At 69.9% G+C, this 57,120-nt stretch carries 52 protein-coding genes and 1 pseudogene (2 of these 53 only partly in view); 27 read left to right on the top strand and 26 right to left on the bottom strand.

Annotation, left to right across the window (positions count from 1 at the left end; translation table 11 throughout):
* The 3 genes in view from G6N49_RS06555 to G6N49_RS06545 are tightly spaced (at most 56 nt apart) and all read right to left on the bottom strand, a layout consistent with a single transcriptional unit that may run on beyond the window.
* Positions 1–1,209: the 5' portion of an ArsA family ATPase gene (locus G6N49_RS06555; protein ID WP_011560662.1), read on the bottom strand. The gene continues 57 nt to the left of window position 1, outside the view; 1,209 of the gene's 1,266 nt are visible here — the first part of the coding sequence; its start codon is at positions 1,207–1,209; its stop codon lies beyond the left edge, outside the window.
* Positions 1,206–1,643, bottom strand: coding sequence for an SRPBCC family protein (locus G6N49_RS06550; protein ID WP_011856053.1), 438 nt, complete (start codon positions 1,641–1,643; stop codon positions 1,206–1,208). Before G6N49_RS06550 ends, G6N49_RS06555 begins: the two co-directional genes overlap by 4 nt.
* A gap of 56 nt (positions 1,644–1,699) precedes the next feature.
* The gene (locus G6N49_RS06545; RefSeq protein WP_011560664.1) at positions 1,700–2,089 is read right to left on the bottom strand and encodes an SRPBCC family protein; all 390 of its coding nucleotides are present in this window, start codon (positions 2,087–2,089) and stop codon (positions 1,700–1,702) included.
* 62 nt (positions 2,090–2,151) lie between these two features.
* Between G6N49_RS06545 and G6N49_RS06540 the strand changes: the two genes are divergently transcribed.
* Positions 2,152–3,945, top strand: a complete 1,794-nt coding sequence (locus tag G6N49_RS06540; RefSeq protein WP_011856054.1) for an AMP-dependent synthetase/ligase — start codon at positions 2,152–2,154, stop codon at positions 3,943–3,945.
* Here G6N49_RS06540 and speB read toward each other — a convergent pair.
* Complete coding sequence (speB, locus tag G6N49_RS06535) at positions 3,942–4,898, bottom strand: agmatinase (protein ID WP_179967735.1); 957 nt, start codon at positions 4,896–4,898, stop codon at positions 3,942–3,944. The two genes, G6N49_RS06540 and speB, sit on opposite strands and share 4 nt — an antisense overlap.
* Positions 4,899–4,992: 94 nt before the next feature.
* Between speB and G6N49_RS06530 the strand changes: the two genes are divergently transcribed.
* Entirely contained in the window at positions 4,993–6,501 is a 1,509-nt protein-coding gene (locus tag G6N49_RS06530) for a PucR family transcriptional regulator (RefSeq protein WP_235679495.1), read from the top strand.
* Here G6N49_RS06530 and G6N49_RS06525 read toward each other — a convergent pair.
* The 4 genes from G6N49_RS06525 to G6N49_RS06510 form a co-directional block, all read right to left on the bottom strand.
* Complete coding sequence (locus G6N49_RS06525; protein WP_011856057.1) at positions 6,498–7,625, bottom strand: glycosyltransferase family 4 protein; 1,128 nt, start codon at positions 7,623–7,625, stop codon at positions 6,498–6,500. The two genes, G6N49_RS06530 and G6N49_RS06525, sit on opposite strands and share 4 nt — an antisense overlap.
* Before the next feature lie 11 nt (positions 7,626–7,636).
* Positions 7,637–8,467, bottom strand: a complete 831-nt coding sequence (locus G6N49_RS06520; RefSeq protein ID WP_011856058.1) for a M48 family metalloprotease — start codon at positions 8,465–8,467, stop codon at positions 7,637–7,639.
* Between the two features lie 3 nt (positions 8,468–8,470).
* On the bottom strand, positions 8,471–9,589 hold the full coding sequence (gene ripC, locus G6N49_RS06515; RefSeq protein ID WP_011856059.1) for a peptidoglycan hydrolase RipC: 1,119 nt from the start codon (positions 9,587–9,589) through the stop codon (positions 8,471–8,473).
* 152 nt (positions 9,590–9,741) lie between these two features.
* Entirely contained in the window at positions 9,742–10,026 is a 285-nt protein-coding gene (locus G6N49_RS06510; RefSeq protein ID WP_011856060.1) for a hypothetical protein, read from the bottom strand.
* A 122-nt stretch (positions 10,027–10,148) separates the two neighbouring features.
* Between G6N49_RS06510 and G6N49_RS06505 the strand changes: the two are divergent.
* Positions 10,149–11,978, top strand: a pseudogene (locus G6N49_RS06505) (DEDD exonuclease domain-containing protein); the annotation flags it as partial.
* Here G6N49_RS06505 and trpD read toward each other — a convergent pair.
* On the bottom strand, positions 11,916–12,989 hold the full coding sequence (trpD, locus tag G6N49_RS29260) for an anthranilate phosphoribosyltransferase (protein ID WP_011856062.1): 1,074 nt from the start codon (positions 12,987–12,989) through the stop codon (positions 11,916–11,918). The pseudogene G6N49_RS06505 and the gene trpD sit on opposite strands and share 63 nt — an antisense overlap.
* 102 nt (positions 12,990–13,091) lie before the next feature.
* On the opposite strand from trpD, the gene ctaE reads away from it, so the two are divergent.
* From ctaE to qcrB, 4 genes are read left to right on the top strand one after another with little or no spacing between them, the layout of a single operon-like run.
* Positions 13,092–13,703: an aa3-type cytochrome oxidase subunit III gene (ctaE, locus tag G6N49_RS06495; protein ID WP_011768286.1), complete on the top strand. Its 612-nt coding sequence runs from the start codon at positions 13,092–13,094 to the stop codon at positions 13,701–13,703.
* Positions 13,704–13,759: 56 nt separating this feature from the next.
* The gene (gene qcrC, locus G6N49_RS06490; RefSeq protein ID WP_085975410.1) at positions 13,760–14,563 is read left to right on the top strand and encodes a cytochrome bc1 complex diheme cytochrome c subunit; all 804 of its coding nucleotides are present in this window, start codon (positions 13,760–13,762) and stop codon (positions 14,561–14,563) included.
* Positions 14,560–15,804 carry a cytochrome bc1 complex Rieske iron-sulfur subunit gene (qcrA, locus tag G6N49_RS06485; protein WP_011560676.1) on the top strand — a complete coding sequence of 415 codons (1,245 nt, stop codon included), beginning with the start codon at positions 14,560–14,562 and terminating at the stop codon, positions 15,802–15,804. The genes qcrC and qcrA overlap by 4 nt, the downstream gene beginning before the upstream one ends.
* Complete coding sequence (gene qcrB / locus G6N49_RS06480; RefSeq protein WP_011856063.1) at positions 15,801–17,477, top strand: cytochrome bc1 complex cytochrome b subunit; 1,677 nt, start codon at positions 15,801–15,803, stop codon at positions 17,475–17,477. The genes qcrA and qcrB overlap by 4 nt, the downstream gene beginning before the upstream one ends.
* A gap of 175 nt (positions 17,478–17,652) precedes the next feature.
* Here qcrB and G6N49_RS06475 read toward each other — a convergent pair whose 3' ends face one another.
* The 4 genes from G6N49_RS06475 to ctaC form a co-directional block, all read right to left on the bottom strand.
* A complete protein-coding gene (locus G6N49_RS06475; protein WP_011560678.1) occupies positions 17,653–18,300 on the bottom strand; it encodes a DUF2561 family protein in 648 nt (215 codons plus the stop codon).
* Positions 18,300–19,193: an MmpS family transport accessory protein gene (locus G6N49_RS06470; RefSeq protein ID WP_011560679.1), complete on the bottom strand. Its 894-nt coding sequence runs from the start codon at positions 19,191–19,193 to the stop codon at positions 18,300–18,302. Before G6N49_RS06470 ends, G6N49_RS06475 begins: the two co-directional genes overlap by 1 nt.
* 170 nt (positions 19,194–19,363) lie before the next feature.
* Complete coding sequence (locus G6N49_RS06465) at positions 19,364–19,783, bottom strand: cytochrome c oxidase subunit 4 (protein ID WP_011560680.1); 420 nt, start codon at positions 19,781–19,783, stop codon at positions 19,364–19,366.
* Positions 19,784–19,792: 9 nt separating this feature from the next.
* The gene (ctaC, locus tag G6N49_RS06460; RefSeq protein WP_011560681.1) at positions 19,793–20,851 is read right to left on the bottom strand and encodes an aa3-type cytochrome oxidase subunit II; all 1,059 of its coding nucleotides are present in this window, start codon (positions 20,849–20,851) and stop codon (positions 19,793–19,795) included.
* Between the two features lie 159 nt (positions 20,852–21,010).
* Here ctaC and asnB point away from each other — a divergent pair, with 159 nt between their 5' ends.
* Positions 21,011–22,978, top strand: coding sequence for an asparagine synthase (glutamine-hydrolyzing) (asnB, locus tag G6N49_RS06455; protein WP_011560682.1), 1,968 nt, complete (start codon positions 21,011–21,013; stop codon positions 22,976–22,978).
* Here the strand turns inward: asnB and G6N49_RS06450 are convergent.
* Positions 22,975–23,949 (bottom strand): carbohydrate kinase family protein, encoded by a 975-nt coding sequence (locus G6N49_RS06450; protein ID WP_011560683.1) that lies wholly within the window; start codon positions 23,947–23,949, stop codon positions 22,975–22,977. The genes asnB and G6N49_RS06450 overlap by 4 nt on opposite strands.
* Positions 23,950–24,141: 192 nt before the next feature.
* Here G6N49_RS06450 and G6N49_RS06445 point away from each other — a divergent pair, with 192 nt between their 5' ends.
* Entirely contained in the window at positions 24,142–24,780 is a 639-nt protein-coding gene (locus G6N49_RS06445; RefSeq protein WP_011856064.1) for an Rv0361 family membrane protein, read from the top strand.
* Positions 24,781–24,784: 4 nt separating this feature from the next.
* On the opposite strand, the gene G6N49_RS06440 is transcribed toward G6N49_RS06445, so the two are convergent.
* Positions 24,785–25,147 carry a HesB/IscA family protein gene (locus tag G6N49_RS06440; protein WP_011560685.1) on the bottom strand — a complete coding sequence of 121 codons (363 nt, stop codon included), beginning with the start codon at positions 25,145–25,147 and terminating at the stop codon, positions 24,785–24,787.
* Between the two features lie 155 nt (positions 25,148–25,302).
* On the opposite strand from G6N49_RS06440, the gene G6N49_RS06435 reads away from it, so the two are divergent.
* From G6N49_RS06435 to G6N49_RS06415, 5 genes are all read left to right on the top strand, one after another.
* On the top strand, positions 25,303–25,980 hold the full coding sequence (locus G6N49_RS06435; RefSeq protein WP_011560686.1) for a DUF3043 domain-containing protein: 678 nt from the start codon (positions 25,303–25,305) through the stop codon (positions 25,978–25,980).
* Between the two features lie 14 nt (positions 25,981–25,994).
* Positions 25,995–26,525: a bifunctional adenosylcobinamide kinase/adenosylcobinamide-phosphate guanylyltransferase gene (locus G6N49_RS06430; protein WP_011856065.1), complete on the top strand. Its 531-nt coding sequence runs from the start codon at positions 25,995–25,997 to the stop codon at positions 26,523–26,525.
* Positions 26,522–27,574: a nicotinate-nucleotide--dimethylbenzimidazole phosphoribosyltransferase gene (gene cobT / locus G6N49_RS06425; RefSeq protein WP_083045229.1), complete on the top strand. Its 1,053-nt coding sequence runs from the start codon at positions 26,522–26,524 to the stop codon at positions 27,572–27,574. The genes G6N49_RS06430 and cobT overlap by 4 nt, the downstream gene beginning before the upstream one ends.
* Complete coding sequence (locus G6N49_RS06420; RefSeq protein WP_011856066.1) at positions 27,571–28,317, top strand: adenosylcobinamide-GDP ribazoletransferase; 747 nt, start codon at positions 27,571–27,573, stop codon at positions 28,315–28,317. The genes cobT and G6N49_RS06420 overlap by 4 nt, the downstream gene beginning before the upstream one ends.
* 96 nt (positions 28,318–28,413) lie before the next feature.
* On the top strand, positions 28,414–28,704 hold the full coding sequence (locus G6N49_RS06415) for a CDGP domain-containing protein (protein ID WP_011856067.1): 291 nt from the start codon (positions 28,414–28,416) through the stop codon (positions 28,702–28,704).
* Between the two features lie 10 nt (positions 28,705–28,714).
* Here the strand turns inward: G6N49_RS06415 and G6N49_RS06410 are convergent, their stop codons facing one another.
* Together G6N49_RS06410 and gcvT are read right to left on the bottom strand one after the other, a co-directional pair.
* Positions 28,715–29,821, bottom strand: coding sequence for a branched-chain amino acid aminotransferase (locus tag G6N49_RS06410; protein WP_011560691.1), 1,107 nt, complete (start codon positions 29,819–29,821; stop codon positions 28,715–28,717).
* Between the two features lie 23 nt (positions 29,822–29,844).
* The gene (gene gcvT / locus G6N49_RS06405; RefSeq protein WP_011856068.1) at positions 29,845–30,939 is read right to left on the bottom strand and encodes a glycine cleavage system aminomethyltransferase GcvT; all 1,095 of its coding nucleotides are present in this window, start codon (positions 30,937–30,939) and stop codon (positions 29,845–29,847) included.
* A 25-nt stretch (positions 30,940–30,964) separates the two neighbouring features.
* Between gcvT and G6N49_RS06400 the strand changes: the two genes are divergently transcribed.
* The gene (locus G6N49_RS06400; RefSeq protein WP_011856069.1) at positions 30,965–32,506 is read left to right on the top strand and encodes a leucyl aminopeptidase; all 1,542 of its coding nucleotides are present in this window, start codon (positions 30,965–30,967) and stop codon (positions 32,504–32,506) included.
* Here the strand turns inward: G6N49_RS06400 and G6N49_RS06395 are convergent.
* Entirely contained in the window at positions 32,503–34,269 is a 1,767-nt protein-coding gene (locus tag G6N49_RS06395) for an SDR family oxidoreductase (protein WP_011560694.1), read from the bottom strand. The two genes, G6N49_RS06400 and G6N49_RS06395, sit on opposite strands and share 4 nt — an antisense overlap.
* 8 nt (positions 34,270–34,277) lie before the next feature.
* Positions 34,278–34,628 carry a hypothetical protein gene (locus G6N49_RS06390; protein WP_011560695.1) on the bottom strand — a complete coding sequence of 117 codons (351 nt, stop codon included), beginning with the start codon at positions 34,626–34,628 and terminating at the stop codon, positions 34,278–34,280.
* 146 nt (positions 34,629–34,774) lie between these two features.
* Between G6N49_RS06390 and sucB the strand changes: the two genes are divergently transcribed.
* From sucB to G6N49_RS06360, 6 genes are read left to right on the top strand one after another with little or no spacing between them, the layout of a single operon-like run.
* Complete coding sequence (gene sucB, locus G6N49_RS06385; protein ID WP_011560696.1) at positions 34,775–36,610, top strand: 2-oxoglutarate dehydrogenase, E2 component, dihydrolipoamide succinyltransferase; 1,836 nt, start codon at positions 34,775–34,777, stop codon at positions 36,608–36,610.
* Between the two features lie 4 nt (positions 36,611–36,614).
* Positions 36,615–37,553: a TIGR01777 family oxidoreductase gene (locus G6N49_RS06380; protein ID WP_011560697.1), complete on the top strand. Its 939-nt coding sequence runs from the start codon at positions 36,615–36,617 to the stop codon at positions 37,551–37,553.
* Between the two features lie 11 nt (positions 37,554–37,564).
* Positions 37,565–38,281 (top strand): lipoyl(octanoyl) transferase LipB, encoded by a 717-nt coding sequence (gene lipB / locus G6N49_RS06375; RefSeq protein ID WP_011560698.1) that lies wholly within the window; start codon positions 37,565–37,567, stop codon positions 38,279–38,281.
* The gene (lipA, locus tag G6N49_RS06370; RefSeq protein ID WP_011560699.1) at positions 38,278–39,255 is read left to right on the top strand and encodes a lipoyl synthase; all 978 of its coding nucleotides are present in this window, start codon (positions 38,278–38,280) and stop codon (positions 39,253–39,255) included. Before lipB ends, lipA begins: the two co-directional genes overlap by 4 nt.
* A 4-nt stretch (positions 39,256–39,259) precedes the next feature.
* Entirely contained in the window at positions 39,260–40,012 is a 753-nt protein-coding gene (locus G6N49_RS06365; RefSeq protein ID WP_011560700.1) for a DUF4191 domain-containing protein, read from the top strand.
* 48 nt (positions 40,013–40,060) lie between these two features.
* Entirely contained in the window at positions 40,061–41,878 is a 1,818-nt protein-coding gene (locus G6N49_RS06360) for an amidohydrolase (RefSeq protein WP_179967734.1), read from the top strand.
* A gap of 57 nt (positions 41,879–41,935) precedes the next feature.
* Here the strand turns inward: G6N49_RS06360 and G6N49_RS06355 are convergent, their stop codons facing one another.
* The gene (locus tag G6N49_RS06355; protein WP_011560702.1) at positions 41,936–42,415 is read right to left on the bottom strand and encodes an RDD family protein; all 480 of its coding nucleotides are present in this window, start codon (positions 42,413–42,415) and stop codon (positions 41,936–41,938) included.
* A gap of 147 nt (positions 42,416–42,562) precedes the next feature.
* Between G6N49_RS06355 and glnA (G6N49_RS06350) the strand changes: the two genes are divergently transcribed.
* From glnA (G6N49_RS06350) to G6N49_RS06325, 6 genes are all read left to right on the top strand, one after another.
* A complete protein-coding gene (glnA, locus tag G6N49_RS06350) occupies positions 42,563–43,999 on the top strand; it encodes a type I glutamate--ammonia ligase (protein WP_011560703.1) in 1,437 nt (478 codons plus the stop codon).
* 133 nt (positions 44,000–44,132) lie between these two features.
* Positions 44,133–44,564: a D-aminoacyl-tRNA deacylase gene (dtd, locus tag G6N49_RS06345; RefSeq protein ID WP_041309734.1), complete on the top strand. Its 432-nt coding sequence runs from the start codon at positions 44,133–44,135 to the stop codon at positions 44,562–44,564.
* A 32-nt stretch (positions 44,565–44,596) separates the two neighbouring features.
* Positions 44,597–45,139, top strand: a complete 543-nt coding sequence (locus G6N49_RS06340; protein ID WP_011560705.1) for a DoxX family protein — start codon at positions 44,597–44,599, stop codon at positions 45,137–45,139.
* Between the two features lie 103 nt (positions 45,140–45,242).
* Complete coding sequence (locus tag G6N49_RS06335; protein ID WP_011560706.1) at positions 45,243–46,895, top strand: PP2C family protein-serine/threonine phosphatase; 1,653 nt, start codon at positions 45,243–45,245, stop codon at positions 46,893–46,895.
* Positions 46,892–47,974 carry a cobalamin B12-binding domain-containing protein gene (locus G6N49_RS06330; RefSeq protein ID WP_011560707.1) on the top strand — a complete coding sequence of 361 codons (1,083 nt, stop codon included), beginning with the start codon at positions 46,892–46,894 and terminating at the stop codon, positions 47,972–47,974. The genes G6N49_RS06335 and G6N49_RS06330 overlap by 4 nt, the downstream gene beginning before the upstream one ends.
* Entirely contained in the window at positions 47,971–48,351 is a 381-nt protein-coding gene (locus tag G6N49_RS06325; RefSeq protein WP_011560708.1) for an STAS domain-containing protein, read from the top strand. The genes G6N49_RS06330 and G6N49_RS06325 overlap by 4 nt, the downstream gene beginning before the upstream one ends.
* On the opposite strand, the gene G6N49_RS06320 is transcribed toward G6N49_RS06325, so the two are convergent.
* The 6 genes from G6N49_RS06320 to G6N49_RS06295 form a co-directional block, all read right to left on the bottom strand.
* Positions 48,348–49,208: a TIGR03619 family F420-dependent LLM class oxidoreductase gene (locus tag G6N49_RS06320; RefSeq protein WP_011560709.1), complete on the bottom strand. Its 861-nt coding sequence runs from the start codon at positions 49,206–49,208 to the stop codon at positions 48,348–48,350. The genes G6N49_RS06325 and G6N49_RS06320 overlap by 4 nt on opposite strands.
* A 6-nt stretch (positions 49,209–49,214) precedes the next feature.
* On the bottom strand, positions 49,215–52,190 hold the full coding sequence (locus G6N49_RS06315; protein ID WP_011560710.1) for a bifunctional [glutamine synthetase] adenylyltransferase/[glutamine synthetase]-adenylyl-L-tyrosine phosphorylase: 2,976 nt from the start codon (positions 52,188–52,190) through the stop codon (positions 49,215–49,217).
* Between the two features lie 24 nt (positions 52,191–52,214).
* The gene (gene glnA / locus G6N49_RS06310; RefSeq protein WP_011560711.1) at positions 52,215–53,555 is read right to left on the bottom strand and encodes a type I glutamate--ammonia ligase; all 1,341 of its coding nucleotides are present in this window, start codon (positions 53,553–53,555) and stop codon (positions 52,215–52,217) included.
* Between the two features lie 64 nt (positions 53,556–53,619).
* Positions 53,620–55,146, bottom strand: coding sequence for an alpha/beta hydrolase (locus G6N49_RS06305; RefSeq protein ID WP_011768289.1), 1,527 nt, complete (start codon positions 55,144–55,146; stop codon positions 53,620–53,622).
* A 65-nt stretch (positions 55,147–55,211) separates the two neighbouring features.
* Complete coding sequence (locus G6N49_RS06300; RefSeq protein ID WP_179967733.1) at positions 55,212–56,729, bottom strand: alpha/beta hydrolase; 1,518 nt, start codon at positions 56,727–56,729, stop codon at positions 55,212–55,214.
* Positions 56,730–56,778: 49 nt separating this feature from the next.
* Positions 56,779–57,120, bottom strand: the 3' portion of a protein-coding gene (locus G6N49_RS06295; RefSeq protein WP_011768290.1) for a WS/DGAT/MGAT family O-acyltransferase. It continues 1,050 nt past the right edge of the window; the window shows 342 of its 1,392 coding nt (coding positions 1,051–1,392); its start codon lies off the right edge, out of view; it ends in the stop codon at positions 56,779–56,781.

Genomic DNA, 57,120 nt, shown 5'->3' with positions numbered 1-57,120 from the left:
CAGCGCCGCATCGGTGACGATGCACCTGCGCAGCACGGACGCGAGTCGGACGCGGCGCCGCATACCGCCTGCGCCGATGATCAGGTCGTCGTCGACCCGGCCCAACGTGAGTTCGCCGGGATCGACCTGCGGCAACTCTAACCGCAACCGGTACACCGCATCGAGTCCGGTGCCCGACTCCCGGTCGACGATCGGCCGCACCGGCGCCGGCGGGGCCGATCCGTCACGCCTGCGCGCGGCGTCGAGCAGCTCGCCCAACGCCTTGGGGCCGATCGGCTCCCCGGGCAGGTGGGGTACCAGCACCAGCGCCACGTCCCCGATCGCGGTGTCGAGGTGGTCGAGCACCGACTTCTGCTCGGAGATGCGTTCGGCGTACCAGTCGAACGCCGGATGTTCGGGCAGATTCCGATACTCGAACGAATCATCTTGCAGCAGAACTTGATTGACGATCAGCTCGGCCACCCGCACACCCATCAGCGAAAGCGAGCCCAGCGTGCGCGACGCCTCGGCGGCCACCACCCGTTCGGCGGTGAGCACCAGATGCGCACTGACCTGTGACGCGTCGGCGAGCAGGGCGGTCAACCGCCCGGTCGCCGCGTCGATGCGTTCGACGAGGTCCACCATCGCGGCCGACGCGGCATCGTCGGCGCTGCGCGACAGCCGGCGGTGCCTGGGCCACGCCCGCTCCAGGTAGAGCGCGAGCGTGCCGGGCAGCGTCAGCATGCGCAGCGCATCCGCGGTGGAGGCGCAGTCGACGACGACGTGCTCCCACAGACCGCTCGCCGCCAGCTCGGCGACCTCGTGCAGTCCGAGCACCTCCTGCACCCCGGGCAGGGCCGAGAGTTCTTCTGGCGCAACATCACCCAGGTCCGAGTCGGGGAACCTGGCGGTGACCGGCCCGGCGATCTCCCGCCACCGCTCGGTGAGCAGCGCGAGCGTGTCGAGGGCCAGCGCGTCGAGTGTGCCACCGGCGTCCGGGGTGCCCGCGTCGAGGTCGGCGAGGATCCGGGTCGGTTCCCGCCGCCCGGTCGGGGTGACCGTCTCCCCCAGCACGTCACCGGTGGAGTGCGCCTGGTCGGTGGACACGATGAGCACACGACGACCCGCCCGCGCCTCGCGGACGGCGGTGGCCGTCGCCAGCGTGGACTTACCTACCCCGCCCTTGCCGACGAACAGGCTGATGCGGGCCGCGGCGCCACTGGGGTTCACTCAGCCTCGGCCCGTTTCTTCAGATCCTTGAGCGCCGTCTCGGTCAACCGGCGCTCCGCCTTGCGCTTGAGCAGGCCGATCATCGGAATCATCAGGTCGACCGCGAGTTCGTAGGTGACGTCCGTCCCCGACCCCTTGGGGGCCAGCCGGTAGGCACCCTCGAGGGATTTCAGCAAAGAACTCGAGACCAGCGTCCACGTCACCGACGTGCGGTCGGCCGCCCACTGGTAGGCCAGCACCATGGTGTCCTTCAGCACGGCGGCGTCGAGCACCAGACGCGCCGTCTTCGGGTAACCGTCGGCGTCGGTGTCGAGCACCTCGGTCTCCCGGTACTCCTTGACCCACTCCGGGTAGGACCCGATGTCGGCGATGACGTCCATCACCGTCGCAGGATCGGCCTCGATGTAGATCGTCTGCGCCGTCTTGTCCGCCACGTGCCCCGCCCTCCTCAAGCCGAAATGTACCCTCACGTCCGCGGCTGGGCCCAGTGTCAGGCCAGCCGCGACACCCCCACCGGCCGTGACGCCTCCAGGGTCCGCTTGAGTTCGAACGCCATCTTCTTACCCGCTACCCGCCGCGCGTGGTTGACCTTCGCCAGGTTCGTCCTCGCCAATTGCCGCGCGGAGAAGCCCGCCGGTTCGGCGTGCAGGAAGTAGTGCAGGATCACCCCGTCCAGGGACGGTTCCAACCACACCTCCATGGTGCCGATCAGCGCGCCGGTCACCGTCCAGCGGTGCCCGACGGGGCCCCGATCCTCCACGACCGTCAGGCGCAGGTCCGGCCACCAGCGCCGCCAGTTGGCCGGATCGGCGACGGCGCGGCCCACCTCAGCGGGGTCGGCGGCAACGAACGTCTCGTCGGCGATCTGGATGCTGTTCATCGTCTCCCAAGCTTCACACACGGCCCCCTGCCGCGGCGCGGGGGCCGACTAGGCTGGAGGCCGTGCCTGAGTTCAGTGTGCCTGCACCGTTCACGGTGGGTGAGCGCGACACCGTCGTCAGCGCCGTATTCGACCACGAGCGCGACGACCCCGACCACGTCATCTTCCGCCGGTTGGTCGACGGTGACTGGACGGACGTGACATGCGGCCAGGCTGCCGCCCAGATCCGTTCGGTCGCACTGGGTTTGATCGCGTCGGGGGTACAGCCCGGGGATCGCGTCGCGCTGCTGTCGGCGACCCGCTACGAGTGGCCGATCATCGACTTCGCGATCCTGGCCGTCGGCGCGCTGACCGTCCCGATCTACGAGACGTCGTCTGCCGAGCAGGTCCGCTGGGTGCTCTCCGACTCCGGCGCGGTGCTGGCGATCGTCGAGAACGACGCCCACGCCGACAGGGTCGAACAACTGCGGGCCGACCTGCCTGAACTGCGGACGGTGCTGCGCATCGAGGGTTCGGGCACCGGTGCGATCGACGCGCTGGCCGAGGCCGGCCGGGACGTGGCGCCGGCCGAACTCGACGACCGGCTGGCCGGCATCCGGTCCGCCGAACCGGCCACCATGATCTACACCTCGGGCACCACCGGCAGGCCGAAGGGCTGCCAGCTCACCCACGCCAACCTGGTCTTCGAGATCCGCGGCGCCAAGAGCTGCTTCCCGACCCAGCTCACCAAGGGTGAGCGGATGCTGGTGTTCCTGCCGCTGGCCCACGTGCTGGCCCGCGCGATCACGATCGCCGCATTCGCCAACAAGGTCACCCTCGGGTTCACCAGCGACATCAAGAACCTCGTTCCGACGTTCGGGGTGTTCAAGCCGACGCTGGTGGTGTCGGTGCCGCGGGTGTTCGAGAAGGTCTACAACACCGCCGAACAGAACGCCCGCAACGACGGTAAGGGTCGCATCTTCGACATCGCCGCGGCGACGGCGATCGAGTACAGCCAGGCCGAGGGCGGCCCGGGGTTGCTGCTTCGGGCCAAGCACGCGGTGTTCGACCGGCTCGTCTACGGCAAGCTTCGCGCTGCGCTCGGCGGCGAGTGCCGCGCCGCGATCTCGGGCGGCGCGCCGCTGGGCGCCCGCCTCGGCCACTTCTACCGCGGCGTCGGGCTGACCATCTACGAGGGGTACGGGCTGACCGAGACCAGTGCCGCCATCACCGTCAACCGGGTCGACGACATCAAGATCGGTTCGGTGGGCAAGCTGTTGCCGGGCAACAGCATGCGGCTCGGCGACGACGACGAGCTGCTGGTGTCCGGCGGCGTGGTGTTCGGCGGCTACTGGCGCAACGAGGAGGAGACCGCGAAGGCCTTCACCGACGGGTGGTTCCACACCGGTGACCTCGGCGCGATCGACGACGACGGCTTCCTCACGATCATCGGGCGCAAGAAGGAGATCATCGTGACCGCCGGCGGCAAGAACGTCGCCCCGGCCGTCATGGAGGACCAGTTGCGCGCCCATCCGCTGATCAGCCAGGCGATGGCCGTCGGTGACGCCCGGCCGTTCGTGGGCGCGTTGATCACCATCGACCCCGAGGCATTCGAGGGCTGGAAACAGCGCAACGGCAAGGACAGCGGTGCGTCGGTCGGCGACCTCGCCACCGACCCCGACCTGCTCTCCGAGATCGACACCGCGGTCAAGGAGGCCAACCAGGCGGTGTCGAAGGCCGAGGCGATCCGCAAGTTCCGCATCCTGCCGGTGGACTTCACCGAGGACACCGGTGAGCTCACCCCCACGCTGAAGGTCAAGCGCGCGGTGGTCGCCGAGAAGTTCGCCGACCACATCGAGGCGCTCTACACCGGTTAGCCCGCACCTCCGGCGACCATCAGCGACACCAGGTCGAATACGACGGTCGCGGCTGCGACACAGGTGATCTCGGCGTGGTCGTAGGCGGGCGCCACCTCCACCACATCACCACCGACGATGTTGAGCCCGTGCAACCGCCGCAGCATGCGCAGCAGTTCCCTGGCGGTGAGGCCCCCGGATTCCGGGGTGCCGGTGCCGGGGGCGAACGCCGGGTCGAGCACGTCGATGTCGACGGACAGATACACCGGCGCGTCCCCGACCCGGCGGCGCACGGTGTCGACCGCGGCGTCGATCCCGATCACGTCCAGGTCGCCCGCCCGGATGATCTTGAATCCCATCTCCGCGTCCTCATGCAGGTCGATCTGGTCGTAGATGGGTCCTCGGATACCGACGTGGATGGAGTGGTCCTCGACCAGCAGGCCTTCCTCGAACGCCCGACGGAAGATCGTGCCGTGCGTGACCGGGGCGTTGAAGTAGGTGTCCCAGGTGTCGAGGTGGGCATCGAAGTGCACCAGGGCCACCGGGCCGTGCACCGCGTGCAGCGCGCGCAGGTTGGGCAGCGCGATGGTGTGGTCGCCGCCGATGGCCACGATCCGGCGGGACCCGCCGCCGAGGATGTCGGCGGCGTGGTTCTGGATCTGGCGGCAGGCCTCGGCGATGTCGTAGGGGGTGACGGTGACGTCACCGGCGTCGACGACCTGCACCCGTTCCAGCGGCGCGACCCCGAGTTCGACGTGGTACCCGGGGCGCAGCGTGCGCGCGGCCTGGCGCACCCCCATGGGTCCGAAGCGCGCACCGGGCCGGTATGACGTGCCGCCGTCGAACGGGACACCGAGGATCGCGATGTCGTAGTCACTGACCTCCCCGATGTCGGCGATGCGGGCGAAGGTGCTCTTGCCGGCGTAGCGGGGCACCTCGGTGGCGGGCACGGCGCCCAGGATGTGTCCGGTCATGGACCTCAGCCTGCGGCCGGCACCGATGCGTGTCGCGTCGACGTTTGACACAATCCGGCCATGAAGTTTGAGCGTCTGCACAAACGGGTCGAGTGTGACGCTCACTGTCGCTGACCTCGTCGAGATGCCCCACCTCGGTCTCGGCGTGCTGTCGGGGGCGGCCGGCCTGGACCGGGCGGTGTCCTGGACCCACACCTCGGACCTGCCCGAACCCTGGCGCTGGATCACCGGCGGTGAACTGCTGATGACGAACGGCCTGTCGTTCCCGAAATCGGCCGCCGACCAGGAGACGCTGCTCACCCGCCTCGACGAGTCCGGGGTGGCGGGCCTGGCGATCGGCGACAAGATGTACTGCCCGCGGTTGACGCAGCGGTTCACCCGCTGCAGCGACCGGCTGGGCTTCCCCGTTCTGCAGATCCGTTATCCCCTACCGTTCGTGGCGATTTCGCGGGCGGTCGCCGAAGCGACGTTGCTCGATCAGTCCAGCCGGTTGTCCCGCACCGTGCGGATCTACGATCTGCTGCGCCGCCACATCGGAAGCGCCTCCAGCTCAGCGGATCTCGTCGCAGCGCTGGCGCGGGAGTTGGGTTGCCAGCTGCACGTCTGCGACCGCCGCACCGGCGACCCCTGGTTTCCGCAGACGCCGCCACTCGACCCGGTGCTGCGGCAGGCGGTTGTGGGACTGTCGGACTCGTCGACCAATGTGGCGGCTGGAGTGTACGGACTCCCGGGCGATGGTGCGCGACAGGCGATGCTCACCGACATCGCGCGCCACCCCGATGTCGCGCTGGTGGTGATCCCGCGCGCCGCCGACCGGGTGGACCCGATTCGCCTGCAGCACATCGCAACCGTGATCAGCCTCGAACTGTCCGAGGTGCAGTCGGTCCTCGAACACGACCGGCGCGAACGCGCCGCGCTACTGGAACGCCTGCTCGAGAACCGCGTCGACCGGCACGCGGTCGAGTCGCGGCTGGGCGAACTGCACCTCGACCCCGCCCGCACCGTACTCGTCGCGGCCCGCAACAGCGACGAAGCGCGGGCGCTGACCGTTCATAATTCGTTGTGGCGCAACGATATTACTTATCTGTGCACGCTTCGGGAAGGTCTGCTGTACGCACTGGTGCCGGACCGGTCGGGATTCGAGGCCGTGCTGTCGCGGGCGCTGGGACCGTCGGCGCGGATCGGCGTGAGCGCGCGGCTCGACTCCATCAGCCGGTTCCCCGAGGCGGTCCGCGAAGCCTCGTGGGCGTGTTCGCTGGCGGGCCGGCGCGGGATCCCGATCTCGCGGTACGGCAGCGAGGAACCGTGGCTGGGCCTGTCGAACGTCGGCGATGCGCAGGCCCTCGTCGACCGGGTCCTCACCCCGCTGCGCACCTACGACGAACAGCACCACTCCAATCTGGTCGCCACACTCGAGGCGTATCTTCGCCACCAGCGGTCGCTGCAGCTGACGGCGACGGCGCTGTGCGTGCACCGCCAGACCGTGCTCTACCGGATGAAACGCGTCGCGGATCTGACCGGGCTCAACCTCGCCGAAACCGATGCGGTGGCGGCGCTGTGGCTGGCGTTGCGCGCCGCGGCGCTGCTCGACGCCGAAGATTAGAGCAGTTCGCCGAGCCGCGCCGCACGGGTGGGCCATTGCCAGTTCTCCACGGCCCACTGCCTGCCTGCGGCACCCATCGCGGCGGCCCGGTCGGGGTCGGCGAGCAGATCGCCGACCGCGGTGGCAACCGCGCCGATATCGGTGCCGTCCACGACGAGCCCGGTCTCCCCGTCCCGCACCGTCTCCGGCGCCCCGCCGGAGCGGCCCGCCACCACCGGCACACCGCTCGCCGACGCCTCCAGGTAGACGATGCCGAGCCCCTCGACGTCCAATCCGGCGCCGCGGGTGCGGCACGGCATCGCGAACACATCGCCCATCGCGTGGTGGGCGGGCAGTTCGTCGCCGGGGACCCCTCCGGTCATCCGCACGTGCTCGGCGACCCCGTGCTCGTGGGCCAGGCGTTGCAACGCGGTCCGATACGGGCCTCCGCCGACGATCACCAGCGTCGCCCCGGGCACGCGCCGCCGGATTGCGGGCATCGCCCTGATCAGCATGTCCTGCCCTTTACGGGGCACCAGCCGCGACAGGCACACCACCACGGGCCGCTCCCCCAGGCCGTAACGGGCCCGCAACTCCGCCCGCGCCAACGTATCCGGGGCGAATCGGTCGGTGTCGACTCCGGGCGGCAGGTGTTCGAGCGCGGCGTGCGGCCCGAACGCCGATGCGAACCGGCCACGCGTGTAGCGACTGACGAAGGTCACCACGTCGGTGTCGTCGCCGATGCGCCGCAACGCCGTCCGCGCCACCGGCAGCATCGACCAGCCCACCTCGTGGCCGTGCGTGCTGGCGATCACCCGGGCGGCGCCGGCGCGCCGGGCGATCGGGGTCAGCAGGGCCAGCGGCGCCGCCGCGCCGAACCACACGGTGTCGATGTCGTGGGCGGCGATGAGACCGCGCATACGACCGGCCACCGACGGTTCGGGCAGCATCAGGGTGCCGGGGTGTCGGACCACCTCGAACGTCGCCGCGCGGTCGTAGTCCGCGGCGTTCTTCCACGCCGGCGCGTAGACGGTCACCTCGTGCACACCCGCCGCCACGACATGCTCGACGAAGGCCTCGAGGTAGTTCTGGATACCACCGGCGCGCGGCGGAAAGTCGTTGGTGACCAGCAGGACTCGGGACATCGCAGCTCAGGCTAGCCCTGCGGCCAGTGTCGCCAGCCGGCCAGCACCTCGTCGAGGCCGGCGCCCAGCGTGTCGCGCACCGCGGTGGCCACGTCGGGGTGGCCGGGACCGCACGCCCGCAGATACAACGCCCGCAACCGCTCTGGGCCGTAGCGGTCGGCGACATAGGTGGCGAACCGCCAGGCCCGGTCGTAGGCCTGCGACCGGACGGCCCCCGGGGTGTCGAGGTCGCTGTCGGTGGGCAGGGCGGTTCCCGCATCCGGTGCCGGTGTCGTGTCGCGCGGTCGCGCGAGGTGGTCGGCGACGCCTTCGGTCAACCAGCGCGGCGCGTCGGCGGCGGTCTGCTCCCGTACGGCGTGGTGGAACAGTTCGTGCCGCAGCACTATCCGCAGGTCCTCGTCGGTCATCGCGGCGGCGCCGGGCGCGAACACGATGCGGTCAGCGGTGGTCGCGGCCGCGATGTCGACTCCCCCGCCCGCGAGCGCGGCGAACTGCGGGTCCGAACCCGTCGCGACGATGACGATCTCCTGGCGCCAGTCCGGCCCCCAGAAGTCGGTCACCAGCTCGGCGGCGGCCGGGAGCTCGCCGGCGATCCGGGACAGCAGGCCCGCGCTACGGGTCCCGCCGAGCGCCACGAACTGCGCGCGACGGCCGTCGGGCAGCTGGGTGTCGATGGTCGGGGTTCCGGTGGCCGTCGGCTGCTCGACGGCGACCTCGGCGGCCATCGGCGGCGCGGCCGGCGGTTGCGACCGGTCGAGCATCAGGACCGCGGAGACGAGCTCGGCCAGCAGCAGCGCGAGCAGGACCCGTCGGGGTCGGGTGGAGCCGGGCCCGGTGGCCACGAGCTAGTAGCGGCGCACGTTGTGGATCGGCGCGTTGTTCACCGGAGCGACGCGTACCGGCGTGCCGTAGGTCGACGCGTGCACCATCATCCCGTCACCGATGTAGATACCGACGTGCGAGGCATCGGAGTAGTACGTGACGAGGTCACCCGGCTGCATCTGGTCCGTCGACACGGGCTGCCCACCGCGGGCCAACGCCTGGCTGGAGTGCGGCAGCGAGATGCCCTCGTGCTGGAAGGCCCACATGACCAGCCCGGAGCAGTCGAACGCGTTGGGGCCGGACCCGCCCCAGGAGTACGGCGAGCCGATGCGGCTCAGCGCGGCCTGCACGGCGACGGCGCGGGTGGCACCGCCCGGCGGCGGCGCGATGTCACCCGGAGGGATGGCCCCGGGCGGGGCGGCCAGCACGCCGGGATCGTTGGCGGGAGGCGCCGCGGCCGGCGCCGGAACGGCGGGTGCGGGCGGAAGTGCGGCCAGCGCCTCGCGCTGGCGGGGGGTGAGCGCCTCGTACTGCGATTTGACGACGGCGATCTGGGTCTGCAGCCGGCTCTGCTTGCTCTGCAGATCGGCGCGCACCTGGGCGGCCTGTTCGGCGGCGGTCTTGGCATCTTGGGCGGACCGCGCCGACGCCTGCTCGGCGGCGGCGGCCCTGGTGGTGGCGTCCCGGAAACCCGCCATGCGCGCGGCCATCTCGCCGGCCATCACCCGCTGTACGGAGAGCTGGTCGATGAACTGCTGCGGCGAGTCGGCGGTGAGGATCGCGCTCATCCCGTCGGTGCGGCCGCCCATGTACTGGGTTGCTGCGACCTTGTTCACCGCCGTCTGGAAGGTGGCCATCTGGGTCTTGGCCTCGGCAGCCGCGGTCAGGTCGGCGGCGTGTCTGGCCTCGGCGGCCTGCTGGGCGGCCTGCTTGTCGTTGAGGTCGAGCTGCGCCGAGTGCATGGCCTCGGTGGTCTGCTCGGCCTGCCGCGACAACTCGTTGAGCTTTGCCAGCGCGTCGTCGGCCGGATCGGCCAGCGCGCTGCCGGCCAGCACCGAGGAGAACATGGCCAGAGCCGCTATCGCACTGACTGCGGGTCGCTTAAGAACACGGATGCCCCACTGCGCGCGAACGAGCCTCAAGATTTGCGTCCTTCAACTGGCGTTACGAGCCGCCTCGAACTGCTCTTAGGTCTCAGATAGGTTACGAAACGGCATCGGGCTTGTCCAACAGGAGAGCCAAATTTAACAGGTGCCAAGGGGGACTTTGTTCCGCCCGTGCCGGGCGGGACCCCTCAGGCAACGCCCGAATTGTTTTGCCGGTGAATCGGAACCAGGCGCAATCGGGGCGCCATTCCCGCCTCCGCCAGCACTTCGAGGGCGCGACGCTCGTCGACGAGCAACGTATCGGGAACCCCGAGCAGCACACTCACGACACAGTCCTGACACCCCGGACCGCGCACGGCGCAATCGTCGCAGTCGATGATCACCGTGTCCGGGTCTGTGTCCGCGTGCGGATCCGCACCCCGCGGTTGATGTCCCCGCGGTTGATGTCCCCGCGGTTGATGTCCCTGCGCCATGTGGCCGTCCTCTCGATCGGTGGTGCCCGCACGCTAGCGACGCCCACCGACACGGCCCGTCCGGAACACCGCGGCCCGCGTGGCACCGCCGCGCTGTCGGTGCCATTCCCTACGTTTCTCGCATGGGTCAGGGCAGCGTCGGTGCCGTCGGGGGCGCGGCCGAGCAGCTGTCGTTCGACATGGAGGCGCTGTCGCTGCGCGACACCACGTTCGTCGTCGTGGACCTGGAGACCACCGGCGGTCGCGCCACGGGTGAGCGTCCGGATGCGATCACCGAGATCGGCGCGGTCAAGGTCCGCGGCGGTGAGGTGCTCGGTGAGCTCGCCACCCTGGTCGACCCCGGGCGGGCGATACCGCCGCAGATCGTCTCGCTGACCGGCATCACCACCGCGATGGTGTGCGCCGCCCCCCGCATCGAATCGGTGCTGCCCGCATTCCTCGAGTTCGCGCGCGGCTCGGTGCTGGTGGCCCACAACGCCGGCTTCGACATCGGCTTCCTGCGGGCGGCGGCCGAACAGTGCGGGCTGACCTGGCCCCGCCCGCCGGTGCTGTGCACGGTCAAGCTCGCGCGCCGCGTGCTCACCCGCGACGAGGCGCCCAGCGTGCGGCTGTCAGCGCTGGCGCAGTTGTTCCGCGCGAAGACGACGCCGACGCACCGGGCCCTCGACGATGCCCGCGCCACGGTGGACGTACTGCACGGGCTGATCGAACGGATCGGCAACCAGGGCGTGCACACCTACACCGACCTGCGCGCCTACCTGCCCGACGTCACCCCCGCGCAGCGCCGCAACCGCCGCCTCGCCGACGGTCTGCCCCACCGGCCGGGGGTGTACCTGTTCCGCGGCCCGGGCGACGAGGTGCTCTACATCGGCACCGCGGTGGACCTGCGCCGCCGCGTCGGCCAGTACTTCACCGGAGCCGATCCGCGGGCGCGGATGAAGGAGATGGCGTCCCTGGCCACCCGCGTGGACCACGTGGAATGCGCCCACGAACTCGAGGCGGGCGTGCGTGAGCTGCGCCTGCTGGCCGCCCATGCGCCGCCCTACAACCGGCGTTCGAAGTTCCCGCAGCGCTGGTGGTGGGTGGTGCTGACCGACGAGCCCTTCCCGCGGTTCTCGGTCGTGCGCGCACCCCGTCACGGTTCGGCGGTCGGGCCGTTCCGGGCCCGCACGGACGCCGTGCAGACCGCTGAACTGCTCGCCCGGTTCACCGGTGTGCGGACCTGCACCGCCCGGCTCGCCCGCGCGGCCCGGCACGGCGCGGCCTGCGCCGAGCGTGAACTGTCACCGTGCCCGGCGCCGCGCGACATCGACGCGGCGGCCTACGCCCCGGCCCACCGCCGCGCCGCCGACCTCATCGAGGGCCGCGACGATGCGGCGCTGGCCGCGGTGGTCGACGGGATCGCCGCGCTGGCGGCCGTCAACCGGTACGAATCGGCCGCGCGCCTGCGTGACCACGCCGCCACGGGCATCGACGTGCTGTGGCGGGGGCAGCGACTGCGTGCGCTCGCCGACCAGACCGAGTTGGTCGCGGCCCGTCCGGACGGCAGCGGTGGATGGGACCTCGCCGTCGTGCGGTACGGACGCCTGGCCGCCGCCGGGTGCGCCCGTCGCGGGGTGCCGCCGATGCCGGTCGTCGACGCGCTGACCGCCGCGGCGCAGACGGTGCTGCCCGATCCCGCCCCGCTGGGCGGTGCGCTGGTCGAGGAGACCGGGCTGATCGCCCGCTGGCTCACCAGCCCCGGTGTGCGGATCGTGCGGTGCGAGCCCGGGTACGCCACACCGATCGGCGCGGCGGGCCGCTGGCTGGGCTGGGCGGATACGGCGCGTTCGGCACGGTTGGCCGCCGAGCAGACCGGTGCGGACGCGAGGACCAGAGAGTCGGTCCCTTCAGAGCTTCTGGGTGAACCGCACCCAACGCGCGAGCAGCTTTTCGGCCGCACCGGAGTCAATGGTCTCGGTCGCCCGGGCCAGGCCCGCCTCCCAGGCCGGCACCCATTTGGCGTCGCTGGATAGCCCGGCGTGCGCGACCAGCGCGCCCGCGGCGTTGAGCACCACCGCATCGCGCACCGCGCCCTTGGCGCCCCCGAGCACCGCCCGCACCTCGGCGGCGTTGTACTCGGCGTCGCCACCGACGAGTTCGGACAGGTGCGCGCGCTGGAAGCCGAAGGCCGCCGGGTCGAAGGTCAACCTCTCGACCGTGCCCGCCTGCACGCGCCAGATCGTGCTCGTGGTGGTCGTGGTCAGCTCGTCGAGGCCGTCGTCGCCGTGCACCACCAGCACGCTGGAGTTGCGCGATGCGAAGACCCCGGCCATCACCTCGGCCAGCTCCGCCCACGCGCAGCCGATCAGCCCGGCGCGCGGACGCGCGGGGTTGGTCAGCGGTCCGAGCAGGTTGAACACCGTCGGCACCCCGAGCTCCCGGCGCACGGCCGAGGCGTGTTTGTACGACGGGTGGAACTGGTTGGCGAACGCGAATCCGATACCGACCTCGGCCACGGACGCCGCCACCTGTTCGGGACCGAGGTCGATCCGGACGCCGAGCGCCTCGAGGGTGTCGGCCCCGCCGGACAGCGACGAGGCGGCCCGGTTGCCGTGCTTCATCACCGGCACCCCCGCGGCGGCCACCACGATCGCCGCCATCGTGGACAGGTTGACGGTGTTTGCACCGTCGCCTCCGGTGCCGACGATGTCGACCGTCTCGTTTCCGATGACGTCGGTCGGGATGCGGCGCGCGTGCTTGAGCATCACGTCGGCGAGTTCGGTGACCTCCGCCGACGTCGGGCGCTTGAGTTTCATCGCCACCGCGAACCCGGCGATCTGAGCCGGGGTGGCCGTCCCGGTCATGATCTGGTCCATCGCCCAGGCGGCCTGTCCGGTCCCCAGATTCTGTCCGGTGGTCAACCGCCCCAGGATCGACGGCCACGTGGGAGTATCAGTCACGCGCAGATGTTCCCACGCCATCCGGGAACTTCCCAAAGGTCCGCCCGATCTTCCCGTACGACACTTGTGACGATTAGGCGACCCGGGTGGAGTTCGACAACTACAAAGCGTCATACTTGCGGTGTGACGAGTGCTGTTGGGACCTCGGGAACCGCGATCACTTCGCGCGTGCATTCGCTGAACCGGCCGAATATGGTCAGTGTCGGCACCATCGTGTGGCTTTCCAGTGAGCTGATGTTCTTTGCTGGTCTGTTCGCGATGTACTTCACCGCACGCGCCCAGGCAGGCGGCGAGTGGCCGCCCCCGCCGACCGAACTGAACCTCGCGCTGGCGGTACCCGTCACGCTGGTGCTGATCGCGTCGTCTTTCACGTGCCAGATGGGGGTGTTCGCCGCCGAGCGTGGTGACGTGTTCGGCCTGCGCCGCTGGTATGTCCTCACGTTCCTGATGGGCCTGTTCTTCGTGCTCGGCCAGCTCTACGAGTACTACCACCTGGTGCACGAGGGCACGACGATCCCGGGCAGCGCCTACGGCTCGGTGTTCTACCTGGCCACCGGTTTCCACGGCCTGCACGTGATCGGCGGTCTGGTCGCCTTCCTGTTCCTGCTCGCCCGCACCAAGATGAGCAAGTTCACCCCGGCGCAGGCCACCGCGGCGATCGTCGTGTCGTACTACTGGCACTTCGTCGACATCGTGTGGATCGCGCTGTTCGCCGTCATCTACTTCGTCCGATGATCGGCTCGATGCCTCCGATGAGTTCACAGGGTCCTCAGCCGATGAGAAGGGGTTCGATGATCAGCAAGTCCCGCCGACGGTTCCGCCGGCGCCTGTCGGCAGCGGTGCTGCTGCTGGTCGGACTTGGTGTCGCGGGCGGCGTCGCCGCCACGCTGACGCCCGCACCGCAGGTAGCGGTGGCCGACGAGTCGCAGTCGGCCCTGCTGCGCACCGGCAAGGAGCTCTACGACATGTCCTGCGTGAGCTGCCACGGCAGCAATCTGCAGGGTGTGCAGGACCGCGGACCCAGCCTGATCGGTGTCGGCGAGGCGGCGGTGTACTTCCAGGTCTCCACCGGCCGCATGCCCGCGCGCCGCAACGAGGCCCAGGCGCCGAACAAGCCGGCCGACTTCGACGAGGCGCAGACCGATGCACTCGGCGCCTACGTGCAGGCCAACGGCGGCGGACCCGTCGTCCCGCGCGACGAGAACGGCGAGATCGCCAACCAGTCGCTGATCGGCGACAACGTCGCCCGCGGTGGCGACCTGTTCCGGCTCAACTGCGCGTCGTGCCACAACTTCACCGGACGCGGCGGCGCCCTGTCCTCGGGTAAGTACGCGCCCGAACTCCAGGCGTCCCCCGCGCAGGTCTATACCGCGATGCAGACCGGTCCGCAGAACATGCCCAAGTTCTCCGACCGTCAGCTGTCGCCGGAGGAGAAGCGCGACATCGTCGCCTACGTCGAGGAGTCGCGGAAGACGCCGCCTCCCGGCGGTTACGGACTCGGCGGCTTCGGCCCGACGTCCGAAGGTATGGCGGCGTGGATCATCGGCATGGTGGCCGTCATCGGTGCGGCTCTCTGGATCGGGGCACGGGCATGAGCGACGAGCGGAACGAAGAGCAGGTGACGAACACTCCGGACGGCGCCCCCAAGGGCACCGACGCACCCGGCCACGGCGGTGTGCCGGGTCAGCCGACCGACGCCGAACTGGCCGCGATGTCGCGTGAGGAACTCGTCGAACTCGGTGGCCGGCTCGACGGTGTCGAGACCGTCTTCAAGGAGCCGCGCTGGCCGGTGCCCGGTACCCGCGCCGAGAAGCGCGCCGAGCGTTCGGTCGCCACCTGGCTGCTGATCGGCGGCGTGTCCGGCCTGGCTCTGCTGGTCGTGTTCCTGTTCTGGCCGTGGGAGTACCAGCCCTACGGCTCCGAGGGTGAATTCCTGTACTCCCTGGCGACCCCGCTCTACGGCCTGCTGTTCGGGTTGTCGATCCTCGCGATCGGCATCGGTGCGGTGCTCTACCAGAAGCGGTTCATCCCCGAGGAGATCTCGATCCAGGACCGCCACGACGGCGCCTCCCCCGAGATCCAGCGCAAGACCGCCGCGGCGAACCTGACCGACGCACTCGAGGGCTCGACCATCAAGCGCCGCAAGATGATCGGTGTCTCGCTCGGTGTCGGGCTCGGCGCCTTCGGCCTCGGCACCGCGGTGGCGTTCATCGGTGGCCTGATCAAGAACCCGTGGAAGCCGGTGGTGCCCACCGCGGACGGCCCGAAGGCCGTGCTGTGGACCTCCGGCTGGACCCCGCGCTTCACGGGCGAGACGATCTTCCTGGCCCGCGCGACCGGGAACACCGGCCACGGTCCGACGTTCGCCAAGATGCGTCCGGAGGATCTCGACGCCGGCGGTATGGAGACGGTCTACCCGTGGCGGGAGTCCGACGGTGACGGCACCACCGTCGAGTCGCACCACAAGATGACCGAGATCATCATGGGTGTGCGAAATCCCGTGATGCTCATCCGTCTTCGTCCCGAGGAAATGACGAAGGTGGTCAAGCGCAAGGGTCAGGAGAGCTTCAACTTCGGCGAGTTCTTCGCCTACACGAAGATCTGCTCGCACCTGGGCTGCCCGTCGTCGCTGTACGAACAGCAGACCCACCGCATCCTGTGCCCGTGCCACCAGTCGCAGTTCGACGCGCTGCACTTCGCGAAACCCATATTCGGTCCGGCTGCGCGCGCCCTCGCGCAGTTGCCCATCACCATTGACCAGGACGGGTACCTGGTCGCCAACGGCGACTTCATCGAACCCGTCGGGCCTGCATTCTGGGAACGGAAGACATCATGAGTGCACAGAGTGGTTCCAAGATGGCCGCCAGGCTTGCCGCACAGGGAAACGCGATCGATTCGCGCTACCACCCGTCGGCGGCGGTCCGTCGCCAGCTGAACAAGGTCTTCCCCACCCACTGGTCGTTCTTGCTGGGTGAGATCGCCTTGTACAGCTTCATCATCCTGCTGATCACCGGCGTCTGGCTCACCCTGTTCTTCGACCCCTCGATGTCCGAGGTCGTCTACGACGGCGTGTACCAACCGCTGCGCGGCGTCGAGATGTCGAAGGCCTACGAATCGGCACTCGACATCAGCTTCGAGGTACGCGGCGGGCTGTTCGTCCGTCAGATCCACCACTGGGCGGCACTGCTGTTCGCGGCGTCGATCATGGTGCACCTCGCCCGCATCTTCTTCACCGGCGCGTTCCGGCGGCCGCGTGAGGCCAACTGGGTCATCGGCTCGCTGCTGCTGATCCTGGCGATGTTCGAGGGTTTCTTCGGCTACTCGCTGCCCGACGACCTGCTGTCCGGCACCGGCCTGCGCGCCGCCCTCTCCGGCATCACGATGGGCATCCCGGTCGTCGGCACGTGGATGCACTGGGCGCTGTTCGGCGGTGACTTCCCCGGCACGATCATCATCCCGCGCCTGTACGCACTGCACATCCTGCTGATCCCGGGCATCATGCTCGCGCTCATCGCCGCCCACCTGGCGCTGGTGTGGTTCCAGAAGCACACCCAGTTCCCCGGCCCCGGCCGCACCGAGAAGAACGTCGTCGGCGTGCGCGTCATGCCGGTGTTCGCGGTCAAGTCGGGTGCGTTCTTCGCCCTGACCGTGGGCATCCTCGGCCTGATGGGCGGTCTGCTGCAGATCAACCCGATCTGGGTTCTGGGCCCCTACAAGCCTTCTCAGGTGTCCGCGGGCAGCCAGCCGGACTTCTACATGATGTGGACCGACGGCCTGATCCGGTTGTGGCCGGCGTGGGAGTTCTACATCGGCAACTACACCATCCCGCAGCCGGTGTGGATCGCGGTGCTGATGGGCTTGATCCTCGGGCTGCTCACGGTGTATCCGTTCCTCGAGAAGCGGCTCACCGGGGACGACGCCCACCACAACCTGTTGCAGCGTCCGCGTGACGCCCCGGTTCGCACCGCGATCGGCGCGATGGCGATCTCGTTCTACATCCTGCTGACGTTCGCCTGCATGAACGACATCATCGCGCTCAAGTTCCACATCTCGCTGAACGCGACGACGTGGATCGGCCGGATCGGCATGGTGGTGCTGCCGGTGATCGTCTACTACGTCACCTACCGGTGGGCGGTGTCGTTGCAGCGCAGCGACCGCGAGGTGCTCGAGCACGGCATCGAGACGGGCATCATCAAGCGGCTGCCGCACGGCGCCTACATCGAGCTGCACCAGCCGCTCGGACCGGTCGACGCCCACGGGCACCCGATTCCGCTGGAATACCAGGGCGCTCCTCTGCCGAAGCGGATGAACAAGCTGGGCTCCGGCGGTGCACCGGGCAGCGGCAGCTTCCTGACCGCCGATCCGATCGTCGAGCACGAGGCACTGACCGAGGCTGCGCACGCCTCACACCGCCGGGCGCTGACCGCCCTGCGGGAGCGGCAGGGCACCAACGGTTCCAACGGCGCTGCCAACGGCGATGGCGACGGTTCGCCGAACGGCCACCACTAGAGTCCGACAGCGATACGGCCGCCGCGGTCCTCCCAACGGAGGTCGCGGCGGCCGTTTCGTATGCGCCCGAGCGCGTGGAGCCCGTCGTGAGACTGAACTCCCGCAGGCATCCACTCGCACTTTCCCTGCGTGGCTTCAGCCTCGCGCCACTGCCCGCGGCGGGATCGCCTGCGGGTCAGCGGGATTCGAGCAGTGCGCGTAACTCGCGCAGGTACCACCACGGGGCCACCGGCATCGCCAGCGTGATCACCGCGGCCAGCCCGTAGAGCACCCACGAGGCCAGGTCGTTGCCGACGGCCATCAGATAGGTGGCCACCCCGATCGCGATCATCGCCGCCCCCATCGCGATCGCGATGACCAGAGCGCAACGCAACCAGAGCTGCTCGACGCGGGCGTTGTCCCCGGCGTCCAGCCGGCTGGGCACCGGGGTCACGGCCGCGACGCTGAGCTTCTCCGTCGGTGGTTCGGCGGTGTCGGCCGCACTCCCCTCCCCCGGTGTGCGGCCCCGCTGCACGGTCAGCGGAGCGGGTTCGTCCTGGGCGTTGCGGCGGGCGCGCAGCAGCAGCGGCACCGCCGCGGCGATGACGGCGGCGGAGATCCCTATGACGCCGTACAGCAGCCAGGGGGTGTCGCCGTCGCCGGCGGCGGGTGCCGCCGCTCCGGCGAGGTCCGCCAGCGCGACGGTGGCCGCCACGCCGGTGCCCAGTGCGGTCAGCCACACGGCGCCGCCGGCGCCGAGCAGGATGCGGTCGACGTTGTCCAGGCTGTCGGGCCCGCCGGTGTCCGGCCGCGCCCCGTGCGCGGTGTCGCTGGGGTATGTCATCAGCAGCTCGTCTGCGCGGCGTTGCCGGTATTGGACGACAAGACCGTCCCATCGCTCGTCGTGATCGAACAGTTCAATTTGCTGACCAGGAACAGGCTCGACGCCTGCACCGACCCGACCTCCGACTGCGAGATCGGCGTGACGGTCAGCGACCAGGGGATGTACACGTTGCGCTGGGTGCGCCTGCGTCCCGAGGCGTCCACGTAGGTGACGGTGATGATGTCTCCGGGCGCCTTGGTACCCGTCACCGAGTAGGTCACCTGGCGGGGGCCCGCGGGTGTGGTGGTGGTCGGCGGCGGGGGCGGCGGCGGTGTCGTCGTCTCAGGCGGTGGTGGCGGCGGCGCCTCGGCCGAGGGCGGCGGAGGCGGCGGCTCGGTGACCGTCACGGTCTCCGGTGGCGGAGGAGGCGGCGGCTCGGTCGTCGGCGGCGGTGGTGGCGGCGGCGGGGGCGTCGTCGTGGTGATCTCGTCCTGCACCGGGGGCGGAGGCGTCGTCGTGGTGGTAGCCGGGGTGGCCAACTGATCGGTGTCGGTCTTCGTCACCAGCAGCGCCACCGACACCACCAGCGAGATCGCGGCGATGATCGCGGTGACACCGACGACCCACGGCCAACGTGGCGGCGCCTGCTCCTCGCCGACGTCGGACACCGGTTCATAGCTGTCGTAGTCGTACAGTGCCGGGTCCGCGGGCACATACGGCCCGCTGCTGAACTGTTCCGATTCGGGGGCGGAGTACGCCTGGGAGTAGGCCTCCGTCGCACCCGTGGCGGCGGCCGGTTGCTCGGCCGCACCGACCTGTTCGGTCGCTTCGTCGGGTGCCGAGTGCCGACCGCCCTCCCGCTCGGGCTGGTCCGGTCCCGGCGAGTCCGGCCCTGGGGGGTTCGGCCCGCTCATCTACGCCTATTCCTTCTCGACTGCGTCACCGGCGCGGGCATGCGGCCGAAACGGCTCACCGCGCCCCGGGAAACACTACCCAACGACGGGTGACCGGCGACCGTCACAGCGCGGTTCGCCGGCCAAGTGTTGCCCGTTTCGTGATCTTTCCGCCCGTGCGAGCGCCGCGATCAGTGCTTCTCGGGGCCCCAGTGGTATTCGAAGACCAGGCCGGCGGCCGAGACGAGTACGAACACGATGCCCGCGACGAGCAGCCACGGCAGCCACAGCGCGGCGCCCACCGCGGCGGTGGAGAACGACAGCGCGATCATGATCGGCCACCAGCTGTGGGGCGCGAAGAACCCGAGTTCACCGGCGCCGTCGCTGATCTCGGCGTCCTCGTAGTCCTCAGGCCGGGTGTCCAGGCGACGGGCGACGAACCGGAAGAAGGTGCCGACGATCAGGGTCAGGCCGGTGGTCAGCACCAGTGCGGTGGTACCGGCCCACTCCACGCCGCCGTTGCCGAACATCGCGGTCAGCGTGGCGTACACGACGGCCGACAGGGCGAAGAACGCCGTGAGGAACTCGAACAACCTGGCTTCGATGTGCATCGAGGAGTCCTACCTGCTCGCTTGCGGGGCCATCTCACCGCGCCGCGTGTCGAACGGCTTGGTGGTGACGGCGGTGGGTGGCTGGTTGATGGCGATCAGCGCCTCGGCGTTCGTCTTACCCGCCATGCGCTGGTTCAGGTACGCCTTGAAATCGTTCGGCGGAACCACGCGCACCTCGAAGTTCATCATCGCGTGGTAGGTGCCGCAGAGCTCGGCGCAGCGGCCCACGAACGCGCCGGTCTCGGTGATCTCGCTGACCTGGAAGACGTTGTCCGAGTTGTTCTGTTCAGGGTTGGGGTACACGTCCCGCTTGAACAGGAACTCCGGCACCCAGAAGGCGTGCGCCACGTCGGCCGAGGCGATCCGGAACTCGACGCGCTTCTCGGAGGGCAGCACCAGGACCGGGATCTCGTCGCTGGTGCCCAGCGTCTCGATCTCGTCGAACGCCAGGTAGCTGCGGTCCTCGGGGTTCTGGCCCGCGATGGCACCATGCTCGGTGTGGGCCGCTTCCGGCTCACCGACCGCGCCCGCACCCTCTTCGCTCGGGCGGGAGGCGACCGCGGCGCTGCGCTCTTCGTCGACGCCGTCGTAGTTCATCGTGCCGTCGGCGAAGTTGACCTTGTTGTAGCCGAACTTCCAGTTCCACTGGAACGCCGTCACGTCGACGACGACCTCGGGGTTGTCCTCCTTGCCCACCATCTGCTCCTGGACCACGACGGTGAAGTAGAACAGCACCGAGATGATCAGGAACGGGATGACCGTGAGGACCAGCTCCAGCGGCATGTTGTAGCCGAACTGGCGCGGCAACTCGGTGTCGGAGGCCTTCTTCCGGTGGAACGCGCTCACCCAGAAGATCAGGAAGTAGACGATGCCGCCGACGACGAGCGCGGCGATCATCGAACCGATCCACAGTTCACGGTTCAGATGCGCCTCGGGCGTAATGCCCTTCGGCCAGCCCAGAGCGAGCGCCTCTGTCCAGCTGCAGCCACTGAGCACCAGTGCTGTGGCACCCAGAACCACCACCAGTGCGGCTTTTCGTGCCACCGCCTTCAGCCCGCGAGGGGTCACGTTGGGGCCTCCTAGAAGTCCGCTAAGCCGACCGCTGTGCGGTCCATGCCACCGTTGAATACTACGCAGCGTAGACCACGCCGCGGTGGCGGTCTCGAGACACCCGGCCTTTCCGTGCCGTCGTGCCCCACCACCGCCGCATTGGGCATACTTGGCGCCGTGTGCGGACTGCTGGCGTTCCTGAAAGACCCGTCCGCGCAGTCCTCCCCCGCGCTGGTCGGCGCGGTCTCGGGGGCTGCTGAACTGATGCGGCACCGGGGGCCCGACGAACCGGGCACCTGGGCGGACGACACCGATGACCCGGGCATCGTGCTGGGCTTCAACCGGCTGTCGATCATCGACATCGCGCACAGTCACCAACCGCTGCGCTGGGGTCCGCCCGAGGCGCCGCTGCGCTACGTCCTGGTGTTCAACGGGGAGATCTACAACTACCTGGAACTCCGTGAGGCGTTGCGCACCGAACACGGCGCCGAGTTCGCCACCGACGGGGACGGCGAGGCGATCGTCGCGGCCTACCACCACTGGGGCCCTGCGGCGCTGTCGCGGCTGCGCGGCATGTTCGCGTTCGCGCTGTGGGACACCGTCACCGGTGAGCTGTTCTGCGCACGGGATCCGTTCGGCATCAAACCGCTCTACATCGCCACCGGCCCCGGTGGCACCGCGGTCGGCAGCGAGAAGAAGTGCCTGATGGCCGTCGCCGACCAGCTCGGCATCGACACCGGCCTCGACGAACGTGCGGTGCAGCACTACACCGTGCTGCAGTACGTGCCCGAGCCCGAGACGCTGCACCGCGGCGTGCGCCGGCTCGAGTCGGGCAGCTACCTGCGGATGCGCCCGGGGCAGGCTCCGGTGGTCACCCGCTACTTCACCCCCCGCTTCGACGCGGTTCCTTTTCGCGCCGCTTCCGCGCCTGGTTCGGCGGGCGGCGTCGATCAGGCCCGCTACGACGAGATCACCGCGGTACTCGAGGACTCGGTGGCCAAACACATGCGCGCCGACGTCACCGTCGGCGCCTTCCTGTCCGGCGGCATCGACTCCACCGCCATCGCCGCGCTGGCGATGCGCCACAACCCCCGGCTGATCACATTCACCACCGGATTCGAGCGCGAGGGGTTCTCGGAGGTCGACGTGGCGGTGGCGTCGGCGGAGGCGATCGGCGCCCGGCACGTCACCAAGGTGGTCAGCCAGGCGGAGTTCGTCGAGGCGCTGCCCGCGATCGTCTGGTATCTCGACGAGCCGGTGGCCGATCCGGCGCTGGTACCGCTGTACTTCATCGCCCGCGAGGCGCGTAAGCACGTCAAGGTGGTGCTCTCCGGGGAGGGCGCCGACGAGTTGTTCGGCGGCTACACCATCTACCGCGAACCATTGTCGCTGCGGGCGTTCGACTACCTGCCGCGGCCAGTCCGCCGCTCGTTGCGCCGGGCGTCGGCCCCGCTCCCCGAGGGGATGCGCGGCAAGAGCCTGCTGCACCGCGGTTCGCAGACCCTCGAGGAGCGGTACTACGGCAACGCCCGCAGTTTCTCCGACGAGCACCTGCGCGCGGTGCTGCGCCGCTTCTCGCCGGACTGGACGCACACCGACGTCACCGCCGCGCTCTACCGGGAGTCCGACGGCTGGGATCCGGTCGCGCGCATGCAGCACATCGACCTGTTCACCTGGCTGCGCGGCGACATCCTGGTCAAGGCCGACAAGATGACGATGGCCAACTCGCTGGAGCTGCGGGTGCCGTTCCTCGATCCCGAGGTGTTCGCGGTCGCGTCGCGGCTGCCGCTGGAGCAGAAGATCACCCGGGCCACCACGAAGTTCGCCCTGCGGCGCGCGCTGGAACCGGTCGTGCCCGCACACGTGCTCAACCGCCCGAAACTCGGCTTCCCGGTCCCGATCCGGCACTGGTTGCGTGCCGGGGAACTGCTGGAATGGGCCTACGAGACGGTCGCCGCGTCACAGACGGGCGATCTCATCGACGCCGAGGCGGTGCGCACGATGCTCGACGAGCACCGGACCGGGGTCAGCGATCACAGCCGCCGGTTGTGGACCGTGCTGATCTTCATGCTCTGGCATGCGATCTTCGTCGAGGGCAGTGTGACTCCCCGGATCGAGGAGCCGCACTACCCCGTCCAGCTTTAGGCCAGAGCCGAGGCGATCTCCTTGGCGGCGTCTTCGCCGTAGGCGTCGGCCAGGCGGGTGATACCGGCGTCTTTGTCCCAGCGCCACTCCTGCGGGCCGGGCGCTTCGAGCACCAGCGTCGCGACCATCGAGGCCAGCTGGGCGGCGCGCTCGAGGCTCAGCCCGGCGCTGCGGCCGGTGAGGAAGCCGGCCCGGAACGCGTCGCCGATGCCGGTCGGATCCTCTTTGTGGGTCTCGGGCACCACGTCGACGTGGACGAAGGTGCCGTCGCGTCCGACCAGGTCGACACCCTTCTCGCCGAGGGTGGTGACGCGCAGCTGGATCTGCCGCATGACCTCGGCCTCCGACCAGCCCGACTTCTGCAGCAGCAGATCCCACTCGTAGTCGTTGGTGAACAGGTAGGTGGCGCCGTCGATGAGCTTGCGGATCTCCTCACCCGACAGGCGGGCCAGCTGCTGGCTGGGGTCGGCGGCGAACGGCAACCCCAGCGTGCGGCACTCCTCGGTGAGCAGGAACATCGCGTCGGGGTCGTTGGCGCCGATGATCACCAGATCCGGCGTACCGGTGCGGGCGACGACGTCGGCGAGCTTGATGTTGCGCGATTCGGACATCGCGCCCGGATAGAACGACGCCAGCTGCGCCATGTCCTCGTCGGTGGTGCAGACGAACCGGGCCGTGTAGGCGGTCTCCGAGACCAGGACGTTGTCGCAGTCCACCCCGTGGGCGGTCAGCCAGCCGCGATAGTCGTCGAAATCCTTGCCGACGGCGCCGACCAGCGTCGGCTGCCCACCGAGGATGCCCATGGCGTAGGCCATGTTCCCCGCGACGCCGCCGCGGTGGACCACCAGATCGTCGACGAGGAAGCTCAGCGACACCTTCTGCAGGTGCTCGGCGAGCAGCTGGTCGGCGAAGCGGCCCGGGAATCGCATCAGATGGTCGGTCGCAATGGACCCGGTCACCGCAATGGTCACGAAATGTCACCCTTCGAATTCGTCTGGACTACCCGACCTTAGCGGCCGGGCCCGGGACCCCACCCCGAACCCTGTCGTCCCCGGGCGGCGCACCGACTGTGCGCTAACCTGCGTACAGTGCCCGCGCGGGTCGCCGCGATGTCACTGTAGACAGGCGATCTGATCTCACAATCCCTTGGAGCGACGTTCTTGATGGCTGGCCCGTACCCCTATCCGGAGCCCTACCCCCAGCAACCGCTTCCGCCGCATCAGGGCGCACCGCAACCTTATCCGGGTCCGGTGCCGTCGGCATATCCGGGCATGCTGCCGCCGCCGGTGCAGTATCCGAAGCGGGGCCGCAAACGGCTGCTGTGGGCGGTGGTCGTGGCGGTCGTGGTGGCCACCCTGGTCGGCGTGGTGATCTTCGCGACCCGCGACGACGGTGCCCCGCAGGCCGCCGGGCCGCTCACCGACGCCTCCGCCCGCACGGCCATCCAGGGGTATCTCGACGCGCTGTCCAACGGCGACGACGAGGAGATCGCCCGGCATGCGCTGTGCGGTCTGTTCGACGCCGTGAAGGAGAAACGGTCGGATCTGGCGCTGGCCGGTCTGGCCGGCGACGCGTTCCGCAAGCAGTTCAGCCGCGCCGAGGTGACGTCCATCGACACGATCGTGCCGTGGTCGTCCCATCAGGCTCAGGTGCTGTTCACCATGCGGGTGGCGCCGGCACGCGGGTCGGCCCGCGGCCAGCAGCCCCCCAATGAGGAGGAGCAGGCGGTCGCCCAGCTGCTCATCCGGGACAACGAAGTGCTGGTCTGCTCGTATCTGCTGCGCACCGGCAGCCAGTACTAGCCGATCAGTTGAAGGAGTCGCCGCAGGCGCACGAGCCGGTGGCGTTAGGGTTGTCGATCGTGAAGCCCTGCTTCTCGATGGTGTCGACGAAGTCGATCGTGGCGCCCTGCACATAAGGTGCGCTCATCCGGTCGACGGTCAGGTTGACGCCACCGAATTCGGCGGTCAGGTCGCCGTCGAGCGCCCGGTCGTCGAAGAACAGGTTGTAGCGCAGGCCCGCGCAGCCGCCCGGCTGCACGGCGATGCGCAGCGCCAGGTCGTCCCGGCCCTCCTGGTCGAGCAGGGCCTTCGCCTTGGCGGCCGCGGCTTCGGTGAGAAGCACACCGTGGGTTGCGGTGGCGGTCGCCGACTCGTCCTGAACAGTCATTGCTCTCCCTTTGCATCCCTGCTGCTGGTTCATGGGGAACGCGCCGACGAAACCCGTCGACGGTCCACTACCTCAACGGTACCTTGCTTCGGCGCTATTCCCGAGGTGACTCCCGCCCCACCGGAGCCCGTCGAGCGGCAAGTAATCTGGCGGGTGTGAAACTGCTGGGCCGGAAAAACGAGGACGACCAACCCGAGGACGCCGCTGTGACCGCGTCGGCGGCAAGTCCCGAGTCCGGACCGGACACCAGGGAGCGCAGGACCGCCCCCAAGGGCAGGCCCACCCCGAAGCGCGACGCCGCCAAGCGGCGCGGCCCGGTGGCACCGGCCCCGTTGACCGCCGCCGAGGCGCGCCGCCGCCGCAAGGAACTGCGCGGACCCAAGCTCAGCAAGGAGGAGCGCAAGGCCGAGAAGCTGGAACGGCGGGCCTCGATGGCCGAGCGCCGCGAGAAGATGATGGCCGGCGACGACGGCTACCTGCTGCCCCGCGACAAGGGTCCGGTGCGGCGCTTCGTGCGCGATGTGGTCGATTCCCGGCGCAACGTGCTCGGCCTGTTCATGCCCGCGGCCCTGGCCCTGATCTTCGTGATGCTCGCCGTACCGTCGATCGAGGTGCAGCGGCTGCTGTCGCCGGCGATGCTGGTCCTGGTGCTGATCATGATCATCGACGGGTTCGTCGTCGGCCGGAAGGTCAACCGCCTGGTCGACGAGAAGTTCCCGGGCAACACCGAATCCGGCTGGAAGCTCGGCTTCTACGCGGCCAGCCGGGCGTCGCAGCTGCGCCGGATGCGGGCGCCGCGTCCGCAGGTCGAGCGCGGCGCCAAAGTCGCCTGAGTCGACCGGCGACGGTGCGCACGCTCGTTCTCGGCGGTATCCGCTCGGGTAAATCGCGGTGGGCCGAAGCCGTGATCGCCGCAGCGGCGCAGCCGGACCCCGTCCGCTATGTGGCCACCGGCGCGTCGCCGGGCGCCGACGACGAATGGGCCCGGCGGGTCGCGGCACACCGTCGACGCAGACCGAGCGGCTGGCGGACCACCGAGACCACCGATGTCCCCGGCGCCCTGCGCGACGATCCCGCCACCGCCACCCTGGTCGACGACGTCGGCGGATGGCTGACCGCGGAGATGGACCGCTGCGATGCGTGGCACGGGGGTTCGGTGGCTGCGGGTGCCGATGCGCTGGTGGCCGCGGTGGCGGAATTCACCGCATCCCTGGTCCTGGTCAGTCCCGAGGTCGGATTGACCGTCGTCCCCGCCACGGCCGCCGGACGCCGGTTCGCCGACGAACTCGGCGCGCTCAACCAGCGGCTGGCCGCGACGTGCGAGCGGGTGGTGCTGATCGTCGCGGGCCAACCGATCACCGTGAAGGAGCCGTCGTGACGTTCGCCGCCGTGGAGTTCGCCGATGTGGTGCCACCGGACGCGGGCGCGGCGGCCGAGGCGCGGGGGCGTCAGGGCCGGCTCACCAAACCGGCGGGGGCGCTCGGCCGGCTCGAGGAGCTCTCGGTGTGGGTGTCGGCCTGCCAGGGTGTGTGCCCGCCCCGGCAGTTCAGCCGGCCGAGGGTGGTGGTGTTCGCCGGTGACCACGGTGTCGCCGGCGCCGGGGTGTCGGCGTATCCGGCAGAGGTCACCGCGCAGATGGTCGCCAACATCTCGGCGGGCGGCGCGGCGATCAACGCACTGGCCGAGGTGGCAGGCGCCGGGGTGCGCGTCGTCGACGTCGCGGTGGACTGCGACGAACCGCTGACGCCGGCGATCGGCGCGGTCAAGGTCCGGCGCGGCAGCGGCAACATCGCAAACGAGGACGCGCTGAGCGACGAGGAGACCGAGGCGGCGCTGGCGGCGGGCCGCCGGATCGCCGACGAGGAGGTGGACTCCGGGGCCGACCTGTTGATCGCCGGCGACATGGGCATCGGGAACACAACGGCCGCAACGGCTTTGATCGCCGTCCTGACGAACTCCGAACCGGTGGTGGTGGTCGGGCGCGGGACCGGCATCGACGACGCCGGCTGGGCGCGTAAGACCGCCGCGGTCCGCGACGCGATGTACCGGGCGCGGACGGCGGCGGCCGATCCGGCGGCGCTGCTGAGGATCTGCGGCGGTGCCGATCTGGCCGCGATGGCCGGGTTTTGCGCGCAGGCCGCGGTGCGCCGCACCCCGCTGCTGCTCGACGGCCTGGTGGTGACGGCGGCCGCGCTGGTGGCCGACCGGCTGGCGCCCGGGGCGCGGCAGTGGTGGCAGGCCGGGCACCGGTCCCCCGAACCCGGACACACGCTGGCCCTCAACAGCCTGGGGCTGACGCCGATCCTCGACCTGGGCATGCGACTCGGTGAGGGCACCGGCGCCGCGGTCGCCCTGCCCGCGGTGCGCGCCGCGGTGGCCGCACTGGCCGGTATGGCGACCTTCGACGAGGCCGGCGTCTCGTCGTGATCGGTTCGCTGGCAGGGGCGTTCGCGTTCGGGACCGTGCTGCCGGTACCTACGGGCAGCACCGCGACGTTGGGCCGTGGGGTGATGACCGCGCTGCCCGGAGTCGGGATCGTGCTCGGCGCGGTCGCGGCGGCGGTGCTGTGGGCGGGGTCGTGGGCGTTCGGACCGCACAGCGCGCTGGCGGGTCTGCTGGCGGTGGCCGTGCTGCTGTTGGCGACCCGCGGGATGCACATCGACGGGCTCTCCGACACGGTCGACGGGCTGGGGTGTTACGGCGCGCCCGAACGCGCCCTGCGCGTGATGCGCGACGGGTCGGCCGGTGCGTTCGGCGCGGCGTCGATCGTGGTCGCGGTGGGCGCGCAGACGTTGGCGTTCTCGATGCTCCCCGGCGGCTGGTCGGGCGCGGTGGGTGTGGTCGTGGCGGTGACGGCGGGCCGGGTCGCCGCACTGGTGGCGTGCCGGCGCGGCATACCCGCCGCCGAGGGCAGCGCGCTCGGCGGTCGGGTGGCAGGCACCCAACCCGCGGCGGTGGTGCTGGTGTGGCTGGCAGCCGTTGCGGCGCTGGCGATTCCGGCCACCGAACGGATCTGGCAGGGTCCGCTGACTGTCGTGGTCGCGGTGGGTATGACCGCGCTGCTGGTGCGGCACTGCGTGCGCCGGTTCGGCGGGATCACCGGTGACGTGCTGGGCGCCGCGATCGAGGTGACGACGACGGTGGTCGCGGTGGGGCTGGTGATCAGGTAGCGGCGCTGATCCGCAGTGCGCCCGTTCCCGGCACGGACCCGCCACTCAGGCGGTAGCGTCGGTGACGGTCGGCTGGGCTGTCCACGGAAGGCAATCATGAAGCGCTCCAAGGTCGGAGGATCCGCCGCCCTGCTGATGGCAGCAGGGCTGATCGTCTCGGCGCCACCGGCGGGTGCCGGCTGCCATTACGGCGGCGCCTTCATCAGCAAGTGCGACGGTCCCGTCCGCCCGGACGGCACCTGGGAACGGTGCGTGGGAGTCGCCCGCTGGGTTCCCAGCGGCTTGAGTTCCCACCTGGTGCCCGTCAAGCACTGCGGCCTGATGGGCCCCGGTCAGCAGCCGGCGGATCCCGCCTTCGCCGACCCGCCTGTGCGCATCGCCCCCTGAGCCGGCGGCGTCAGTTCAGCTTGACCATCCAGCCGTGGGTGTCGGCGAACTTGCCGCGCTGGATGCCGGTGAGGGTGTCGCGCAGCGCCATCGTCACCTCGCCGGGTTCCCCGTCGGCGATGGTGAACTCGCCGTCGTGGTGCTTGACGTGGCTGACCGGTGTGATGACCGCCGCGGTGCCACACGCGAACACCTCGCTGATCTCCCCGGCGGCGGCCTTCTTCTGCCACTCGTCGACGTCGATCTTGCGTTCCTCGACCGCGAACCCGGCGTCGGTCGCCAACTGCAGCAACGAGTCTCGCGTGATGCCCGGCAGTAGTGAACCGCTCAGCTCGGGTGTCACCAACCGCGCCGAACCCCCGCTGCCGAAGACGAAGAACAGGTTCATCCCGCCCATCTCCTCGACGTAGCGGCGTTCGATCGCATCGAGCCACACCACCTGATCGCAGCCGTGTTCGGTGGCCTGCGCCTGCGCGAGCAGCGAGGCCGCGTAGTTGCCGCCGAACTTCGCCGCGCCGGTGCCGCCGGGGCTGGCCCGCACGTACTCGTGCGACAACCACACGCTGACCGGTTTGATCCCGCGCGGGAAGTACGCGCCGGCCGGCGAGCCGATCACCAGGTAGCGGTACTCGTTGGCGGGCCGGACGCCCAGACCCGGTTCGGTCGCGATGACGAACGGCCGCAAGTACAGCGACTCCTCACCCCCGGCGGGCGGCACCCACTGTTCGTCGATCGCGATGAGCTGGCGCAGCGATTCGAGGAACAGCTCCTCCGGCAACTCCGGAATGGCCAGCCGGCGCGCCGAGGACCGCAGCCGTGCGGCGTTGGACTCGGGACGAAACGACACCACCGACCCGTCCGCCCACCGGTAGGCCTTGAGCCCCTCGAAGATCTCCTGCGCGTAGTGCAGCACGACGGCCGACGGGTCGAGTTCGATCGGGCCGTAGGGCAGCACCTGTGCGTTGTGCCAGCCGGCGTCGGCGGTGTAGTCGATCGACACCATGTGGTCGGTGTGGAAGCGGCCGAAGCCGGGGTTGGCCAGGATCTCGGCGCGTACCTCGTCGGTCGCCGGCTCCGCGTTGCGGTGAACGGTGAACTCGAGGGGGCCGTCAGTCATGGAAGAAATTGTATCTCCGGTGGCTAGCGGGTTTTCGCGGTGACAAACGGCGGAGGCACGACCTCGCACTCGATGCGCCGGCCGCGCACGTCGACCTCCACGCGGCTGCCGTCGGCGATGTCGTGGGCGGTGTCGACGAGCGCCAGCGCGATACCGACCTTCAGGCTCGGCGAGAAGGTCCCCGACGTCGTCACACCGACCGCGGTGTCGCCGTCGAACACCGTCAGATCCGGCCGCAGCACCCCGCGGCCGACCGCGCGCAGCCCGCGCAGCAGCCGCTTCGGACCGGCCTCCTTCTCGGCCAGCAGCGCGTCGCGGCCCCAGAAGGCGTCCTTGCGCCAGCCGACCGCCCACCCGCAGCGGGCCTGCAGCGGGGAGATCTCCGGCGACAGTTCGTGACCGTGCAGCGGGTATCCCATCTCGGTGCGCAGGGTGTCGCGCGCGCCGAGCCCGGCCAGCTCACCGCCGGCGTCACGCACCGCCGACACAAGCGCGTCGAAGACGGCGGGCGCGTCGTCCCAGGCCGGCAGCAGCTCGTAGCCCTGCTCCCCGGTGTAGCCGGTGCGGCAGACCCGCACCGCGGTGCCGTTGAGTTCCGCGTCGACGTATCCCATGTAGTCCATGTCGGTGGGCAGACCCAGCCCGCCGAGCACCTCCGCGGACTTGGGGCCCTGCGCCGCCAGCACCGCGTACGAGCGGTGCTCGTCGGTGACCGTCACCCCGTCGGGCGCCCGTTCGGCGAGTGCGGCCACCACGGCAGCGGTGTTCGCGGCGTTGGGCACCAGGAAGATCTCGTCGTCGGAGACGTAGTAGGCGATCAGATCGTCGATCACCCCGCCGGAGTCGTTGCAGCACAACGTGTATTGCGCCTTGCCGGGGCCGATGCGGTTGAGGTCGTTGGTCAGCGCGGCGTTGACGTAGGCCGCCGCGCCGGGGCCCCGCACCAGTGCCTTGCCGAGGTGGCTGACGTCGAACAGCCCGACCGTCGTGCGGGTCGCGGTGTGCTCGGTGACCGTGCCCGCGTAGGACACCGGCATCAGCCAGCCGCCGAACTCGGCGAACGTCGCTCCCAGCTCGCGGTGGCGGTCTTCCAGAGGGCCGTGCAGGGGTTCACTCACGTCTGACACCTTATGGTGGATTCTCGTGAGTTCCGATCCCGGCTATCAGGCCCCCGTCGTCACCGTCAGTTCCTCCATACCGCGCCGCGGAGTGGGTGACTCCGTGCTCATCGTGCCCGTGGTCACGCGGGACGACGCGGCGGCGGTTCTCGCCGCCGCCCCGTTCCTCGACAAAGACGCCGTCAGGGAGATCGAGGCCGCGCTCAAGTCGCTCGGCGCGACCGGCGGTGAAGGGCAGACGCACCGCCTGGTGGTGTCCGCGCTGCCGGTGGCCAGCGTGCTGACGATCGGGCTGGGCAAGGAGCGCGACGAGTGGCCCGCCGACACGGTGCGGCGGGTGGCCGGCAACGCGGCCCGGTCGCTCGACAAGGTGGCGGCGGTGCTGACCACGCTGTCCGCGCTGGACCTGGAGGCGGCGATCGAGGGCCTGATCCTGGGCTCGTACCGCTTCACCGAGTTCCGCAGCGCCAAGACCGCACCCAAGGACGGCGGTCTGCGCGCGATCACCGCGCTGTCCCAGGAGTCCAAGAGCCGTGCCCGCGACGCCGCTCAGCGCGCCACCGACATCGCCACCGCCGTCGCGACGGCCCGCGACTTCGTCAACACCCCGCCCAGCCACCTCCACCCCGACGAGTTCGCCAAGCGTGCGAAGGCGCTGGGAGAGGCGGCCGGTCTGGAAGTCGAGATCCTCGACGACAAGGCGTTGGTCAAGGCGGGTTACGGCGGCATCGTCGGCGTCGGCAAGGGTTCGTCGCGGCCGCCGCGGCTGGTGCGGCTGTCGCACAAGGGTGCTGTGCGCACGCGCACGCGAGGAGCACGAACAGGCGGAAGTAAGCGGGTCGCGCTCGTCGGCAAGGGCATCACCTTCGACACCGGCGGCATCTCGATCAAGCCGGCCGCCAACATGCACCACATGACCTCCGACATGGGCGGGGCCGCCGCGGTGATCGCCACCGTCGTGCTGGCCGCCAAACAGAAGCTGCCGATCGACGTGATCGCGACCGTGCCGATGGCCGAGAACATGCCGTCGGCGACCGCGCAGCGCCCCGGCGACGTGCTGACCCAGTACGGCGGCACCACCGTGGAGGTGCTCAACACCGATGCCGAGGGCCGGCTGATCCTGGCCGACGCGATCGTGCGGGCGTGTGAGGACAACCCCGACTATCTGATCGAGACCTCGACGCTGACCGGCGCCCAGACCGTGGCGCTCGGTTCGCGCACGCCCGGCGTGATGGGCAGCGACGCGTTCCGCGACCGGGTGGCGACACTGTCGCAGCAGGTGGGCGAGAACGCGTGGGCGATGCCGCTGCCCGAGGAACTCAAGGACGACCTCAAGTCGACGGTCGCCGACCTCGCCAACGTCAGCGGTTCACGCTTCGCGGGCATGCTCGTCGCGGGCACCTACCTGCGCGAATTCGTCGCCGACGGTGTCGAATGGGCGCACATCGACGTCGCGGCGCCGGCGTACAACTCCGGCGGTCCGTGGGGTTACACCCCCAAGGGCGGCACCGGGGTGCCGACGCGGACGATGTTCGCGGTCCTGGAAGAGATCGCCCGGGAAGGCTAGAGCACGCGGCCGCGGGCGGTGCTGCGCAGCGCCTGCGGCAACACCCGGGACACCCCGTAGACGAAGTAGGCCTCCGGCATCACCGGCCGGATCGCCTTGTTCGCCTTGACCGCGGCGACGATCGCCTTGGCCGCCTTGTCCGGTCCGTAGCGGCGCATCGCGAACATCTTCTGCAGTTGGCCGCGCCGGCCCGCGACGTCGCCCGTGCGGTCGGCCGGGGCGTGGATGCGGGTGTTGCGCACGATGTTGGTGTCGACGGTGCTCGGGCAGATCGTGGTCAGCCCGATCCCCGCCTCGTCGAGTTCGGCGCGCAGACAATCGGAGAACATGTACACCGCGGCCTTGCTGGTGCAGTACGCGTTCAGCGACTGCAGCGGGGCATACGAGGCCATCGAGGCGACGTTGACGATGTGCCCACCGGTGCCGCGCTCGACGAGCCTGCGCGCGAACGCGCGGCAGCCGTTGACCACCCCGCCGAGGTTGACGTCGAGTACGTGATCCCACTGGTCGCGCGGTGTGTCGAGGAAGCGGCCGGCCTGTCCCACGCCGGCGTTGTTGACGACGATGTCGGGGATACCGTGGCCGGCGCAGACCTCGTCGGCGAACCGCTCGACCGCATCGGCGTCGGCCACGTCGAGCCGGTAGGCGTGCGCGACGCCGCCGGCGGCTTCGATCGCGGCCGCGGTCTCCTTGGCACTGGCCTCGTCGATATCGCTGACCACCAGTTCGGCGCCTTCGCGTGCGAACGCCAGCGCGGTCTCACGGCCGATGCCGCTGCCCGCACCGGTCACCGAAACCAGTGTGTCCGAGAAGTATTCGCGCGGCCCGCCGACCCGCGCCCGGCGCAGCTCCCGGGCGGCCGGAGCGCCGTCGACGTGTTCGACGAGTTCGGCCACCGCCCTTGCGATCACATGCGGATGCGACATCGGCGACCAGTGGCCCGCGCGCAGCTCACGGCGCCACAGAGTCGGCACCCACGGCGCGATCTCGTCGTAGACGTAGGGCCGGATGAACGCGTCGCCGGTGTTGACGATCAGCTGTACGGGGACGTCCACGACGCGGGGGGTGCGCTTGGTCAGCAATGACCGAAAGTAGTTGGCGCGGTAGACTTTCACGCTTCGCGCGGCATCGGCCCGGTAGGTGTCGGAGTGCAGCAGCCGATCGGCCGGGATGCCTTCGGCGACCCTCTGGTACTTCCGCAGACCCTCGGCGATGAAGGCGCGCACCAACACCGGGGCCACCAGAGGAACCGACAGCAGGATCATGTAGCTCAGCCGGGCGAACTGGTTCAGCGCGCGAGCCAGGCGACGGATCCGGTACGGCCGTTTGAGCCCGTCGAGCACGTAGCGGTACACATGGTCGACGCTCGGCCCGGACAGCGAGGTGTAGGAGGCCACCCGGTCGGCGGCCTCGGGCCGGGACAGGTACTCCCACATGCCCGTCGAACCCCAGTCGTGCGCCACCACGTGCACCCGCCGGCCCGGCGCCACCGCGTCGGCGACGGCGGCGAAGTCGTCGGCGTAGCGCGCGGTGGTGTACGCCGCGGCGCGTTTCGGCGCCGAGGTGGGGCTGACGCCGCGGTTGTCGTAGCGCACGACGTGGAAGCGGTCGGCGAGTTCGGCCGCGACGCTGTCCCACACCACATGGGAATCCGGCCAGCCGTGCACGAGGATCACCGTGGGCCCGTCGGGGTTGCCCTCTTCGTACACCGCAACGCGCACTCCGTCGGTGCTGTCGACGAATCGGGGGGCGGGTCGTGACATGTGGTGGTTCACCCTTCGAGTTCGCGGCGGGCCGCGCGTTTGCGTTCGATGCGCCGTCTGGCGTCATAGTCGCGCATGCGCTGCGGATAGCCGACTTTCTGGACGTCGTAGACCGGGATCTTGAGCCGTTCGGACAGCCGGCGCGCACCCGCGTCTCCCCCGGCGCGCCGCCGGGTCCATTCGCCGTCGGCGGCGACGAGCACCACCGTGACGTCGGTGACGGTGGTCTTCGGTTCGACGTACGCCTCGACGCCGCGGTGTTCGGCCACCCACTGCCGCAGATATTTCAGGTCGGCCGCGGGGTCGCGGCCGTCCGCACGCGCGGCGCGGCGGCCGCGCCACTTGTCGAAGAGTCCCACCGTCTCCCTCGGCTCTCGTCAAACCCCTTTCGATAGTGCCAGAGCAATCACTCGCCGAGTCCACGACGAAGACGGCGGGGGAACGTGGAAGGATGGGTGTGACATTCGACCCGATACGACTGAGCCGTTCGAGGGAGTCACAACACATGGCCGTCTCTGTTCAGATGCCCGCACTCGGTGAGAGCGTCACCGAAGGCACCGTCACCCGGTGGCTCAAGCAAGAGGGTGACACGGTCGAACAGGACGAACCCCTACTCGAAGTGTCGACCGACAAGGTCGACACCGAGATCCCGTCCCCGGCCTCCGGCGTGCTGCAGAAGATCGTGGCGCAGGAAGACGACACCGTCGAGGTCGGCGGGGAACTCGCCGTGATCGGCGAGGGCGGCGAGGATTCGGGCGACTCCTCCGACGACTCGTCTTCCGACGAGGACGAGGACGAGGAGCCTGCGGAGGAAGCGGAGTCGGAGACCACCTCCGAGGAGTCCGACAGCTCCGAGGAGACCGACAGCTCCGAAGAGACCGAGAGCGAGCCGGAACCCGAACCGGAGCCGAAGAAGGAGTCGAAGCCGAAGCCGAAGTCCTCGGGTTCGGCGACCCCGGTGACGATGCCCGAGCTGGGTGAGTCCGTCACCGAGGGCACGGTCACCCGGTGGCTCAAGAAGGTCGGCGACAGCGTCGAGGTCGACGAACCGCTGCTGGAGGTGTCGACCGACAAGGTGGACACCGAGATCCCCTCGCCGGTCGCGGGCACCCTGCTCGAGATCATCGCCGAGGAGGACGACACGGTCGAGGTCGGCGGGGAACTCGCGAAGATCGGCGATGCCGATCAGGCCGAGGCCGAAGAGCCCGAACCGGAGCCGGAACCCGAGCCGGAGCCGGAGCCCGAACCCGAACCGGAACCCGAGCCGAAGCAGGAGTCCAAGCCGGAGCCGAAGCCCGAGCCCAAACAGGAGTCCAAGCAGGAAGCCAAGCCCGAGCCCAAGAAGGAGCCCGAGCCGCAGCAGGATGCCGAGCCGTCCGACGGCAGCGGCCCGTACGTCACGCCGCTGGTGCGCAAACTGGCCGCCGAGCACGACGTGGACCTGGCCGCCGTCAAGGGCACCGGAGTCGGCGGACGCATCCGCAAGCAGGACGTCCTGGCGGCGGCCGAGGCCGACAAGAAGGCCAAGTCCGGCCCCGAGGACGCCGCCGAGGCACCCGGGAAGGCGCCGGCCGCGGCGACGGCATCCGCGAACGCCTCGGACGCACCGCTGGCTCACCTGCGCGGCACCAAGCAGAAGGCCAACCGGATCCGTCAGCTGACCGCGAAGAAGACGCGCGAATCCCTGCAGGCGACAGCGCAGTTGACGCAGACCCACGAGGTCGACATGACCAAGATCGTGGCGTTGCGGGCCAAGGCGAAAAACGACTTCGCCGAGCGCGAGGGCGTCAACCTGACCTATCTGCCATTCATCGCCAGGGCGGTCATCGACGCGCTCAAACAGCATCCGAACGTCAACGCCAGCTACAACGAGGACACCAAGGAGATCACCTACTACGACGCCGAGCACCTCGGCTTCGCGGTGGACACCGATCAGGGTCTGCTCTCGCCGGTTATCAAGAACGCCGGTGACCTCTCGCTGGCCGGGCTGGCCCGCGCGATCGCCGACATCGCCGCGCGTGCCCGCTCCGGTGACCTCAAACCGGACGAACTGTCCGGCGGCACCTTCACGATCACCAACATCGGCAGCCAGGGCGCCCTGTTCGACACGCCGATCCTGGTGCCGCCGCAGGCGGCGATGCTGGGCACCGGTGCGATCGTCAAACGGCCGCGGGTGATCGTCGACGAGTTCGGCAACGAGTCGATCGGCGTGCGGTCGATCTGCTACCTGCCGCTGACCTACGACCACCGACTCATCGACGGTGCCGACGCCGGTCGCTTCCTGACCACCATCAAGCGCCGACTCGAAGAGGGTTCGTTCGAGGCAGACCTGGGTCTGTAACCCGGTGTCCACCGGAGCCGGGGGGCCGGCGACATCAGGCGGAGCTGTGATCGCGATAGCGGGGTCCTCGGGCCTCATCGGTTCGGCGTTGGTGTCTGCGCTGCGCGCCGAGAACCGTCGGGTCGTGCGGATCGTGCGCCGCGCACCCTCGAACGCCGACGAGCTGTTCTGGAACCCGGACAGCGGTGAATTCCATCCTGACGCGCTGCGCGGTGTGGACGCCGTGATCAACCTGTGCGGTGTCAGCGTCGGTCAGCGCCGCTGGTCGGGGGCGTTCAAGCAGAGCCTGCGCGACAGCCGCATCACCCCCACCGAGGTGCTGGCCAACGCGGTGGCCGACGCCGGGGTCCCGCTGCTCGTCAACGCCAGCGCGGTCGGCTACTACGGCGACACCCGCGGCCGGGTCACCGACGAATCCGCCCCCGCGGGAGACGGTTTCCTCGCGCAACTGTGCGTGGACTGGGAGGCCGCGACGGCGGCGGCGGCCGAGGACGGCGCCCGGGTGGTGCTGCTGCGAACGGGTCTGGTGCTGTCCCCGTCGGGCGGGTTGCTGAGCCGGCTCAAACCGCTGTTCGGCCTGGGCCTGGGTGCCCGGCTGGGCAACGGCAGGCAGTACATGCCGTGGATCAGCCTCGAGGATCAGGTGCGCGCCATGCTGTTCGCCGTCGCGCACGAGGACTTGTCGGGGCCGCTGAACCTGACCGGCCCCGCCCCGGTCACCAACGCGGAGTTCACCGCTGCGCTGGGCCGCGCGGTCAACCGGCCCACCCCGCTTACGGTGCCGGGGTTCGCATTGCGCACGGTGCTCGGCGAGTTCGCCGACGAAGGGCTGCTCGGCGGGCAGCGGGCGATCCCCGCCGCGCTGGAGCGGGCCGGGTTCACGTTCCACCACAACACCGTCGGCGAAGCGCTCGCCTACGCCACCGGCCCGCGCGACGCCTGACGAGTAGCGTCGTGTCCATGGCGATTTCGATCAGGTCGTCGACCCGTCCGGTCGAGGTGCGGCGACTGGGCACCGTCGAGTACCTCGACGCGTGGGAGCTGCAGCGCGGCCTCGTCGACGCGCGGGTGGCCGGCGGCTCGGATGCGCTTCTGCTGCTTCAGCATCCGTCGGTCTACACGGCCGGTAAGCGCACCGAACCGCACGAACGCCCGGCCGACGGCACCCCGGTGGTGGACACCGATCGCGGCGGCAAGATCACCTGGCACGGCCCCGGCCAGCTGGTCGGCTATCCGATCGTCGGGCTGGCCGAACCGCTCGACGTGGTGAACTTCGTGCGCCGCATCGAGGAGGCGCTGATCGCGGTGTGCACCGGCTTGGGCCTCGACGCCGGGCGGGTCGAGGGCCGGTCGGGGGTCTGGCTGCCGGGCGACGGCCTCCGGCCGGAACGCAAGATCGGCGCCATCGGCATCCGGGTGTCCCGCGGCACCACGCTGCACGGGTTCGCCCTCAACTGCGACTGCGACCTGTCGGCGTTCTCGGCCATCGTGCCGTGCGGGATCGCCGACGCCGGCGTGACGTCGCTGACCGCGGAACTGGGCCGCCGCGTCACCGTCGACGAGGTCACCGACGCCGTCGCCGCGCGGGTGTGTGACGCGCTCGACGGGAGGCTGGCCGTGTCCGGCGTATCCGTTGACACCTACGCCTCCGGCGTAGCATCGACACAGTGACCGTCACCCCTTCGGGATCCAATGGCGCCGGCTCCGCGGCTCCGGAAGGCCGCAAGCTGCTGCGTCTCGAGGTCCGTAACGCCCAGACGCCGATCGAGCGCAAGCCGCCGTGGATCAAGACCCGCGCCAGGATGGGCCCGGAGTACAAAGAGCTCAAATCGCTGGTCAAGCGCGAGGGCCTGCACACCGTGTGCGAAGAGGCCGGCTGCCCCAACATCTTCGAATGCTGGGAGGACCGCGAGGCCACCTTCCTGATCGGCGGCGAGCAGTGCACCCGGCGCTGCGACTTCTGCCAGATCGACACCGGCAAGCCGTCAGAACTCGACCGCGACGAACCTCGCCGGGTCGCCGAGAGCGTTCAGGCCATGGGTCTGCGGTACTCGACGGTGACGGGTGTGGCCCGCGACGATCTGCCCGACGGCGGCGCCTGGCTCTACGCCGAGACGGTGCGCGAGATCAAGCGACTCAACCCCAACACCGGCGTCGAGTTGCTGATCCCCGATTTCAACGGAGACCCGGCGCTGCTGGCGCAGGTCTTCGAGTCGCGCCCAGAAGTGTTGGCGCACAACGTCGAAACGGTGCCGCGCATCTTCAAGCGGATCCGGCCGGCCTTCCGCTACGAACGCAGCCTCGCGGTGTTGACCGCGGCCCGCGACGACAACCTGGTCACCAAGAGCAACCTGATCCTCGGCATGGGTGAGACGCCCGACGAGGTGCGCACCGCGCTGGTCGACCTGCACGAGGCGGGCTGCGACATCATCACGATCACGCAGTATCTGCGGCCCTCGCCGCGCCACCATCCGGTGGAACGCTGGGTGAAACCGGAGGAGTTCGTCGAGTTCGCGCAGTTCGCCGAAGGGCTCGGATTCGCCGGGGTGCTGTCCGGTCCGCTGGTGCGGTCGTCGTACCGGGCGGGGCGGCTGTACGCGCAGGCCGCGCGGCTGAAACCGGCCGCGACGCCACCCGTATCCTGAGGGTATGGCCAAGACCCGCAACACCGCCGCCACCAAGGCCGCCAAGGCCGAGGCGAAGGCCGCCCGCAAGGCCGCGTCCAAGCAGCGGCGCAGTCAGCTCTGGCAGGCGTTCCAGATCCAGCGCAAAGAGGACAAGCGGCTGCTGCCGTACATGATCGGCGCGTTCGTCCTGATCGTCGGGGCGGCGGTCGCGGTCGGTGTCCTCGCCGGCGGGTTCACGATGTACACGCTGATCCCGCTGGGCATCGTGCTCGGCGCGCTGGTCGCGTTCATCATCTTCGGCCGGCGGGCGCAGAAGTCGGTGTACCGCAAGGCCGAGGGCCAGACCGGGGCGGCCGCATGGGCGCTGGACAACCTGCGCGGCAAGTGGCGCGTCACACCGGGTGTGGCGGCGACGGGCCACTTCGACGCGGTGCACCGGGTGATCGGCCGTCCGGGTGTGATCTTCGTCGGCGAGGGTAACCCCGGCCGGGTCAAGCCGCTACTCGCCCAGGAGAAGAAGCGCACCGCGCGCCTCATCGGCGACACCCCGATCTACGACGTGATCGTCGGCAACGGCGAGGGTGAGGTGCCGCTGTCCAAGCTGGAGCGCCACCTCAACAAGCTGCCCGCCAACATCACCGTCAAGCAGATGGACTCGCTCGAGTCGCGACTGGCCGCACTGGGCACCAAACTCGGTCCGGCCGCGATGCCGAAGGGTCCGATGCCCGCGCAGGCCAAGATGCGCGGGGTCCAGCGCACCGTGCGCCGGCGCTAGCGGCGCGCCGCAGTCCCGGGCCGGTGGTCACCGGCCATACTTCCGCGGGTGTGTACTGCGTGCGAGTGGGCGCCCCATTTCCTGTCGTTCGGTGGCCGGACCACCCGTCGCACGGTGTTGCGGGCCGCGGCGACGGTGGCGGCGGCGTCCGCGGTGAGCGCGTGCTCCTCCCCGGCGCAGCAGTCCCCCGCCCCGGCCGGCTCCCCGGGCTCCGCAAACGCCCACGCGGACTTTGTGTTCCGCAACGGTGCGGTCTACACCGTCGACGGCCCGGCGCCGTGGGCGCAGGCGCTGGCCGTCAGGGGCGACACGATCGTCCACGTCGGCGACGAGGCGGGTGCGATGGCGCTGGCCGGACCGGCGACCCGGGTGGTCGACCTCGGCGGCCGCCTGCTGATGCCGGGCTTCGTGGAAGGCCACACCCACCCGTTCCTGGGCGCGTTCCTCACCTCGGGCGTCGATCTTCAGGTGCCGACGCTGGCCGATGCGCTGAGCGCGATCGAGGCGTACGCGAAGGACAACCCGACCGGGCCGGTGCGCGGATTCGGTTGGCGGGTGGACATGTTCGGACCCGACGGGCCCGACCGCGCCGAACTCGACCGCATTCTGCCCGACCGGCCGGCGTTCTTCTTCGCCATCGACGGGCACAGCCTGTGGGCCAACAGCACCGCGCTCGAGATGGCGGGCGTCAAGCGCGACACCCCCGACCCGATACCGGGTTTCAGCTACTACGCCCGCGACACGAACGGTGACCCGACCGGTTACATCCTCGAGGTGAACGCGGTGCTCGGCCTGGTCGACGCCGTCGAGCCGATCTCCCCGGACACCATGGGCACGCTCATGGAGGGTTGGCTGCCGAAGGCGTCGGCCGCCGGGATCACGTCGGTGTTCGACGCGGGTGTGCCGCCCATCGGCGACGACCAGGCGGCGTTGCTGCGCCTCTACGCCGACGTCGAACAGCGCGGTGCGCTGCCGTTCCGCGTCGTCGCGTCCTATTCGGTCCGCTCCGCACCGGTCGACGGTGCGGTCGACGCGCTCGAGGCGGTCCGCGAGCAGGTGTCCGGCGAGTTGGTGTCCGTCGACGTCGTCAAGATCGTTGGAGACGGCACCCAGGGCGGCTACACCGCCTGGCTCGTCGAGCCCTACGCCGACAAACCCGACTCGACCGGCGGGTCCCCGTTCACCGAGGAGCAGTGGCATCAGCTCATCGGTGCGGTCGACGCCGCGGGGTACGACGTGCACGTCCACGCCTGCGGGGAACGCACCGCCCGCGTCGCCCTCGACGCCGTCGAGCGCGCGATCGCCTCGAATCCGCGCCGTGACCGTCGGCATGCGATCGCCCACCTGGTGTTCGTCGAGGACAGCGACAATCCCCGCTTCGGCGCCCTCGGGGTCACCGCCCAGTTCTCGGCGAACTGGATGTCGGCGGATCCCGACACCCTCGAGAACATGGGCGCGCGCTACGGGTCACCGCGAAAAGACCTGCTCTACCGCCCGCAGGCGGTGCTGAGATCCGGCGGCCGGATCTCGCTGGGCACCGACTGGCCGGCCGCCGGCTACTTCTCCACGTACAAACCGCTCGACTCGATCCAGGTCGGGGTGACCCGGCAGCTGATCGGGCAGACCGACGCGCCGGTGCTCGAACCCGCCGACCAGCGGTTGTCGGTGGCCGAGGCGATTTACGCCAACACACTCGGTGCGGCGCACCAGTTGCGGCTCGACCACAAGGTGGGCTCACTCGAGGTCGGCAAGCTCGCCGACCTCATCGTGCTCGACCGCAACATCCTCGAGATCGACCCGCACGACATCCACCGGGCCAACGTCACGATGACGATGATGAACGGGCAGATCCGCCACGAGACCTGACACCGAACGCGAACTCGTGCGCGATCTTCGTGCCGATCTTCGAGCACTAGCTCACGTTCAGCGCCGCACCACGGCGGTCTTGGTGGCCAGGTCGTGCAGGCCCCGCAGATCCTCGTCGGTGAACAGTGCCGGAATCACCAGCGCGATCATCAGCCCGCGGACCAAAGCGCGGCCGAACCCCACGTGCTCCCGGTCGTCCATCGACACCACCATCAGGCCGAGCGCGTACTGACCGGGGGTGAATCTGAACAGGCGCACCGACACCGCCCCGATGACGAACCAGATGACGAGGATCACAGTCGACATCGCGCCCACCGAGATCAGCCCGAGCGTCATGGCCAGCGCGGCCAACCCGTAGGCGATGAACCAGTCGACGAGCATGGCGGCGACCCGGCGGCCGAACCGGGCCATCGACCCCGGCCCGCTGTCGGGCAACCCGAGCCGTTGACCCGGATATTCATTCGGTGGTTGGCCCGGGCCGCCGGGTCCGCGATTCGATTCCGGACCGGACAGCCAGGACCCGAGCGCGCGGGCCATACTGAAAGGATAGGCGGGCTCGCTGCGCCTGCCTCGAACCCGGGTGTGATGCTCCGCCGTAACTTCGGCGCAACATGCGGTTGACGACCGTGCAACATCGTGTCCCTAGCGTCAACGCGCGGGTTACCAGTAAAGGAGAAAACTAGAGTGGCAGATAAGACGGCCGACGACATCATCAAGTTGATCAAGGACGAATCCGTCGAGTACGTCGACATTCGGTTCTGCGATCTGCCCGGCGTCGTCCAGCACTTCTCGATCCCGGCTTCGGCGTTCGACGAGAGCGTTTTCGAAGACGGTCTGGCGTTCGACGGCTCGTCTGTCCGCGGCTTCCAGTCGATCCACGAGTCGGACATGATGCTGCTGCCCGACCCCGAGACCGCGCGCATCGACCCGTTCCGGCACGCCAAGACGCTCAACATGAACTTCTTCGTGCACGACCCGTTCACCCGCGAGGCCTACTCCCGCGACCCCCGCAACGTGGCACGCAAGGCGGAGAACTACCTGATCAGCACCGGCATCGCCGACACCTGCTACTTCGGTGCCGAGGCCGAGTTCTACATCTTCGACTCGGTGACCTTCGACTCGAAGATCAACGGCACGTCCTACGAGGTGGACTCCGAGTCGGGCTGGTGGAACACCGGTGAGCCGTTCGAGGCGGACGGCAGCGCCAACCGCGGTTACAAGGTGCGCCCCAAGGGCGGCTACTTCCCCGTCGCCCCCTACGACCACTACGTCGACCTGCGCGACAAGATGGCCACGAACCTGATCAACGCGGGCTTCGTGCTCGAGCGCGGTCACCACGAGGTGGGCACCGCCGGTCAGGCCGAGATCAACTACAAGTTCAACACGCTGCTGCACGCGGCCGATGACGTACTGCTGTTCAAGTACATCATCAAGAACACCGCGTGGCAGGAGGGCAAGACGGTCACGTTCATGCCCAAGCCGCTGTTCGGTGACAACGGCTCGGGTATGCACGCCCACCAGTCGCTGTGGAAGGACGGCCAGCCGCTGTTCCACGACGAGTCCGGTTACGCCGGCCTGTCCGACACGGCGCGCCACTACATCGGCGGCATCCTGCACCACGCCCCGTCGCTGCTGGCGTTCACCAACCCGACGGTGAACTCCTACAAGCGTCTGGTGCCGGGCTACGAGGCGCCGATCAACCTGGTGTACAGCCAGCGCAACCGCTCGGCGTGTGTCCGCATCCCGATCACCGGCAACAACCCGAAGGCCAAGCGCCTCGAGTTCCGCTGCCCGGACAGCTCGGGCAACCCGTACCTGGCGTTCGCCGCGATGCTGATGGCCGGTATCGACGGCATCAAGCGCAAGATCGAGCCTCAGGCCCCGGTCGACAAGGACCTCTACGAGCTGCCGCCGGACGAGGCCGCCAGCATCCCGCAGGCCCCGACGTCGCTGTCCGCGGTGATCGACCGCCTCGAGGAGGACCACGAGTACCTCACCGAGGGTGGCGTGTTCACCGAGGACCTGATCGAGACCTGGATCTCCTACAAGCGGGAGAACGAGATCATGCCGATCCAGATCCGTCCTCACCCGTACGAGGTCGCGCTCTACTTCGACGTTTAGTCGGCTCGCCGACGCGACGTTTAGTCGGCTCGCCGACGCGACGTCTAGTCGGCTCGCCGACGCGACGTCTAGGTCGACAGCGAAAGGCCGGGTGGCGTGCATGCCACCCGGCCTTTTCGCTTGGATGGAGCCCATGCGCGTTCTGGTCCAGCGGGTGTCCTCGGCAAGGGTCGTCGTCGACGGCGAGGTGGTGGGCGCCATCGCACCCGCCCACCAGGGCCTCCTCGCGCTGGTCGGGGTCACCCACACCGACGACGCCGACATCGCCCGCAAACTCGCCGAAAAGCTATGGCAGCTGCGCATTCTCGATGGGGAGCGCTCGGCTGCCGACGAGACGGCGCCCATCCTGGTGGTCAGCCAGTTCACCCTCTACGCCAACACCGTCAAGGGGCGGCGGCCGTCGTGGAACGCCGCGGCGCCGCGGCCGGTCGCCGAACCGTTGGTGGTGGCGTTCTGCGAGGCGCTGCGGGGGCTGGGAGCGCCGGTGCAAACAGGAGTTTTCGGGGCGCACATGAATGTGGAACTGGTGAACGACGGTCCGGTAACAGTGCTGCTGGAGCTCTGAAAATCCGCTGTGTTCGCGCGTAAGGTCACCCCATGGCGACCAATTTCGACGCTCGGCTGGCGAATTACTCGTCACCGTTGCTGAGCATCTTCCGGATCATCTTCGGGTTGGCTTTCACTCTGCACGGCAGCATGAAGCTGTTCGGCTGGCCGCTGGGCGAGTCGGTTCCGGTCGGCACCTGGCCGTTCTGGTGGGCCGGGCTGATCGAATTCGTCCTCGGCATCCTCATCACCGTCGGGTTGTTCACCCGCATCGCGGCGTTCATCGCCTCCGGAGAGATGGCGGTGGCGTACCTGTGGCAGCACCTGCCGAACGGCTTCTGGCCGTACGACCCGGGGGTGGGCGGCAACGGCGGCGAACCCGCACTGCTGTACTGCTTCGCCTTCCTGGCCCTCGCCGGCCTCGGCGCCGGCACGCTCTCGGTCGACGCCCGTCGCCGCGGCCGGATGGGAGCGGCCGGCGGTGTCGCGCCGAACCGGGTTGTGACCGGGTCAGCCGCACCGGCCGGATACCAAACGGGTCAGCCCGTCCGCCGGGGCGGCCTGCTCAGCCGCTTCCGCCGACCGCGCTACTAGTTGGCCCTCGACCGCGACGCACGGTAGCTTCGTCGACGGGGCCTTCACGTCTGTGACATGGGGACGCCGTATCTGAATCCGGTGGCCCCATTGAGGAGGCTGCATGGGCGCGGACGGTCCCATCGGCGTCGCCATGGGTCTCGACGCCGCGTGGTCGTCCATCCCCCACCCGGTGATCGTCGTGACCAGCGACGGAGTGGTCCGCGCGGTCAGCACCTCGACGCATTCGGTGCTGCCGTCGGCGATACCCGGCTCGGATCTGGACGACGTCGCTCCCCCGTGGTTGGCGCAGGCACACCGCCGGCTGGTCCAACGACTCGGCACACCCGACGCCGACGACGCTGCCGCATCCGGCAGCCTGCACGGCAAACGTTTCGAGGCCCGCCCGACCGTGCTCGACGGTCAGATCGCCTGGTGGTTGGTCGAGGACGCCGGCCGCGAGCTGTGGGATACGAAGCAGGCCCTGACCCGGGAACAGGCGCGCACCTCGTTCCTCGGCGAGGCCTCGGCGGTGCTGATGGCCACCCTCAACGTCGACCGCTGCATGTCGGCGACCGTCCACCTGGCGGTGCGGCACCTCGCCGACGCGGCGTCGGTCGTCGCCCCGGTCACCGGCAACCGGTTGCCGGTGGTGTGTGGTGACCGCGGCGCGGTGGAGCAGCGCACGGTCGAGGCGGATCCCTCGGATGTGCCGGGGCTCAGTGAGGCGCTGCGCGGCTTCCCACCGGTGCCGTCACGGTGGCTCGATCCGGCCGCACTGCCCGAGTGGCTGGTCCCGTCGACGTTCGACGGTCCGGTGGGGTCGGTGCTGATCACCCCGCTGCCCGGCCTCGGCGTGCCGGCCGGGGCGCTGGTACTGCTGCGGCGGGCATCCGAACCGGTCTTCGGAGAGGACGACGAGCTGTCCGCGCGGCTGTTCGCCGCACGTGCCGGTGCGGCCCTGTCCACGGCGGGGCTCTACGCCGAACAGTCGGCGATCACCCGCACACTGATGCGCGACCTCGTCCCGCCCCAGCTTCGCCGGCTGCACGGCTTCGAACTGGCCGGCGGGTATCGCGCCTCGGAGGACCATCAGATCGTCGGCGGCGACTTCTACGACGTCCACCCCGGCGCCACCCCCGAGGACGACACGTTGGTCGTACTCGGCGACGTATGCGGCAAGGGTCTCGAGGCCGCGGTCCTGACCGGCAAGATCCGCAACACACTCCAGGCGCTGGCGCCGCTGGCCCAGGACCACGGCGGTGTGCTCAGGTTGCTCAACAGCGCCCTGCTCTCGGCCGACCACACACGCTTCGCCACCCTGGTCCTGGCATCGGTGGCGCGCCGCGACGGTCAGGTGGTGCTGCGATTGACCAGCGCCGGGCACTGTGCGCCGTTGATCGTGCGCAGCGACGGGCGGGTCGAGGAGGCCGACACCCGCGGTCAACTGGTGGGTGTGCTGGAGCAGATCCAGGCCCGCACATTCGAGACGGTGCTGGCGCCGGGTGAGACGTGCGTCCTCTACACCGATGGTGTGACCGAGGCGTGGGGCGGACCGCTCGGTACCGACATGTTCGGTGAGCAGCGCCTCGCAGCCGCCCTCGAGGAGTGCGCGGGGATGCCCGCCGAAGCCGTGGTCGAACGGATCATGATGCTCACGACGCAGTGGGTGCGTCGCCGCGAGCACGACGACATCGCCGTCGTCGCCATCACCGCCCCACGCCGGACGCACCTCAGCGCGGTCGACGGCCACACCGCCGGGAGGTACACCGCTTGAGCAGGCATGACCTCGAACTCGGCGCCGAACACGCGGCCACCCGGGAGCAGCTGTGGAACGCAGTCCTCGATGGTGACGAATATGCCGCGGCCGCAGCGGTTTTCGCCGCGATCGACCGGGGCGTGAGCGCCGAGGTCGTCCTGCTCGAGGTCATCGCGCCGGTACAGCACCGCGTCGGTACCGAGTGGGCCGCCAATCGGATCACCGTCGCCGAGGAACACGCAGCCACGGCCATCAACGACCGGGTGATCGCGGCGCTGGCGCATCACCCCGCCAGCGCGCCCACCACGACGTGCGGGCGCGTGACGGTGGCGTGTGTGGACGGCGAATGGCACGCGCTGCCCGCACGACTGCTCGCCGAGGTGCTGCGCCTGCGGGGCTGGCAGGTCGACTTCCTGGGCGCGCAGGTGCCCACTCCCCACCTCATCGCCCATCTGCACCGGACCGGCCCGGTGGCCGTGGCGCTGTCGTGTTCCATCCCGACCCGGCTGCCCACCGCGCACGCCGCGATCACCGCGTGCCAGGCCGCAGGCGTTCCCGTCATCGCCGGCGGCGCCGCATTCGCGCCCGACGGGCGTCACGCCCGCCGGTTGGGCGCGGACGCCTGGGGTCCGGACGCCCGCGTCGCCGCGGACCTCCTCGGCCGGGGTCTGACCAGAGACCACCACACCTCGGCGCACCAACCCATCGACGATCTGCCACATCTGGGCGACCAGGAGTACACCATGGTCGGCCGGACCGCTCCGCAGCTGGTCAAGGCGACCGTCGGCGATCTGGAGGACCGCTTCCCGGCGATGCGGACCTACACCGAACGGCAACGCCAGCACACCACCGAGGACATCGCCCACATCGTCGATTTCCTCGCCACCGCGCTCTACCTCGACGACGACGATCTGTTCACCGGATTCGTCACGTGGACCGCCGACATCCTCGCCGCGCGCGGCGTACCGGCCACCTCGCTTCACCCCGCGTTGGAATCTCTGCAGGCTCAGCTGGTGGAGTTCCCACGCACTCAGCGGCTCCTGAACGCCGCCTTGACCGCCCTGGACCACACCGCCGACATGGAACAGATCGTATGAACCTGACCTCCTCCCTCGACGCCGCCGACCGGTCGGCCACCGTCCGCATCGCCGGTGAGCTCGACGCCGAGACGACCTCGGAGTTCGTCGACACCGCATCCCGGCTGCTCGAGACCAACCCCGGGCTTCGCGCGCTGCGCTTGGACTGCGCCGATATGACGTTCTGCGATTCCGCGGGGCTGTCGGGTCTGCTGCTCATCGAACGCCGGACCACCGCGGCCGGCGTCGACCTGCACCTCGACAACCGGCCGACCTACTTCGAGCGGGTCCTCGACATCACCGGGATCCTCGAGTACATCGCCGGGCGACGCGCGACCTCCGCACCCGCGCCCACCGAGGAGCCGGACGGCGACCGGGGCGAGACCGAACTCGGCTAGCGGTCCAGCCCGAGGTCCTTGCGGAACCGCTTCATCCCGTCGATCTTCTCGGCCAGCGTCGCGTCGGCACCGGTGTAGAACATCCACGGCATGGTCAGGATGTGGGTGATGCCCGCGGCCTCGGCACGGTCGTAGTCCGCGCGCACCAGCGCGTCGGTCAGCGGCGTGAGGATCGTGAAGTCGTCCACGGATTGCCCTGCCGCGGTGCGTAGTTCGTGAAGCCGATGCGCCACGGCGATCGCCCGGTCGGTGGTGATCAGATCGCCGATCCAGCCGTCGTTGCGCGCGGCACGGCGGAACGCGACATCGCTGAGGCCGCCGACGTAGATCGGGATGTGCGGCGGGGTGGGCTCCATCTCCAGGCGCGGCGTGGGGTAGAACTCGCCGTCGAACTCGGTCCAGCCCGGCTGCCACAATGCCCGGAACAGGTCGAGCATCTCGTCGGTGCGCCTGCCGCGACGGTCGAATCGCTGCCCCATCAACCGGAATTCGTCCTCGCACCAGCCGACCCCGACACCGAGTTCGACCCGGCCGCCGGCGAGGTAGGCCGCGGTGCCGATCGCCTTAGCCGCCGAATAGGGGTCGCGCATCGCCGGTACGTACACCGTGGTGACGAACTTCAACCGCGAGGTGACCTGCGCGAGGGCGCCGACGAGCACCCACGGGTCCGGCCAGTGCGTGAACGGCTGCCAGCGCCGCTCTCCGTCGCGGGTGTACGGATACGGCGTCTCGAGTGTCTCGAGGTTCACCACGTGGTCCGGGATGCCGAGACCGTCGTATCCGAGTTCGTCTGCGGCGCGGGCGATGTCGAGAATCTCGCTGGTGTCGACGAACGCCGGGCTGACGTAGTACTTCATCCGGGGTCAGCCACCGAACACCTTGCGCACCACGGTCTTCGCACGCCGTGTCACCCGCAGGTAGTTGTCGAGGAATTCGCCGCCGTCATCGTTGTCCCAGCCGGCGGCCACGGCGACCGCGTTGAGCATCCGGCCCGGGCCGGGCAGCTGGTCGGTCGGTTTACCGCGTACCAGCACCAGCGCGTTGCGCGCCCGCGTCGCCGTCAGCCAGGCCTGCCGCAACAGGTCGATGTCGCCCTCGGCGATGAGTTCGGCGGCGCCGATCGCGTTGAGCGCCTCCAAGGTCGAGGTGCAGTGCAGGGCGGGCACCTTGTGCGCGAACCGAAGCTGCATCAGCTGCACGGTCCATTCGATGTCGGCCAGCCCGCCGCGGCCGAGTTTGGTGTGGGTGTTGGGATCCGCACCGCGCGGCAGCCGCTCGGCGTCGACACGCGCCTTGATCCGCCGGATCTCCTGCACGGCTTGCGTCGACACCCCACCCGCCGGATAGCGGGTCTTGTCGATCATCAGCAGGAACCGTTCACCGAGTTCGAGATCGCCCGCGACGCGGTGCGCACGCAGCAGCGCCTGCACCTCCCACGGCTGCGCCCACTGGGTGTAGTAGGCCTCGTAGGACGCCAGCGTGCGGACCAGCGGTCCGTTGCGCCCCTCCGGCCGCAGCCCGGTGTCCACCTCCAGCGGCGGGTCGGAGCTCGGGGTGCCCAGCAGCGACCGCACCCGTTCGGCGATCCCGGTCGCCCACCGCACCGCGGTGGATTCCTCGGCGCCACTGCACGGTTCGCAGACGAACATCACGTCGGCGTCCGACCCGTAGCCGAGTTCGCCGCCGCCCAGCCGGCCCATGCCGATCACCGCGATGCGGGCCGGCGGGCCGCCGTCGGGTTCGTTGGCGCGCATCACCGCATCGAGCGCGGCCTGTAGCACGGCGACCCACAGCGCGGTCAGCGCCCGGCACACCTCGGTCACCTCGAGCATGCCGAGAAGGTCGGCCGAGGCGATGCGCGCGAGTTCGCGCCGCCGCAGGGTGCGGGCGGCGGCGATGGCACGCACCGGATCGGCGTGCCGGCCCGCCGAGGCCACCAGCCCGCGGGCCATCGCCTCGGGTTCGGTGTCGAGCAGCTTCGGGCCGTTGGGTCCGTCGGCGTAGAGCTGGATGACCTCCGGGGCGCGCATCAGCAGGTCCGGCACATAGGCCGAGGTACCGAGCACCCGCATCAACCGTTTCGCGACGGCCCCCTCGTCGCGCAGTGTGCCGAGGTACCACCGCTGTTCGGCCAGCGCCTCGCTGATGCGGCGGTAGGACAGCAGACCGGCGTCGGGATCGGGGGTGTCGGAGAGCCAGTCCAGCAGCGTCGGCAGCAGCACCCGCTGGACGCGGCCGCGCCGTCCCCCCTCCCCGGTCAGTGCGGCCAGATGCGTGAGCGCGCTCTGCGGACCCTCGTAACCCAGTGCGGCGAGCTGCCGTTCGGCGGCCGCGGCGCCCATCCCGGGTTCGATGCCCAGCGCGGGCTGACCGACCGACTCCAGCAGGGGCTGGTAGAACAGCTTGGCGTGCAGCCGCGACACTCGCAGGCTCTGCCGCTTGAGCTCCTCACGCAGCACGCCGAGCGCGTCGCGCTGCCCGTCGGGTCGGACGTGGGCGGCGCGGGCCAGCCAGCGCAGCGCCTCGTCGTCGTCGGCCTCGGGCAGCATGTGGGTCCGCTTGAGCCGCTGCAGCTGCAGCCGGTGCTCGAGCAGCCGCAGGAACTCGTACGACGCGGTCAGGTTGGCGGCGTCGTCGCGGCCGACGTAGCCGCCCGCCCCGAGCGCGGCCAGCGCGTCGACGGTCGACGCGACATGCAGCGATTGGTCGTTGCGACCGTGTACGAGCTGCAGCAACTGGACGGCGAACTCCACGTCGCGCAGGCCGCCGGTGCCGAGCTTGAGCTCGCGCGCCCGCACGCCTGCAGGTACCAGCTCCTCCACCCGGCGCCGCATCGCCTGTACTTCGGGCACGAAATCCTCACGCTCACAGGCGGTCCAGACCATCGGCGACAGGGCGTCGATGTACTCGCGGCCGAGTTCGGCGTCGCCGGCCGCCGGCCGCGCCTTCATCAGCGCCTGGAACTCCCACGTCTTGGCCCAGCGCTGATAGTAGGCGATATGCGATTCGAGCGTGCGGACCAACTGACCGTGTTTGCCCTCGGGGCGCAGCGCGGCGTCGACCTCGAAGAAGGCGTCGGCGGCGAACCGCATCATCTCCCCGGCCACCCGCGTGGTGGTCCGGATGTCGGACTCGGCGGCCTCCCCCACTACAAAGATGACGTCGACGTCGCTGACGTAGTTCAGTTCGCGCGCACCGCATTTGCCCATTGCGATGATCGCCAGGCGCGGCCGGTCGCCGTCACCGCACACCGAGCTCATCGCCACCTCGAGCGCACTGGCCAGCGCGGCGTCGGCCAGATCCGACAGGTGCTCGCCGACCGTCGGGAACGGCAGCACCGGTTCGTTCTCCACCGTCGGCGCCACGTCGAGGGCCGCGAGGACCAACAGCCGGTCGCGGTACAGGTTGCGCAGCGGCAGCATCGCCGAAGCGGTGTCGGTGGCCGATCGGGCGAGTGCGGTGAACTCCTCGCGCAGCGCCTCGGCCGTCGGGAGCGCCACCTTGCCCGCGAGCAGTCCCCACTTCTCGGGGTGGGCCACGAGGTGGTCGCCGAGGGCGAGCGAGGAGCCCAGCACCGCGAACAGCCGTCCGCGCAAGGGTTTGTCGGTCAGCAGTGCGGCGTTGAGGGCGTCCCAGTCGTCGCCGAGCGCGTCGGCGAGACGCACCATCGTGTGCAGCGCGCTGTCGGCGTCCGGGGCCCGCGACAGCGACCACAGCAGTTCCACGTGGCGGTCGGTGTTCCAGCCCAGCCGGTCCAGATGCGCGGGGGCCTGTTTCTCCACCAGCCCGAGGCGCCCGGTGCTGGGCAGCTTGGAGCGTTCGGTCGACGGTCTGGCCACGCCGCTGACGTTACCGCGCCCGCACTACAGCGACAGGTAGGCCTGCAGCTCGTACGGCGTGACGTGGCTGCGGTAGGTCTCCCACTCCGCGCGCTTGTTGCGCAGGAAGTAGTCGAACACGTGCTCCCCCAACGCTTCGGCGACCAGTTCGGAGTTCTCCATCTCGCCGAGTGCGACGCCGAGGCTGGTGGGCAGCTCCCGGTATCCCATGGCGCGACGCTCCTCGGGGGTCAGGCTCCAGACGTTGTCCTCCGCCTGCGGGGCGAGCACGTAGCCCTTCTCGACACCGCGCAGCCCGGCGGCCAGCAGCACCGCGAAGGTCAGGTACGGGTTGCACGCCGAATCGGGGCTGCGCACCTCGATGCGGCGCGACGACGCCTTACGCGGTGTGTACATCGGAACCCGCACCAGCGCGGAGCGGTTGGCCGCACCCCAGGACGCCGCGGTCGGCGCCTCACCGCCGTGCACCAGTCGCTTGTAGGAGTTCACCCATTGGTTGGTGACGGCGCTGATCTCGCAGGCGTGCTCGAGGATGCCGGCGATGAACGACTTGGCGACGTCGGACAGCTGCAGCGGGTCGTCGGGGCTGTGGAAGGCGTTGGTGTCGCCCTCGAACAGGCTCATGTGGGTGTGCATCGCCGAGCCCGGGTACTCGGCGAACGGTTTGGGCATGAACGAGGCCCGCACACCGTCACCGAGGGCGACCTCCTTGACGACGTACCGGAACGTCATCACGTTGTCGGCCATCGACAGTGCGTCGGCGTAGCGCAGGTCGATCTCCTGCTGGCCGGGAGCGCCCTCGTGGTGGCTGAACTCCACCGAGATGCCCATCTGCTCGAGCGCGTCGATGGCATGCCTGCGGAAGTTCGGGGCCGAATCGTGCACGGCCTGGTCGAAGTACCCGCCGTTGTCGGCCGGGACGGGCGGGGTGCCGTCGTTGGGGCCGGGTTTGAGGAGGAAGAACTCGATCTCGGGGTGCACGTAGCAGGAGAACCCGAGGTCGCTGGCCTTGCCGAGCTGACGGCGCAGCACATGGCGCGAATCCGCCCACGACGGGGAACCGTCGGGCATCGTGATGTCGCAGAACATCCGCGCCGAATGGTGCTTACCGGAGCCGTCGGCCCATGGCAGCACCTGGAAGGTCGACGGATCGGGGCGGGCGACCATATCGGCTTCGGAGACGCGCGCGAAGCCTTCGATCGACGAACCGTCGAAACCGATGCCCTCCTCGAAGGCGCCCTCGAGTTCGGCGGGCGCGATCGCCACGGACTTGAGGTAACCGAGGACGTCCGTGAACCACAACCGGACGAAGCGGATGTCGCGTTCCTCCAGCGTGCGGAGCACGAATTCCTTCTGGCGATCCATGAACGCGAGCGTAGGTTCCGGCTGTTAATTCCGTGTTACGGCGCTGCTCCGAGTGGAATCTCGGTCAGCACCTCAACCCGTTCGGCGGCACGACGCCGTCGACCAGGAAGCGCACCACGGCCGTGTCGACGCAGGCGTCGCCGTTGAAGACCACGGTGTGCTGCTTGCCCTCGAACGTGATCAGCGACGCGCCCATCTGCCGGGCCAGTGCGACCCCGGCCTCGTACGGGGTGGCCGGATCTCCGGTGGTGGACACCACGACGACCTTGCCGGGGCCCGGGCTGGTGGCCGGCCGCGGCGCCGACGTCGCGGGCACCGGCCACAGCCCGCACACATCGCGCGGCGCGTAGCCGGTGAACGGGCCGTAGGACAGGAACGGCGCCGCCTCCCGGAACCGCCGGTCGGCCTGCACCCACGCGGCGGGATCGGTCGGATACGGCGCATCCACGCAGCGGATCGCGGTGAAGGCGTCCTGGCGGTTGGCGTAGTGGCCGCTCGCGTCCCGGCGCTGGTACTCGTCGGCCAGCGTCAGCAGGTCCCCGGGGTCGGTGCCGCGCTGCAGGCCGAGCAGCCCGCTGGTCAGGTACGCCCACAACCGCGGGGTGTACAGCGCGTTGCCGGTACCGGTGATCGCATCCTGGTAGCTCAGGCCGCGCGGGTCGGACGTGGCGGCCGGACGCGCGACCAGCGGGTCGACGAGCTGGTGGTAGCGGGCCACGAACTGGGCCGGGTCGGTCCCCAACGGGCAGCCCGCCGACTTGGCGCAGTCCGCCGCGTAGGCGTCGAAGGCACGCTGGAATCCGGCCTGCTGGGCGACGGATTCGTCGATGGGGCCGAGGCTGGGGTCGACCGCGCCGTCGAGCACCATCGCGCGCACCCGGTCGGGGTAGCGCTCGGCGTAGGCGGCGCCGAGTTCGGTGCCGTAGGAGAAACCGAGGTAGTTGAGCTGGTTCTCCCCCAGCGCGGCCCGCACCACGTCCATGTCCCGCGCTGCGGCGGCCGTGCCCACGTTGGCCAGGAACTCCACGCCCATCCGGTCCACGCACTGCTGGGCGAACCGTTGGTGGATCCCCTCGATCTGCGCGACGCCCGCCGGACTGTAATCCACCATCGGTTCGCGGCGGTAGGCGTCGAATTCGGCGTCGGTGCGGCAGCGCAGCTGCGGCGTCGAATGTCCCACGCCGCGCGGATCGAAGCCCACCAGGTCGAAACGCCGGCCGATCTCGGTTTCGGCGAGCGCGGCGCCCATCCCCCTGACGGTGTCGACCGCCGAGGCGCCCGGTCCGCCGGGGTTGACCATGAGCGCGCCGATGCGGTCCCCGGTCGCCGGCACCCGGATGACCGCGAGCTGGGCCTGCGCGCCGTCGGGCTGGTCGTAGTTCACCGGGACCGGGACGGTCCCGCACTGGGCGGTCGGTATCCGCGAGGCGTCACCCCACTGCTGACACGTCCCCCACACCGGCGGCTGGCCGTAGCGCTGGGTGGCGTCACCTTCGGGGGTCGCCGACGCCGGAGGCGCGACTGCGCCCGCGACGACGAGCGCCAACGCAGCCAGCACCGAGCCCCGCCCTACCCGCCACATGGCGATCATGGTCGCACGGCCGACGCGCTCGTACGCACCGCGCAGGCAAACGGTGACCGGGCTGTGATCGCCGCTCAGCGGCACCGGGTGTCCGGCGGCGGGACGACGACGTCGATGAGGTATCTGGCGGCGATCTCGTCCACGCACGCGTTGCCCTGGAACACCACGGTGTGCTGGGTGCCCTCGAAAGTGAGCATGGTGCCGCCGAGTTGGCGGGCGAGGTCGACACCGGCCTGATACGGGGTGGCCGGATCGTTGGTGGTGGACACGACCAGGATCGGCGGCAGCCCCTCGACGTCGAGTTCGTGCGGCTCGCTGGTCGGCGGGACCGGCCAGAAGGCGCAGGTGCTCAGCGGGGCGTGCCCGGTGAACTCGCCGTAGCTCATGAACGGCGCGACCTCGCGCAGCTTGCGGTCCTGCTCGACGATCTTGTCGCGGTCTTTCACCGGCGGTCGGTCGACGCAGTTGACCGCGACCCGGGCGTCGGTCGAATTGTTGTAGTGGCCCTGGGCATCCCGGCGCATGTAGAGGTCGGCCAGCGCCAGCATGGTGTCGCCGCGCCCGGCTTCGAGCTCGGTCAGCCCCTGGGTGAGGTAGCGCCACAGGTTCGGTGAGTACAGCGTCTGGATGGTGCCGACGATGGCATCGCTGTAGCTCAGTCCGCGTGGGTCGTCGGTCTTCGCCGGGTTCTCGACCAGCGGGTCGACCAGGCTCTTGTAGACCTCGACGGCCTTGGCCGGGTCGGTGCCCAGCGGGCAGTCCGGCTGCTTCGCGCAGTCGGCGGCGTAGTCGTTGAACGCGGTCTGGAACGCGGCGGCCTGCCGGATGTCGGCCTGCAGCGGGTCGGCGTTGGGGTCCACGGCGCCGTCGAGGATCATCGCGCGCACCTTCTCCGGGAACTGCTCGGCATAGGCGGCGCCGATCCGGGTGCCGTACGAGTACCCCAGGTAGGTCAGCTTGTCGTCACCGAGCGCGGCGCGGATCGCGTCGAGGTCCTTGGCGACGTTGACGGTGCCGATGTTGGCCAGGAAGTCCTTGCCGGACTTGTCGACACAGCGTTCGATGAACGCCTTCGTCTCGTTCTCGATGTACTCGACGCCCTCCGGGCTGTAGTCGACCTGGGGGTCGGCGCGCAGCCGGTCGTTGTCGGCGTCGGAGTTGCACCACACCGCCGGGGTGGAGGACGCGACCCCACGCGGGTCGAACCCGACGACGTCGAAACGTTCCCGGACGGACTGCGGCACCGTCGACAGCATCGATGCGGCCGCCTCGACACCCGACTCGCCCGGGCCGCCGGGGTTGATCACCATCGAGCCGATCCTGTCGCCGGTGGCCTTGAAGCGGATCATCGCCAGCCGCGCCACGTCACCGTCGGGGTCGGCGTAGTCGACCGGCACCGACAGCAGACCGCATTCCGCGCCCGCGGGGATGCGGGATTCGTCCGACGGCGCACCGGCCTGACACGGCGCCCACTGGATGGGTGTCCCCGGCCGCGGTACGGCGATGACCGCGCGACCGTCGACCAGGTTGCTGCACCCCGCGACGAGCGGCAGTGCGATGACGGTCGCCGCGACCCCGATCCGAAGCCTCATGGCACCACATGCTGCCATGAACCGGCGCCGACCCCCGCGAGCGGCGGTTTCACCGGGTCGCGTCGAGCAGTTCCTCGAGTGCGTGGCCGAAGTCATCGGCCATGTCCCACAGGTCGGGCAGCAACTCGGGGCAGGACACGATCCCCACGTCGAGTTTGCCGTTGAGCGACATCACCGTGATGTTGAGCCCGGAGCCGTGGAAGACCGGTCCGATCGGATACATCGCCTTGACCTCGTTGCCGAGGTAGTACAGCGGCATCTGGGGGCCGGGGACGTTGGAGACCACGAGGTTGAGCACCGGGCGGGCGCCGGACAGCCGGCTGGCGGCGTAGACGCGCATCGCCATCCCGAACACCGCGGGTGCGGCGAACGTCGTCCAATCCTGCAGCAG

This window comes from Mycolicibacterium monacense (assembly GCF_010731575.1).
Lineage (GTDB): Bacteria > Actinomycetota > Actinomycetes > Mycobacteriales > Mycobacteriaceae > Mycobacterium > Mycobacterium monacense.
This window is presented reverse-complemented; position numbering and strand designations above follow the sequence as displayed.

Excerpts from the sequence above, each read along its gene's own strand:
- G6N49_RS06545 (WP_011560664.1), bottom strand. The coding sequence starts at position 2,089 with ATGAACAGCATCCAGATCGCCGACGAGACGTTCGTTGCCGCCGACCCC.
- speB (WP_179967735.1), bottom strand. The coding sequence starts at position 4,898 with ATGACCGGACACATCCTGGGCGCCGTGCCCGCCACCGAGGTGCCCCGC.
- G6N49_RS06525 (WP_011856057.1), bottom strand. The coding sequence starts at position 7,625 with ATGTCCCGAGTCCTGCTGGTCACCAACGACTTTCCGCCGCGCGCCGGT.
- G6N49_RS06510 (WP_011856060.1), bottom strand. The coding sequence starts at position 10,026 with ATGGCGCAGGGACATCAACCGCGGGGACATCAACCGCGGGGACATCAA.
- trpD (WP_011856062.1), bottom strand. The coding sequence starts at position 12,989 with ATGGCGTGGGAACATCTGCGCGTGACTGATACTCCCACGTGGCCGTCG.
- qcrC (WP_085975410.1), top strand. The coding sequence starts at position 13,760 with ATGATCAGCAAGTCCCGCCGACGGTTCCGCCGGCGCCTGTCGGCAGCG.
- qcrA (WP_011560676.1), top strand. The coding sequence starts at position 14,560 with ATGAGCGACGAGCGGAACGAAGAGCAGGTGACGAACACTCCGGACGGC.
- qcrB (WP_011856063.1), top strand. The coding sequence starts at position 15,801 with ATGAGTGCACAGAGTGGTTCCAAGATGGCCGCCAGGCTTGCCGCACAG.
- G6N49_RS06475 (WP_011560678.1), bottom strand. The coding sequence starts at position 18,300 with ATGACATACCCCAGCGACACCGCGCACGGGGCGCGGCCGGACACCGGC.
- G6N49_RS06470 (WP_011560679.1), bottom strand. The coding sequence starts at position 19,193 with ATGAGCGGGCCGAACCCCCCAGGGCCGGACTCGCCGGGACCGGACCAG.
- G6N49_RS06465 (WP_011560680.1), bottom strand. The coding sequence starts at position 19,783 with ATGCACATCGAAGCCAGGTTGTTCGAGTTCCTCACGGCGTTCTTCGCC.
- G6N49_RS06445 (WP_011856064.1), top strand. The coding sequence starts at position 24,142 with ATGGCTGGCCCGTACCCCTATCCGGAGCCCTACCCCCAGCAACCGCTT.
- G6N49_RS06440 (WP_011560685.1), bottom strand. The coding sequence starts at position 25,147 with ATGACTGTTCAGGACGAGTCGGCGACCGCCACCGCAACCCACGGTGTG.
- G6N49_RS06415 (WP_011856067.1), top strand. The coding sequence starts at position 28,414 with ATGAAGCGCTCCAAGGTCGGAGGATCCGCCGCCCTGCTGATGGCAGCA.
- G6N49_RS06410 (WP_011560691.1), bottom strand. The coding sequence starts at position 29,821 with ATGACTGACGGCCCCCTCGAGTTCACCGTTCACCGCAACGCGGAGCCG.
- G6N49_RS06395 (WP_011560694.1), bottom strand. The coding sequence starts at position 34,269 with ATGTCACGACCCGCCCCCCGATTCGTCGACAGCACCGACGGAGTGCGC.
- sucB (WP_011560696.1), top strand. The coding sequence starts at position 34,775 with ATGGCCGTCTCTGTTCAGATGCCCGCACTCGGTGAGAGCGTCACCGAA.
- G6N49_RS06365 (WP_011560700.1), top strand. The coding sequence starts at position 39,260 with ATGGCCAAGACCCGCAACACCGCCGCCACCAAGGCCGCCAAGGCCGAG.
- G6N49_RS06355 (WP_011560702.1), bottom strand. The coding sequence starts at position 42,415 with ATGGCCCGCGCGCTCGGGTCCTGGCTGTCCGGTCCGGAATCGAATCGC.
- dtd (WP_041309734.1), top strand. The coding sequence starts at position 44,133 with ATGCGCGTTCTGGTCCAGCGGGTGTCCTCGGCAAGGGTCGTCGTCGAC.
- G6N49_RS06340 (WP_011560705.1), top strand. The coding sequence starts at position 44,597 with ATGGCGACCAATTTCGACGCTCGGCTGGCGAATTACTCGTCACCGTTG.
- G6N49_RS06335 (WP_011560706.1), top strand. The coding sequence starts at position 45,243 with ATGGGCGCGGACGGTCCCATCGGCGTCGCCATGGGTCTCGACGCCGCG.
- G6N49_RS06325 (WP_011560708.1), top strand. The coding sequence starts at position 47,971 with ATGAACCTGACCTCCTCCCTCGACGCCGCCGACCGGTCGGCCACCGTC.
- G6N49_RS06320 (WP_011560709.1), bottom strand. The coding sequence starts at position 49,208 with ATGAAGTACTACGTCAGCCCGGCGTTCGTCGACACCAGCGAGATTCTC.
- glnA (WP_011560711.1), bottom strand. The coding sequence starts at position 53,555 with ATGGATCGCCAGAAGGAATTCGTGCTCCGCACGCTGGAGGAACGCGAC.
- G6N49_RS06305 (WP_011768289.1), bottom strand. The coding sequence starts at position 55,146 with ATGATCGCCATGTGGCGGGTAGGGCGGGGCTCGGTGCTGGCTGCGTTG.
- G6N49_RS06300 (WP_179967733.1), bottom strand. The coding sequence starts at position 56,729 with ATGAGGCTTCGGATCGGGGTCGCGGCGACCGTCATCGCACTGCCGCTC.